At 71.8% G+C, this 57,671-nt stretch carries 42 protein-coding genes, 1 tRNA gene and 6 pseudogenes (1 of these 49 cut by a window edge); 28 read left to right on the top strand and 21 right to left on the bottom strand.

Annotated elements, in window-relative coordinates:
- Positions 1 to 214 precede the first annotated feature (214 nt).
- From ACIOC0_RS07375 to ACIOC0_RS07350, 6 genes are all read left to right on the top strand, one after another.
- The gene (locus tag ACIOC0_RS07375) at positions 215 to 415 is read left to right on the top strand and encodes a hypothetical protein (RefSeq protein ID WP_130438494.1); all 201 of its coding nucleotides are present in this window, start codon (positions 215 to 217) and stop codon (positions 413 to 415) included.
- A 404-nt stretch (positions 416 to 819) separates the two neighbouring features.
- Complete coding sequence (topA, locus tag ACIOC0_RS07370) at positions 820 to 3,657, top strand: type I DNA topoisomerase (protein ID WP_402153424.1); 2,838 nt, start codon at positions 820 to 822, stop codon at positions 3,655 to 3,657.
- A gap of 134 nt (positions 3,658 to 3,791) precedes the next feature.
- A complete protein-coding gene (gene tmk, locus ACIOC0_RS07365) occupies positions 3,792 to 7,109 on the top strand; it encodes a dTMP kinase (RefSeq protein ID WP_402153422.1) in 3,318 nt (1,105 codons plus the stop codon).
- Between the two features lie 447 nt (positions 7,110 to 7,556).
- Positions 7,557 to 8,762, top strand: a complete 1,206-nt coding sequence (locus ACIOC0_RS07360) for a DNA polymerase III subunit delta' (RefSeq protein WP_402153420.1) — start codon at positions 7,557 to 7,559, stop codon at positions 8,760 to 8,762.
- 125 nt (positions 8,763 to 8,887) lie between these two features.
- On the top strand, positions 8,888 to 10,465 hold the full coding sequence (locus tag ACIOC0_RS07355; RefSeq protein WP_402153419.1) for an alpha/beta hydrolase: 1,578 nt from the start codon (positions 8,888 to 8,890) through the stop codon (positions 10,463 to 10,465).
- Between the two features lie 96 nt (positions 10,466 to 10,561).
- Positions 10,562 to 10,635: transfer RNA gene (locus tag ACIOC0_RS07350), tRNA-Thr, on the top strand.
- Positions 10,636 to 10,804: 169 nt separating this feature from the next.
- Here ACIOC0_RS07350 and ACIOC0_RS07345 read toward each other — a convergent pair.
- From ACIOC0_RS07345 to ACIOC0_RS07330, 4 genes and pseudogenes are all read right to left on the bottom strand, one after another.
- Positions 10,805 to 11,396: pseudogene (locus tag ACIOC0_RS07345) on the bottom strand (DDE-type integrase/transposase/recombinase); the annotation flags it as partial.
- Positions 11,397 to 12,062: 666 nt separating this feature from the next.
- Positions 12,063 to 12,479 (bottom strand): annotated as a pseudogene (locus ACIOC0_RS07340) (putative T7SS-secreted protein); the annotation flags it as partial.
- Between the two features lie 2 nt (positions 12,480 to 12,481).
- Positions 12,482 to 13,134, bottom strand: a pseudogene (locus tag ACIOC0_RS07335) (hypothetical protein).
- On the bottom strand, positions 13,124 to 13,459 hold the full coding sequence (locus tag ACIOC0_RS07330) for an SseB family protein (protein ID WP_402153417.1): 336 nt from the start codon (positions 13,457 to 13,459) through the stop codon (positions 13,124 to 13,126). The pseudogene ACIOC0_RS07335 and the gene ACIOC0_RS07330 overlap by 11 nt, the downstream one beginning before the upstream one ends.
- Positions 13,460 to 14,179: 720 nt before the next feature.
- Between ACIOC0_RS07330 and ACIOC0_RS07325 the strand changes: the two genes are divergently transcribed.
- From ACIOC0_RS07325 to ACIOC0_RS07300, 6 genes and pseudogenes are all read left to right on the top strand, one after another.
- Positions 14,180 to 15,523: a glycosyltransferase family 2 protein gene (locus ACIOC0_RS07325; protein WP_402153415.1), complete on the top strand. Its 1,344-nt coding sequence runs from the start codon at positions 14,180 to 14,182 to the stop codon at positions 15,521 to 15,523.
- A 128-nt stretch (positions 15,524 to 15,651) separates the two neighbouring features.
- A complete protein-coding gene (locus tag ACIOC0_RS07320) occupies positions 15,652 to 17,595 on the top strand; it encodes a right-handed parallel beta-helix repeat-containing protein (protein ID WP_402153413.1) in 1,944 nt (647 codons plus the stop codon).
- Between the two features lie 212 nt (positions 17,596 to 17,807).
- Entirely contained in the window at positions 17,808 to 19,196 is a 1,389-nt protein-coding gene (locus ACIOC0_RS07315; protein ID WP_402153411.1) for a hypothetical protein, read from the top strand.
- Between the two features lie 256 nt (positions 19,197 to 19,452).
- Positions 19,453 to 20,712, top strand: a complete 1,260-nt coding sequence (locus tag ACIOC0_RS07310; protein ID WP_352244941.1) for a UDP-glucose/GDP-mannose dehydrogenase family protein — start codon at positions 19,453 to 19,455, stop codon at positions 20,710 to 20,712.
- 424 nt (positions 20,713 to 21,136) lie between these two features.
- Positions 21,137 to 22,021: a glycosyltransferase family 2 protein gene (locus ACIOC0_RS07305; RefSeq protein WP_402154343.1), complete on the top strand. Its 885-nt coding sequence runs from the start codon at positions 21,137 to 21,139 to the stop codon at positions 22,019 to 22,021.
- Between the two features lie 430 nt (positions 22,022 to 22,451).
- Positions 22,452 to 24,802: pseudogene (locus tag ACIOC0_RS07300) on the top strand (BTAD domain-containing putative transcriptional regulator).
- Here ACIOC0_RS07300 and ACIOC0_RS07295 read toward each other — a convergent pair.
- Together ACIOC0_RS07295 and ACIOC0_RS07290 are read right to left on the bottom strand one after the other, a co-directional pair.
- Positions 24,784 to 26,472 (bottom strand): bifunctional 3'-5' exonuclease/DNA polymerase, encoded by a 1,689-nt coding sequence (locus tag ACIOC0_RS07295; protein ID WP_402153409.1) that lies wholly within the window; start codon positions 26,470 to 26,472, stop codon positions 24,784 to 24,786. The pseudogene ACIOC0_RS07300 and the gene ACIOC0_RS07295 overlap by 19 nt on opposite strands.
- Positions 26,473 to 26,559: 87 nt before the next feature.
- A complete protein-coding gene (locus tag ACIOC0_RS07290) occupies positions 26,560 to 27,294 on the bottom strand; it encodes a Clp protease N-terminal domain-containing protein (RefSeq protein ID WP_402153407.1) in 735 nt (244 codons plus the stop codon).
- A gap of 102 nt (positions 27,295 to 27,396) precedes the next feature.
- On the opposite strand from ACIOC0_RS07290, the gene ACIOC0_RS07285 reads away from it, so the two are divergent.
- Positions 27,397 to 28,515 carry a DUF2786 domain-containing protein gene (locus tag ACIOC0_RS07285; RefSeq protein ID WP_402153405.1) on the top strand — a complete coding sequence of 373 codons (1,119 nt, stop codon included), beginning with the start codon at positions 27,397 to 27,399 and terminating at the stop codon, positions 28,513 to 28,515.
- A 12-nt stretch (positions 28,516 to 28,527) separates the two neighbouring features.
- On the opposite strand, the gene ACIOC0_RS07280 is transcribed toward ACIOC0_RS07285, so the two are convergent.
- The 3 genes and pseudogenes from ACIOC0_RS07280 to ACIOC0_RS07270 all read right to left on the bottom strand — a co-directional run.
- Complete coding sequence (locus ACIOC0_RS07280; protein WP_402153403.1) at positions 28,528 to 29,070, bottom strand: DUF4232 domain-containing protein; 543 nt, start codon at positions 29,068 to 29,070, stop codon at positions 28,528 to 28,530.
- A 79-nt stretch (positions 29,071 to 29,149) separates the two neighbouring features.
- Positions 29,150 to 29,704, bottom strand: coding sequence for a hypothetical protein (locus ACIOC0_RS07275; RefSeq protein ID WP_402153401.1), 555 nt, complete (start codon positions 29,702 to 29,704; stop codon positions 29,150 to 29,152).
- 130 nt (positions 29,705 to 29,834) lie between these two features.
- Positions 29,835 to 29,933 (bottom strand): annotated as a pseudogene (locus ACIOC0_RS07270) (30S ribosomal protein S14); the annotation flags it as partial.
- A 68-nt stretch (positions 29,934 to 30,001) separates the two neighbouring features.
- On the opposite strand from ACIOC0_RS07270, the pseudogene rpsR reads away from it, so the two are divergent.
- Positions 30,002 to 30,187: pseudogene (gene rpsR / locus ACIOC0_RS07265) on the top strand (30S ribosomal protein S18).
- Positions 30,188 to 30,950: 763 nt separating this feature from the next.
- Positions 30,951 to 31,211 (top strand): DUF397 domain-containing protein, encoded by a 261-nt coding sequence (locus tag ACIOC0_RS07260; RefSeq protein WP_207228730.1) that lies wholly within the window; start codon positions 30,951 to 30,953, stop codon positions 31,209 to 31,211.
- Positions 31,212 to 31,328: 117 nt separating this feature from the next.
- Here ACIOC0_RS07260 and ACIOC0_RS07255 read toward each other — a convergent pair whose 3' ends face one another.
- Entirely contained in the window at positions 31,329 to 31,826 is a 498-nt protein-coding gene (locus ACIOC0_RS07255; RefSeq protein WP_402153399.1) for an ATP-binding protein, read from the bottom strand.
- 373 nt (positions 31,827 to 32,199) lie between these two features.
- Here ACIOC0_RS07255 and ACIOC0_RS07250 point away from each other — a divergent pair, with 373 nt between their 5' ends.
- The 5 genes from ACIOC0_RS07250 (at position 32,200) to ACIOC0_RS07230 (ending at position 37,119) form a co-directional block, all read left to right on the top strand.
- The gene (locus ACIOC0_RS07250) at positions 32,200 to 33,024 is read left to right on the top strand and encodes a helix-turn-helix transcriptional regulator (RefSeq protein WP_358797084.1); all 825 of its coding nucleotides are present in this window, start codon (positions 32,200 to 32,202) and stop codon (positions 33,022 to 33,024) included.
- 108 nt (positions 33,025 to 33,132) lie between these two features.
- Positions 33,133 to 34,593, top strand: coding sequence for an aldehyde dehydrogenase family protein (locus tag ACIOC0_RS07245; RefSeq protein ID WP_402153397.1), 1,461 nt, complete (start codon positions 33,133 to 33,135; stop codon positions 34,591 to 34,593).
- 50 nt (positions 34,594 to 34,643) lie between these two features.
- Positions 34,644 to 35,285, top strand: coding sequence for a PadR family transcriptional regulator (locus ACIOC0_RS07240; protein ID WP_402153395.1), 642 nt, complete (start codon positions 34,644 to 34,646; stop codon positions 35,283 to 35,285).
- Positions 35,286 to 35,380: 95 nt separating this feature from the next.
- Complete coding sequence (locus ACIOC0_RS07235; RefSeq protein ID WP_402153393.1) at positions 35,381 to 36,361, top strand: ATP-binding cassette domain-containing protein; 981 nt, start codon at positions 35,381 to 35,383, stop codon at positions 36,359 to 36,361.
- Complete coding sequence (locus tag ACIOC0_RS07230) at positions 36,358 to 37,119, top strand: ABC transporter permease (protein WP_402153391.1); 762 nt, start codon at positions 36,358 to 36,360, stop codon at positions 37,117 to 37,119. The genes ACIOC0_RS07235 and ACIOC0_RS07230 overlap by 4 nt, the downstream gene beginning before the upstream one ends.
- A gap of 18 nt (positions 37,120 to 37,137) precedes the next feature.
- Here the strand turns inward: ACIOC0_RS07230 and ACIOC0_RS07225 are convergent, their stop codons facing one another.
- Positions 37,138 to 38,535 (bottom strand): glutamate decarboxylase, encoded by a 1,398-nt coding sequence (locus ACIOC0_RS07225; protein ID WP_402153389.1) that lies wholly within the window; start codon positions 38,533 to 38,535, stop codon positions 37,138 to 37,140.
- An 84-nt stretch (positions 38,536 to 38,619) separates the two neighbouring features.
- Positions 38,620 to 39,906 carry an ion channel protein gene (locus tag ACIOC0_RS07220; RefSeq protein ID WP_402153387.1) on the bottom strand — a complete coding sequence of 429 codons (1,287 nt, stop codon included), beginning with the start codon at positions 39,904 to 39,906 and terminating at the stop codon, positions 38,620 to 38,622.
- A gap of 200 nt (positions 39,907 to 40,106) precedes the next feature.
- Here ACIOC0_RS07220 and ACIOC0_RS07215 point away from each other — a divergent pair, with 200 nt between their 5' ends.
- Entirely contained in the window at positions 40,107 to 40,871 is a 765-nt protein-coding gene (locus tag ACIOC0_RS07215) for a MerR family transcriptional regulator (protein ID WP_402153385.1), read from the top strand.
- A gap of 54 nt (positions 40,872 to 40,925) precedes the next feature.
- On the opposite strand, the gene ACIOC0_RS07210 is transcribed toward ACIOC0_RS07215, so the two are convergent.
- Positions 40,926 to 41,291 carry a YbjQ family protein gene (locus ACIOC0_RS07210; protein WP_402153383.1) on the bottom strand — a complete coding sequence of 122 codons (366 nt, stop codon included), beginning with the start codon at positions 41,289 to 41,291 and terminating at the stop codon, positions 40,926 to 40,928.
- A 143-nt stretch (positions 41,292 to 41,434) separates the two neighbouring features.
- Here ACIOC0_RS07210 and ACIOC0_RS07205 point away from each other — a divergent pair, with 143 nt between their 5' ends.
- The gene (locus ACIOC0_RS07205) at positions 41,435 to 42,313 is read left to right on the top strand and encodes a DedA family protein (protein ID WP_402153381.1); all 879 of its coding nucleotides are present in this window, start codon (positions 41,435 to 41,437) and stop codon (positions 42,311 to 42,313) included.
- A gap of 47 nt (positions 42,314 to 42,360) precedes the next feature.
- Here ACIOC0_RS07205 and ACIOC0_RS07200 read toward each other — a convergent pair whose 3' ends face one another.
- Together ACIOC0_RS07200 and ACIOC0_RS07195 are read right to left on the bottom strand one after the other, a co-directional pair.
- On the bottom strand, positions 42,361 to 44,028 hold the full coding sequence (locus ACIOC0_RS07200) for a threonine/serine exporter ThrE family protein (protein ID WP_402153379.1): 1,668 nt from the start codon (positions 44,026 to 44,028) through the stop codon (positions 42,361 to 42,363).
- A 174-nt stretch (positions 44,029 to 44,202) separates the two neighbouring features.
- Complete coding sequence (locus ACIOC0_RS07195) at positions 44,203 to 44,694, bottom strand: inorganic diphosphatase (protein ID WP_055637912.1); 492 nt, start codon at positions 44,692 to 44,694, stop codon at positions 44,203 to 44,205.
- 79 nt (positions 44,695 to 44,773) lie between these two features.
- On the opposite strand from ACIOC0_RS07195, the gene dacB reads away from it, so the two are divergent.
- From dacB to folE, 6 genes are all read left to right on the top strand, one after another.
- Positions 44,774 to 46,438: a D-alanyl-D-alanine carboxypeptidase/D-alanyl-D-alanine-endopeptidase gene (gene dacB, locus ACIOC0_RS07190; protein WP_402153377.1), complete on the top strand. Its 1,665-nt coding sequence runs from the start codon at positions 44,774 to 44,776 to the stop codon at positions 46,436 to 46,438.
- 130 nt (positions 46,439 to 46,568) lie between these two features.
- On the top strand, positions 46,569 to 47,699 hold the full coding sequence (locus tag ACIOC0_RS07185; protein ID WP_402153375.1) for a zinc-dependent metalloprotease: 1,131 nt from the start codon (positions 46,569 to 46,571) through the stop codon (positions 47,697 to 47,699).
- Between the two features lie 172 nt (positions 47,700 to 47,871).
- Positions 47,872 to 48,933, top strand: a complete 1,062-nt coding sequence (gene tilS / locus ACIOC0_RS07180) for a tRNA lysidine(34) synthetase TilS (RefSeq protein WP_402153373.1) — start codon at positions 47,872 to 47,874, stop codon at positions 48,931 to 48,933.
- A 59-nt stretch (positions 48,934 to 48,992) separates the two neighbouring features.
- Positions 48,993 to 49,553 (top strand): hypoxanthine phosphoribosyltransferase, encoded by a 561-nt coding sequence (hpt, locus tag ACIOC0_RS07175; RefSeq protein WP_130439488.1) that lies wholly within the window; start codon positions 48,993 to 48,995, stop codon positions 49,551 to 49,553.
- Positions 49,554 to 49,759: 206 nt separating this feature from the next.
- The gene (gene ftsH / locus ACIOC0_RS07170) at positions 49,760 to 51,799 is read left to right on the top strand and encodes an ATP-dependent zinc metalloprotease FtsH (RefSeq protein ID WP_402153371.1); all 2,040 of its coding nucleotides are present in this window, start codon (positions 49,760 to 49,762) and stop codon (positions 51,797 to 51,799) included.
- 124 nt (positions 51,800 to 51,923) lie between these two features.
- Positions 51,924 to 52,529, top strand: coding sequence for a GTP cyclohydrolase I FolE (gene folE, locus ACIOC0_RS07165; protein ID WP_402153369.1), 606 nt, complete (start codon positions 51,924 to 51,926; stop codon positions 52,527 to 52,529).
- 23 nt (positions 52,530 to 52,552) lie between these two features.
- On the opposite strand, the gene ACIOC0_RS07160 is transcribed toward folE, so the two are convergent.
- From ACIOC0_RS07160 to ACIOC0_RS07135, 6 genes are all read right to left on the bottom strand, one after another.
- Positions 52,553 to 53,041: a DUF3180 domain-containing protein gene (locus tag ACIOC0_RS07160; RefSeq protein ID WP_402153367.1), complete on the bottom strand. Its 489-nt coding sequence runs from the start codon at positions 53,039 to 53,041 to the stop codon at positions 52,553 to 52,555.
- A gap of 66 nt (positions 53,042 to 53,107) precedes the next feature.
- A complete protein-coding gene (gene folK / locus ACIOC0_RS07155; RefSeq protein WP_402153366.1) occupies positions 53,108 to 53,719 on the bottom strand; it encodes a 2-amino-4-hydroxy-6-hydroxymethyldihydropteridine diphosphokinase in 612 nt (203 codons plus the stop codon).
- Positions 53,716 to 54,075 (bottom strand): dihydroneopterin aldolase, encoded by a 360-nt coding sequence (gene folB, locus ACIOC0_RS07150; protein ID WP_356682044.1) that lies wholly within the window; start codon positions 54,073 to 54,075, stop codon positions 53,716 to 53,718. Before folB ends, folK begins: the two co-directional genes overlap by 4 nt.
- Positions 54,076 to 54,344: 269 nt before the next feature.
- Entirely contained in the window at positions 54,345 to 54,896 is a 552-nt protein-coding gene (locus tag ACIOC0_RS07145; RefSeq protein ID WP_130438414.1) for a nuclear transport factor 2 family protein, read from the bottom strand.
- Positions 54,893 to 55,828 carry a dihydropteroate synthase gene (gene folP / locus ACIOC0_RS07140; RefSeq protein WP_402153363.1) on the bottom strand — a complete coding sequence of 312 codons (936 nt, stop codon included), beginning with the start codon at positions 55,826 to 55,828 and terminating at the stop codon, positions 54,893 to 54,895. Before folP ends, ACIOC0_RS07145 begins: the two co-directional genes overlap by 4 nt.
- A gap of 102 nt (positions 55,829 to 55,930) precedes the next feature.
- Positions 55,931 to 57,671 carry the 3' portion of a phosphatidylglycerol lysyltransferase domain-containing protein gene (locus tag ACIOC0_RS07135; RefSeq protein WP_402153361.1) on the bottom strand. 74 nt of this gene lie beyond the right edge of the window, so only the last 1,741 of its 1,815 coding nucleotides appear in the window; its start codon lies beyond the right edge, outside the window; the stop codon is at positions 55,931 to 55,933.

Raw genomic sequence — 57,671 nt, 5'->3', positions numbered from 1 at the left:
GCCGATCAAGGGCGGCGGCGACAATTTCGAGTCGGTTCCGACACACGGCGGAGCCGTCGATCGAGGAGATCACGCGCCCGCCCCGCGACCCGGACGGCCCGCCGCCCCCACCCGTCGGCCCGGTGTTCACCTCGGGTTCGCTCCGGCGCCGCCCGCGCGTGTCAGTCTCCCGGCGAGGGGCCACGCGCGGGTGGGAGAAGAGGGGGCGCTGAGGATGACGGAGAGCGGACCGGCGATCTTCACGGGGGCGGTGTTCGCCCTGTTCGGCGGCTGTCTGCTGGCCTGGACGGCGGTCCGCGTACGGCAGCGGCAGCCCGTGGCGCAGGGTGTGAACCCGGTCGCATCGGCTGCCCTCGCCACCACCGTCGCGGTGATCGCGCTGACTGCCGGGGCATGGTGCTTCAGTCGTCTTTGACGCACCATGGAAACGTCCTGCGGGAGCCGGCGCGGGCATCGCGCGAGAGCGGCTCCACGGACAATTGAGAGATCGCCCTCCGGTCCGGCGGAAAAGTGCCGGTCGGCACTCCGGGCGGCAGGAATGGCGGTAGTCGGGTTACCGTTCGAGTGGCCGTTGCGGGCTTTTCCCGTTTGACACGGGGGCGGGATGTACCGTCACACTCCGCAGCGTCACCAGCGAAGCGAGCCGAAGAGACGCGGCGGTGTCCGGACGGCGAACGCGGAGAGGGCCCGAGGGCCGCTCGCGCTCGCCGCCTCGACGCCGGCTGTAGCGTCCGGAGGCGAGCTAGCCACGAAAGGGTGGCCCCGACCCCGGGAGCAAGGCCTGGGGAGGCCCAGCGTCGACCGGAGAGAAGAGCCAAGTTGTCCCCGACCAGCGAGACCGCGAAGGGCGGCCGCCGACTCGTCATCGTCGAGTCGCCTGCCAAGGCGAAGACGATCAAGGGCTATCTCGGCCCTGGATACGTTGTCGAGGCGAGCGTCGGGCACATCCGCGACCTCCCCAACGGCGCCGCGGAGGTGCCGGAGAAGTACACCGGCGAGGTCCGCCGCCTCGGTGTGGACGTCGAACACGACTTCCAGCCGATCTATGTGATCAACGCCGACAAGAGAGCACAGGTCAAGAAGCTCAAGGACCTGCTGAAGGAATCCGACGAGCTCTTCCTCGCCACCGATGAGGACCGCGAGGGCGAAGCCATCGCCTGGCACCTGCAAGAGGTCCTCAAGCCGACGATCCCCGTCAAGCGGATGGTCTTCCACGAGATCACCAAGGACGCGATCCGCGAGGCCGTCGCCAACCCGCGCGCCCTCAACCAGAAGCTCGTCGACGCCCAGGAGACCCGCCGCATCCTCGACCGCCTCTACGGCTACGAGGTCTCGCCGGTCCTGTGGAAGAAGGTCATGCCGCGCCTGTCGGCCGGCCGCGTCCAGTCGGTCGCCACACGACTCGTCGTCGAGCGGGAACGCGATCGCATCGCCTTTCGTTCGGCTGAGTACTGGGACCTGACGGGCACCTTCGCGACCGGCCGCGCGGGCGATCCGTCGGACCCGTCGTCGCTGGTCGCCCGCCTGCAGACCGTCGACGGCAGGCGGGTCGCGCAGGGCCGCGACTTCGACTCCCTGGGACAACTCAAGAGCGCCAACACCCTCCACCTCGACGAGGCGAACGCCCGCGCCCTCGCCGCCGCCCTGGAGAACACCCGCTTCTCCGTGCGGTCCGTCGAGTCCAAGCCCTACCGCCGCTCGCCGTACGCCCCCTTCCGTACGACGACGCTGCAGCAGGAGGCGAGCCGCAAGCTCGGCTTCGGCGCCAAGGCCACCATGCAGGTCGCGCAGAAGCTGTACGAGAACGGCTACATCACGTACATGCGTACGGACTCCACGACGCTGAGCGACACCGCCGTGGCGGCCGCCCGCGCCCAGGTCACGCAGCTGTACGGCGCCGACTACCTCCCGGCGCAGCCCCGGACGTACGCCGGCAAGGTCAAGAACGCGCAGGAGGCACACGAGGCGATCCGCCCGTCGGGCGACCGTTTCCGCACCCCCGCCGAGACGGGTCTGACCGGCGACCAATTCAAGCTCTACGAGCTGATCTGGAAGCGGACCGTCGCATCCCAGATGAAGGACGCCACCGGCAACAGCGTCACCGTGAAGATCGGCGGCACGGCGGCCGACGGGCGGGACGTCGAGTTCAGCGCCTCCGGCAAGACGATCACGTTCCACGGCTTCCTGAAGGCGTACGTCGAGGGTGCCGACGACCCGAACGCCGAGCTGGACGACCGCGAGCGCCGGCTGCCCCAGGTCGGCGAGGGCGACGCCCTCAGCGCCGAGGAGATCACGGTCGACGGGCACGCCACCAAGCCTCCGGCGCGCTACACCGAGGCCAGCCTGGTCAAGGAGCTCGAAGAGCGAGAGATCGGCCGCCCGTCGACGTACGCGTCGATCATCGGCACGATCCTCGACCGCGGATACGTGTTCAAGAAGGGCACGGCCCTTGTGCCGTCCTTCCTGTCCTTCGCCGTGGTCAACCTCCTGGAGAAGCACTTCGGGCGGCTCGTCGACTACGACTTCACCGCCAAGATGGAGGACGACCTCGACCGCATCGCGCGCGGTGAGGCGCGTGCCGTGCCGTGGCTGAAGCGGTTCTACTTCGGCGAGGGCACCGCCGAGGGCGTGGCCGCCGACGCCGGCAACGGCGACGGGGACCACCTCGGCGGCCTCAAGGAGCTGGTGACCGACCTGGGCGCGATCGACGCGCGCGAGGTGTCGTCGTTCCCCGTGGGCAACGACATCGTGCTGCGGGTCGGCCGCTACGGCCCCTACATCGAGCGCGGCGAACGCGACTCGGAGAACCACCAGCGGGCGGACGTCCCCGAGGACCTGGCGCCCGACGAACTGTCCGTCGAGCTGGCGGAGGAACTGCTCGCCAAGCCGAGCGGCGACTTCGAGCTGGGCGCCGACCCGCAGACCGGCCACCAGATCATCGCCAAGGACGGCCGCTACGGCCCGTACGTCACCGAGGTGCTCCCCGAGGGCACCCCGAAGACCGGGAAGAACGCCGTCAAGCCGCGCACGGCGTCCCTGTTCAAGACGATGTCCCTGGACACGGTGACGCTGGAGGACGCCCTCAAGCTGATGTCGCTGCCGCGTGTCGTCGGCACCGACGCCGAGGGCCAGGAGATCACCGCGCAGAACGGCCGCTACGGCCCCTACCTGAAGAAGGGGACGGACTCGCGTTCGCTGCAGTCCGAGGAGCAGCTCTTCACGATCACCCTCGAAGAGGCGCTGGAGATCTACTCCCAGCCCAAGCAGCGGGGGCGCGCAGCCGCCAAGCCGCCGCTGAAGGAGCTCGGCGAGGACCCGGTGAGCGCGAAGCCGGTCGTCGTCAAGGACGGTCGCTTCGGGCCGTACGTCACCGACGGGGAGACCAACGCGACCCTGCGCTCCGGCGACAGCGTCGAGACGATCACCCCGGAGCGCGGCTTCGAGCTGCTCGCCGAGAAGCGCGCCAAGGGGCCCGCCAAGAAGACGGCGAAGAAGGCCACGGCGAAGAAGACGACCGCCAAGAAGGCCGCACCGGCCAAGAAGACAGCCGCCAAGAAGACCGCGGCCAAGACGACCACCGCGAAGAAGACGACGGCGAAGAAGACCGCGACGGCCGCCAAGAAGACGACGGCGGCCAAGGCGGCCTCGGAGGACTGATCCGCCCTTCCCCGAAACGCCTGACGCACACCCGGCTTCACGGAATGCACACCCCGGCATCACATCGGTGTCGGGGTGTGCGTACGTGAGGATGGCTCCACCGGCCTGTCAGTCGCTCCCGATAGGCTGAACGCATGACGCGAGCCGAGCAGCCAACGGCCCACCACCCGGCGCAGGACGAGGCCCTGGTGGCGGATTCCCGCGAGCGCGCCGTCCGCGCTCTGTTGCGCCAGCCTCAGTTGAAGCGCTTGTGGAGCGCGCAGTTGGTGAGCGGCGTCGGTGACGCCCTCGCCCTCCTCGTCCTCGTCCTCCTCGCCCTCCAGGCGGCCGTCGCCGAAGGCTCCTTCGGAGGCGGCTACCGGGGCGTGGCCTTCGCGGTGGCGACGGTCTTCGGGGTGCGCATCCTCGCCACCCTCCTCTTCGGCGCGGTCCTCCTGGGCCCGCTGACCTCACTGACCTCACCGGACGGTCCGCTCGACCGCCGCTGGGCCATGGTCGGAGCGGACGGCCTGCGCGCCGTCCTGCTCCTGGTGGCGCCCCTGTGGATCGACTGGGTGCCGGACGACGCCTTGGCGCTGCTGCTCGTCACCGTGTTCCTGACCGGCGTCGCCGAGCGGTTCTGGACGGTCGCCCGGGAGAGCGCCGCCCCCGCGCTGCTGCCCGCCCCGCCCTTGGAGGGCGCGGCGGTACGGCCGTTGCCGGACCACATGGACGCGCTGCGCCGGCTGTCGCTGCGGACCAGCTTCATGGCGGTGCCGCTGGGCGCGGTCGCCCTGCTCGTGGCGTCCCTGGTCAACAACCTGCTGGGCGCCGGGATCGACTGGTTCGACCAGCACCAGGCGGCCCTCGCCTCGTATGTCGCGGGTGGTCTGTTCGCGGGCTCCCTGTCCGTCGTGGTCTTCCTGGAGTTGCCCGGCACGCGCACACCGCGCGCGCGGTCGCCCCTCGAAGGGCTGCGCCGTCCACGGACGGCCACCGGCGCCGACGCGGGCCGCACCGGTTCCATCCCGCTGCTGATCCTCGCCTGCGCGGCCGTGGCCGGGGCGATCGCGGCCGCCGTCGCCGTGGCGGTCCTGCACGCCAAGGACCTGGGCGGCGGCCCGGTGCTCTACGGCCTGTTCGTCCTCGCGCTGACCGGCGGCGTCGCCCTCGGCATCCGTACGGCGCCGAAGGTGCTCGTGTCGCTGTCGCGGCGGCGGCTGCTCGCCCTGGCGATCGCCTTCACCGGCGTGGCGCTGCTCGCGGCAGGCCTGGTCCCGGACGTCACCAGCGTGCTGCTGATCGACGTCCTGGCCGGTGTCGGCGCGGGCGTCGCGGCCAACATCGGGCACGCGCTGCTCGACCAGGAGACCGAGGAGCACCGGCGCACGCGCACGACGGAACACCTGCACGCCGTCGTGCGGGTCGTCGTCGCGCTGGGCGCGCTGACCGCCCCCGTGGTGGCCGCGCTGATCGGGCCGCACCGCCTGGAGAACGGCAGGTTCGTCTTCGCGCACGGCGGGGCGGCGTTCACGTTGATGCTGGTGGGCGCGCTGCTGCTGCCGGTGGCCGCGCTCGTCCTGGCCAAGATCGACGACCGCTCCGGTGTTCCCCTGCGGCACGACCTGCGGGACGCGCTGCTCGGCGGCGACGACCCGGTGCAGGCGCCGGCCGCGAACGGTTTCTTCATCGCCTTGGAGGGCGGCGACGGCGCGGGCAAGTCCACGCAGGCCGAGGCGCTCGCCGAATGGATCAGGGGCAAGGGCCACGAGGTCGTTCTCACGCGCGAGCCGGGGGCCACGCCCGTCGGCAAGCGGCTGCGGTCGATCCTGCTCGACGTGTCGAGCGCGGGCCTGTCCCACCGCGCGGAGGCGCTGCTGTACGCGGCCGACCGCGCGGAGCACGTCGACACCGTCGTACGGCCCGCCCTGGAGCGCGGGGCTGTCGTGATCACCGACCGGTACATCGACTCGTCCGTCGCCTACCAGGGCGCCGGCCGTGACCTCTCCCCGACCGAGATCGCCCGGATCTCCCGGTGGGCGACCCACGGGCTGGTGCCGCATCTGACGGTCTTGCTGGACGTCTCGCCGGAGACCGCCCGCGAGCGTTTCACCGAGGCCCCGGACCGGCTGGAGTCGGAGCCCGCGGAGTTCCACACGCGTGTGCGCTCCGGTTTCCTCACGCTGGCCGCCGCCGACCCCGGCCGCTACCTCGTCGTCGACGCCGGTCAGGAGCCGGACGCCGTCACCTCCGTCGTCCGGGCCCGGCTCGACCGGATGCTGCCGCTGTCCGAGGCCGAGATCAAGGCCCAGGAGGAGGCGCGGAAGAAGGCCGAGGAGGAGGCGCGCAGGAAGGCCGAGGAAGAGGCCGCCCGCAAGGCCGAGGAGGAGCGCCTGGAACGTGAGCGCCAGGAGCAGCTCGCTCGGCTGCGTGCCGAGGAGGAGGAGCGCAAGCGGCGCGAGCTGGAAGAGGCCCAGCGGCGCGAGGCCGAGCGGCAGGCCGAGGAGGCCCGGCAGCGGGCCGAGGAGGCGGCCCGGCGCGCGGAGGAGGAGCGCGTGCGGCTGCTCGCCGAGGAGAAGGCGCGCGTCGAGGAGGAGGCCCGCCGCAAGGCGGAGGAGGAGCGGCGCCGCAGGGAGGCCGAGGAAGAGGCCCGGCTGCGCGCCGAGGCCGAGGCCCTTCGCCTGGAGAAGCAGCGCAAGGCCGAGGACGCGCTGCTGCGGGCGGAGCAGGCCCGGCGGGCCGCCGAGCAGGCCGCCGCAGCGGCGCAGGCCGGCCCGAAGAAGCCGGCCGCGCCCCCGGCGACCGCCCCTTCCGCCACCTTCTCTTCCAGGGCCGGCGGGGTCGGTCCGGAGGCGGCGACCGTGCCGACGCCGGTGGTCACGCCGACGAACGCTTCGGGCGGGCCGGTGGACGAAACGGCTGTGCTGCCCCGGGTGCGGATGGACAAGGATCCCGAGCCGGGCGCCGATGCGGCTCCCGCCGGGAAGCCGTCCGGGGCGTCTTCGGGAAGGTCCACGCGGTCTCCGCAGTCGCCGAGGACCGCTGAGGCGACGTCCGACGCCGAGGTGACGGCCGAGCTGCCTCAGCCGGCGCGGGCCGCGCGCGCGTCCGACGAGACGGCCAAGCTGCCTCCGGTGCGGGACGCGGACGCGGCCGAGACGGCCGTACTCCCGCCCGTCCGCGGGGAGGGCCCCGCGGACCGCGTGCCGCCGGGGTACTTCCGAGACGAGCGCCCGGGTGCAGGGCCGGACGGCTCCGACGACCGCACGCGCGAGCTGCCGCAGCTCGACGAACAGGGCGCACCGCGCCGGCGTCAGCGGTCCGACTGGGCCGAGGAGACCCCACTGGACGATCTGCCGTCCCTGGCGGACGAGCTGCTCGGCCCGCACCAGGACGACGAATCAGGCGATGACCAGCGCGGAGACGGCACCGGCGGCCGGGGCGGTGGCCGCGGGAGCGGTCGTCGACGGTGAGGCTTCGCCGGTAGGAGGCTGCGGGGCGCGAAAGTTCGAGTGAGGCGGGATTGGAGCCGGGGTCCGTCCCCGTGGCCGGGTGGCCGGGTGGCCAGGTAGCCCGGCGGCCTGGCAGCGGTCAGGCGGCCCGGTGGCTCTGCCCGGCCAGGTCGGTCCGGCTCGGGTAGGGGACTGCGCGGCGGCCCGGCACCGCTCGTGCCGCGTCCGCAGTAGCACCCCCTCGTCAGCGGCACGCGATGTGAGTGGTCCCGATGCCAGTGGCCCGGGTGCCAGCCTGGCCCCGTGTGTCAGTGGCCCCGATGTCGGTCTGGCCCGACGTCGGTCTGGCCCCCGATGTCAGTGGCTCCCCGCACAATGGAAGCCGCGACGTGGGACGTGGTCCGCGGCGCGTGAGGCAGCCCGCGGCGCACCAGCGATGCGGGCCTGGACGAAAGGGCGGCGGGAGCCATGGCCGTGTGGGACGACCTCGTCGGGCAGGAGAAGGTGAGCGAACAGCTCGCCGCCGCCGCCCGGGACGCCGACGCGTTCGTCACCGCGGCCGCCACCGGCGCGCCGCCGCCCGAGGCGTCCAAGATGACGCACGCCTGGCTGTTCACCGGACCGCCCGGAGCGGGCCGGACCCAGACGGCCCATGCCTTCGCCGCAGCGCTGCAGTGCGTGAGCCCCGACCGGGCGCTCGGCGGTGCGCCGGGCTGCGGCTTCTGCGACGGGTGCCATACGGCGCTCATCGGCACGCACGCGGACGTCACGACCGTCGCCGCCGTGGGCTCGCAGATCCTCGCCGAGGACATGCGCGACACGGTCCGCAAGTCGTTCACCTCGCCGGCGAACGGCCGGTGGCAGGTGATCCTCGTCGAGGACGCCGAGCGGCTCAACGAGAAGTCCGCCAACGCAGTTCTCAAGGCGGTCGAGGAACCCGCGCCCCGCACGGTGTGGCTGCTCTGCGCCCCCTCCCTTGAGGACGTGCTGCCCACCATCCGCTCCCGCTGCCGGCACCTGAACCTGCGAACGCCCTCGGTCGACGCGGTGGCCGACATGCTCGTGCGGCGTGAGGGCATCGATCCCGCCGTGGCCGTGTCGGCCGCCCGTGCCACACAGGGGCACGTGGACCGGGCCCGTCGCCTGGCCACCGACCCGGCCGCCCGTGAACGCCGCGCCGCCGTGCTCAAGCTGCCGTTGCGCGTCGAGGACGTCGGCGGCTGCCTCAGGGCCGCGCAGGAACTCGTCGACGCGGCCACCGAGGACGCCAGACAACTCGCCGAGGAGCGGGACGCCAAGGAGACGGAGGAGCTGAAGGCGGCGCTGGGCGCGGTCCAGGGCGGCCGGATGCCGCGCGGCACGGCGGGGGTGATGAAGGACCTGGAGGACAAGCAGAAGCGCCGCAGAACGCGGACGCAGCGAGACAGCCTCGACCTCGCGCTGACCGATCTCACTTCCTTCTACCGTGACGTCCTCGCGCTCCAGCTCGGCTCGCGCATCGCCCTCGCCAACGTGGACGCCGAGGACGCCCTCGAACGGCTCGCCCGCGGCAGCGCCCCCGAGTCCACACTCCGGCGCATCGAGGCCATCGCCGCGTGCAGGGACGCCCTCGACCGCAATGTGGCTCCGCTGCTGGCGGTGGAAGCGATGACGATGGCGCTGAGAGCGGGTTGAGACCTGCCGGTGCGGGGGCGCTGCGCGAGGCCGGCGGGACGGGACGCCGGTTGACGCAGTCACTCGTCCGTGGCGCTTCGCGCACGGAATGACGTCGGTCGATCGCACACGGTTACTCTCGCTGGATGCACACCAGGCGCTCCCGCTCCCCTCGAAGGTCCCGTATCGGCGTCGCGCTGGTCTCCCTCGCCGCGCTGCTCGTCCCCGCCTGCTCGTCAGGAAGGGTGGCGGGTTCGGCGAGCCCGGCCGTGGCGCAGGCGGCACTGACCGCGCTGCCGCAGGCCACGCCGTCGGCGCTCGCGCCGTACTACGGGCAGAGGCTTGGCTGGCGGGACTGCGGCGTCCCCGGCTTCCAGTGCGCCACCCTGAAAGCGCCGCTCGACTACGCGCGTCCCGGCGAGGGCGACATCCGTCTCGCCGTATCCCGCAAGAAGGCGACGGGCCCCGGGAAGCGGCTCGGCTCGCTGCTCGTGAACCCGGGCGGACCGGGCGGCTCGGCGGTCGGTTATCTCCAGCAGTACGCGGGGATCGCCTACCCGGCCGGCGTCCGCGCCCGCTACGACATGGTCGCCGTCGACCCGAGGGGCGTGGCCCGCAGTGAGGCGGTGCGCTGCCTCGACGGACGCGACATGGACGCGTACACGCAGACGGACGTCACGCCCGACGACCAGCGGGAGACGGACCGACTCGTCGGCGCCTACAAGAAGTTTGCCGAGGGGTGTGGCTCTCGGTCGGCCAGGCTGCTCAGGCACGTCTCGACCGTGGAGACGGCCCGCGACATGGACGTCCTGCGCGCGGCCCTGGGGGACAGGAGGCTGACGTACGTGGGGGCGTCGTACGGCACGTTCCTCGGGGCGACGTACGCGGGGCTGTTCCCGGACCGGGTCGGGCGGCTCGTCCTGGACGGGGCGATGGACCCGTCGCTGCCCGCCCGCCGGCTGAACCTGGATCAGACGGCCGGCTTCGAGACGGCGTTCCGCTCGTTCGCGAAGGACTGCGTGCGCCGGCCGCGCTGTCCGCTGGGCGCCCGCGCGGACGAGGTCGGGCCGAACCTCGGGGCCTTCTTCAAGAAGCTCGATGCGCGGCCCATGCCCACGGGGGAGCCGGGCGGCCGCCGGCTCGGTGAGTCGCTGGCGACCATCGGCGTGATCGCCGCGATGTACGACGAGAGCACATGGGAGCGGCTGCGGGACGCGCTGACCACGGCGATCGAGGACAGCGACGGCGCGGGTCTGCTCGCTCTCGCGGACAGTTACTACGAGCGGGACGGCGACGGCCGGTACGCCAACCTGATGGCCGCCAACGCGGCGGTGAACTGCCTGGACCTGCCGTCCGCGTTCGACGGCCCCGACCAGGTGCGCAAGGCGCTGCCCGCGTTCCGCAAGGCGTCCCCCGTCTTCGGCGAGGGCCTCGCCTGGGCCTCTCTGAACTGCGCGTACTGGCCGGTCGCGCCGACGGGCGAGCCGCGCCGCATCGAGGCGAAGGGCGCGGCCCCGATCGTGGTCGTCGGCACCACCCGCGACCCGGCGACTCCCTACCGCTGGGCCCGTGCCCTGGCCGGCCAGCTCTCCTCGGCCCGCCTCCTCACCTACGACGGCGACGGACACACGGCATACGGGCGGGGCAGCGCCTGCGTCGACTCCACGATCAACGCGTATCTGCTCCGCGGCACGGTCCCCCCGAAGGGAAAGCGCTGCTCATAGCCCCTGCGACCACCCCCTCCGGGGGTGGTGCGGACCACCCCCGGGAACTGTGTAGACTTACCGACGTTGCTGATCGCACCATGGTGCGGACAGCGCGCCGCCTTAGCTCAGATGGCCAGAGCAACGCACTCGTAATGCGTAGGTCTCGGGTTCGAATCCCGAAGGCGGCTCTATGGTGAACCCCAGGTCGGGACTCTGACCTGGGGTTTCTTGTCTCGGGTGTCCTTGGAAGCTCTGATGTTGGTGTGATAGCTGGCCCCGTCTCCGTAATGCGCCAGGATCGTGCGCGCCATCTTCCTCGCTCTCTGTGAAGCGCCTCAGGCTGGACAGGGTGCACCTTCGCTTGTGGGCGATCCCGGCCGCCGCCAGCAGGTCTCGCCAGTCGCGTGAGCGGTAGCAGGAACCGTTGTCGGTGAGCACCCGCTCGACGGTGATGCCGGCCGTGGTGAAGAAGGCCTGGGCGCCGGCTTCAGAAGCCGCCGGCGGTCTCCTTCTTCTCGTCCGTGTGGATCTCGCTGTAGGCGAGGCGGGAGTGGTCGTCGACGGCGGTGTGCAGGTAGCTGTAGCCGGCGCCGGAGCGGGTCTTGCGGTCGGCTTGGCGGCCGAGCGCCTTGTGGCCGCCCCCGTCGGGGATGTTGCCGAGCTTCTTGATGTCGACATGCACCAGCTCACCTGGCCGGGCGCGTTCGTAGCGGCGTATGACGCGGCCGGTGGCCCGGTCCAGGTGTGTGAGGCGGGCCAGGCGGTAGCGGGTCAGGATGCGGTGCACGGTGGAGGGCACCAGGTGCAGCAGGTGTGCGATGCGGGCCGGGCCCCAGCGGCGCAGGACGCGGACCTTGATGATCCGGCGCTCGGTGCGGGTGGGGATGCGGCGCGGGCTGGTGTGTGGACGGCTGGAGAGGTCGCTCATCCCGGTCTCGCCGTCCGCGCGGATCACCGCGCGGGCGGCGGCCGATGATCTCGGTTACGGTGTCCTGGGTGGCCACCGCATCGTCATCACGGTGGAGTCCATCGCCCTCAGGTGTTTGCCACGGTTGTCGTTCCTTGGGTAGTCCAACGCCACAACTGCGGGGCCGCGTTCGTGGCACCACGGATGGGCTCGGACAGTGCATCTGGCAAGGGCCTCTTCGGAATCCAGGCTCTATTCCAGTTCCGCTGCGCGCCTCTTGAGGTCCTCGGCGAACGTGTCCCAGTCGGGTCCGAACGACAGCAGGTCTGAGGCTGCTTCCCGGAGCAATTGCGGATCGTCGGGACGTTGCAGGCAGGCCAGACGGTAGGCGAGGTTCCGGGCCCAGGGCGGCAGGGCCATCCAGTCCTCGGTGAGGATGTCCTCGAGCATGGCGAGGATTTCGTCCGCCGTCGCGAAGGTGAGCTTCTCGACGAACTCACGGGTCGTTTCGTTGACCTGTCGGCTATCACCGCCGTCGATCGCCTGGCTGAGACTCCTGGCCGCAGGGGTCGGATCGGGCATGGCGCGCTTCTCCGGAGGGATTACTTCCGGCGCCCCGGAGCGCCGTGGTGGTGGACGGAACGGGCGCCCAGACCCTAGCAGTCGATCCCGGCGCCGCCCGGGCAGCCGATGCGGTGCCGGGACGGTGAACCACTTGGGTGGCTGGGTGGCCACGGCCGTCCGCAACGCCTCGGCCGTCTCGCCCTTGAGCTGTGAGGAGTCCAGGCCCCTGAGCCCCTCGCCGGCGTCGTCGAACGCCTTCTGGAACGCCCGTAGTTTCGTGGCGGTGGCGTTGAGCTTGTCGGCGCTGCCGTAGATCAGTTTGGCCTTCTCCTCGGTCTGTCCGAGGTCCATCTCGTCGGCTTCGGCGCCCATCCGGTTGGCGACCGAACGGGACTTCTCGCGCACCCAGTCCGCACTGGAGTCCCATCCGACGTCCTCCAGCCGGTCGGCGGTCCAGTTCCCGGCGTCCTCGACCCGGTTGCCGGCCCACTCGACGCCGTCCTCGACCGCTTCCTCGACCGAGTCGGGCGTGATGTCGCTGATGAAGTCGCCGATACCCATGGTCAGTTCCCCCCGGACTCACCCTGCTGCGCCTGCTGAGCGCGCTCTTCGGGCGACGGTCCGAAGGTGTCGTCCAGCGCCTGGTTCCACTCGTCGTCGGAGATGCCGAGCGCGTCGTTGAGCATCTCGGACCGCCGGCCGCCCTGTCCCTCGGTGAGGACGGTGCGGCCGGTGTCCTTCCACGTCTGCTCCATCTCCTGACCGGCCCGGTCCCACGACTCGGCGCTCCAGTCCGGGTCCAGGGCGTCCGGAGTGAAGACGTCGACCCAGTTCTGCCGGGTGATCTCCTCCTCGGTGGCGTGCGGGTTGCCGCCCATCGCGGAGTTGACGCCCACTTTCAGCGCGCCCGCGACGTACTGGTCGTGTTCCCACTGGGTGCCCGCCGCCAGGCCGAGGCGGTTCGCGAGCGCGCTGGCATCGCCGACCAGGGCACGCACACCCCACTCCCAGCGCTCGCAGAAGTCCTCGAAGTCGACCGAGAGGCCGTGATGTCCGGCTCCATCCCGGTCATCGACAGTCCCGAGAACCCCTTTCCCGTCACCGAACCGGTGGCGCCGCCGAGTTCACCGAGCTCGTCGATGGTCGCGCCCACGCCCTGCGTGAACTTGGCGACCGATTCCCTGCCGAGCCGGATGTCCAATCCCTCACCGCCCATGACCGAACCCCTCCCTCACACGGGCGTCGACGGCGACCGCGTCCGGCACGATGCCGACGACCGGAGGGAAGAACATCGACCCGTCCTCGGTGGCGATGTCGACGGCCAGCCCGGCAGGCTCGCCCAAGGACGGCACGACCTCGTCGACCATCCGGGCGCCCAACAGCGCCGCGCAGTCCATGGGCTGATCACCGGGCCCGTGCCGCAGGGCGAAGCGTGCCAGCGCTGCCTCGTCGGTGAACCCGCAGATCCACCGCACCCCGCCCGACCGCGCCGACCACAGGCCGCCACCAGCCGTCGGCACCAGGAGAACCGAACGCCGCATCTCGCCTACCGCAGGACACGGGGGCCCCGCCGGTGCCGATTCCTGGGGCGTCAGGAGGGTCGCCCACTGCCGGCCCTCCTGACGCCTGCGCAGGGCTTCGTCGGCGGCCCGGAGGCGGGGGGTTGCGAATCCGCGGGTGAGGTGCCAAGCCGGGTTCGTCAGGCTCCCGCCGACGACGGTGCCGTGCTGGACGAGGAGTGCCACGGCGCAGGAAGGGTGGCTCGGTGGCGGCGCTGGTGGCAGGCGGCGGCCGACCTTCGAGTGCGTCGCTCTCGGCGGCGCCCCTCTCCGAGGGGCTCGCCGACCGAAAGGGATGACGCCGCTGTGACGGGCGTGTCACGGGTGTCCGTGTGATGGAATCCTGACGTGTGAGGTGCATCACATTCTGTTTGCTTGTGTGAATCATGTGGAGCACGCGCGTTCGAGGTGCGGAAGGGATGTACGCTTGTGTGTCGCGTTCATCTCAAGTCGCCTCTCGTGCAAGCGGGATGACGACATGTCAGATCGGCGGTCGTTGGCCGAAAATCGGTGCTCGAATCGTTCGCCGTTCGCTGAGAGATTGCTCGTCCTGTGAATGTTTGGTGCCCACCTCAGGTGAATTTTGTGTTGATCGTGTGTCGGAAGAGCTCGTTTCGGCCCTAGATTTCCCGGCGTAGACCGCGAACGTCGCACATATGGCCCATGCGGTGGGCTGCGCTCCGGCTGGGGGGTTCTGAGTTCGTGTCGGATTTCTTCGACGATTTCTGGTCATGGATTGTCACGGCGACTGCCGAGACGTCATGGCGTGAGCTGATGCCGCTCGGCCTCGCCGGCGTGTTCGTCTGGGGTCTGTGGCTCTACCGGGCGGTGCTGTCCCGGTTCGCCAAGCCCGTGGTGAACGACTACCGGACGACGGTGTCCGTGGTCGTCCCGGCGTACCGCGAGGACGCGAGCATTCTGGTGGACTGCCTGGACACCTGGCTGGCGCAGGACCCCACCGAGGTGATCATCGTCCCGGACGTGGAGGACAAGGAGGTCCTGGAGCGGTTGGCGCAGGTGCGGGACCCGCGGGTCCGCGTGCTGGCCTTCGAACACCGCGGCAAGCGATCGGCGCTCGGCGTCGGCATCCGCGCCGCGAAGAGCGAGCTCGTCGTGCTGGTCGACTCCGACACCCGCTGGGAGCCGGGGCTGCTCGCCGCCGTGCAGATGCCCTTCGTCGACCCCGAGGTCGGCGGCGTCGGCACCCAGCAGAACGTCTACCAGCGCCGGACCAGCGTCTGGCGGCGGATCGCCGACTGGCTGGTCAACCTGCGCTACTACGACTACGTCCCGGCCATGGGCCGCGCGGGCGCCGTGGCCTGCCTCTCCGGCCGTACGGCGGCCTACCGCCGGTCGGCGATCACGCCGGTGCTGGAGAACCTGGAGAACGAGTTCTTCCTGGGCCGGCGTTGCGTCGCCGGCGACGACGGACGGCTGACCTGGCTGGTGCTGGCCTCCGGTTACAAGACCGTGCACCAGAGTTCCGCGCGGGCGATGTCGATGTTCCCCTCCTCCTTCCGCGCCTTCGTCAAGCAGCGGGTGCGCTGGAGCCGCAACTCCTACCGGTGCTACCTGACCGCCCTCTACAAGGGTTGGCTCTGGCGGGTCCCCCTCGTCACCAAGATCACCGTGTTCCAGATCCTGCTGACTCCGGTCACGATGGGCATGGCGCTCGCCTATCTGCTGTTCAGCCGGCTGGAGTTGACCGGCCGGGGCGTGATCCTCGTACTGATCTGGCTGCTCGTGGGGCGCGGCATCCGCGGCTACTCCCACCTGCGCAGGCACCCGCAGGAGATCCTGCTGCTGCCCCTGCTCGCCGTCGTCGTCATCATGATCTCGCTGCCGATCAAGCTGTTCGCCTTCATCACCATGAACAAGCAGGGCTGGCTGACCCGCGCCAGCAACCGCATCGGCGGCGAGGGGCAGAACTCGGCGTCCCTCGGCGGCGGAACGGGCACCCGTGCCGGCGCGTCCCCCGCGCCGACGGCCGTCGCCGCGTCCACCGCCCACACCGCACCCTCGTGGGCGGAGGCCCAGCAGTCATGACACAGCGTCGACTTCCGTCCGCCCCGCGGACCCGTGCCCTGCCGTCCGCCCTCCGGGGACGTACCCTCCCGGCAGCCCTGAGAGCCCGTACCCTCCCGGCCGTCCTGCGAGCGCCGCGCCTGTCGGCCGTGGTGCCGGTGCTGCGCGCCGCGCTCGTCGTGCCGCTCGCCGCCGGTCTGCTCGCCGCGTCCGTGACCGCCGCGACCGCCGACACGGACGACAAGCCGAAGGTGAACGCCGCCGACGCGGAGAACGAGACCGCGCTCGTCGCCGCCGAGGACCACCGGCTGGACCAGGTCCGCGCGGTCGCCGCCGTCGCCCCCCTGAAGGGCGGCCAGTGGAAGGCGCCGTACCGCCTGGACACCGGCAGCGGCTACACCCTCGTGCTCACCCAGCGCAGCAACGCCTACACCATCTCCGACCTGCTCGAACTGGCGCCGCAGACGTTCGTCCGGATGCAGGACGGCTCCTACCTGCTGACCGAGAACATCTACCTGAACGCCGGGGCCAAGCTGAAGCTGTCCAACCCCGGCGGGCTGACGCTGCGGATGGCCAGCAGCAACAAGGGATTCGTCAGCATCGTCTCCTTCGGCGGCCGGCTGACCCTGGAGGGCACCCCGCAGGCGCCCATGCGGATCACCAGCTGGGACGACAAGAAGAACAAGCCCGACACCGACGTACGGGACGGCCGCGCCTACATCCGCGCGATCGGCGGCCAGTACTCCATGACCTACGCCAGCGTCACCGACCTGGGCTTCTGGAGCGGCCGCACCGGCGGGCTGAGCCTCACCGGCACCGACCGGCCCGACACCGGCAACATCGACGACTCCCCGGCGAGGTCGGGCACCAAGGCCGGCAGCAGCGGCGTCATCGCCCAGCCCTCCGGTTCGCTGACGACGCCGGACACCCGCTTCTCGGTGCCCAGCCTGTCGTACGTCTCGGCGGAGATCGGGCACTCGACGGTCACCGGCAACGCCTACGGTCTGTTCATCTCCGGCGCCACCGGGGTCAGCATCAGCGACACCACGGTGCAGGGGAGCCTGGAACACGGCGTCGTGCTGCACCGGTTCGTCACCAACGCCGTCGTCGAGCGGACCGTCTCCCGCAACAACGGCGGTGACGGGTTCGTCATGGCCCGCGCCACCGAGCAGGTCCGCGTCAGCGGCTCCACGGCCAAGGGCAACGGCGGCAACGGCTTCACCATCAGCGGCCGTCCGCTGGCCAGCGGGCCCTCCGCGTCCGGCGAGTCCATCAGCAGCTACGGCTCCAACTCCGTGTCCAACAGCGTCGCCACGGACAACGGCCGGTACGGCATCGAGATCTTCGGCGGCACGGACGTCGGCGTCCAGAACAACCGCGTCGAGGGCGGCGACATGGGCATCGTGGCCCGCAAGGACGCCACCGACGTGGCCATCACCGGCAACCACCTCAAGGGCCAGTCGCGGCAGGGCATCTCGGTGCGCGACGGGGTGACCGCCGCCACGATCACCGGCAACATCGTCGAGGGCACCGACACCGGCATCTACGTCCGCGACAGCGTGGCCGAGATCCGCGGCAACACCGTTCAGGACGGCCGTAACCACGGCATCTCCATGGTCGGCGGCGTCGACGACTCGATGATCACGTACAACGTCATCTCCGGCGTCGGCCCGAGCGCCGTCGACACCACCCGCGCGCACGGCGACATCACCGTCCGCTCGAACCAGCTGTTCGCCTGGCACGACACCAGTTCCTTCTGGATCAAGTTCCGGCACTACGCCAGCCCGATGACGCTGTTGTGGACGTTCATCCTGCTGCTCATCCTGATCTCGGCGGTCATGGGCGGCCGTGAACGCGGAGGCCGCCGCAACGGCCGCCGGCGCCTGGGCTCGCACCCGTACGAGGACAAGCTGCCGCTGAACGGCACGCCTGTCATCGAGGTGCCGGTCCGTCAGGTGACGCCCAAGCGCGAGTGGTTCACCGAGGAGGACCAGCGGACCACCGGCCTGCGCGTGTGGGCCTCCCAGTCCGCGCAGTCCGTCCCGGCCGCGCAGTCCGCGCAGCCGGCGTCGGCCGCCCACGCGCCCCGATGACGATCCGACCGCCCAGCAGCCGGAGTTTGCCGCCTATGCCTTCCGATCCGTCCTCTGTCTCTCCTGAGCCGACCGAGCCGTCCGAACCGACCGAGCAGCCTGTGAATCCCGAGTCATCCGTGCCGTCCGGGCCCGCTGTGCCTTCCGAGGAAGGGGGAGCGTCCTCCGGGGAGCCTTCCGCGGCCTCGAAGACGCCCGCCTCCGGGACGCCTGTGTCCTCGGGGACGCCCGCGTCTTCTTCGGACGGTCCGGCGACGGCCGCGGAAACGGACCCGGCGCCCGAGGAGGCTCCGGCTCCCAAGAAGGACGGCGAGTCGTCCTCCGCGCTGCCCGAGCCGGCGGAGGCCGCCGGCCAGGCTGAACCGGCGGAGGCCGCTGCACCGGCGGAGGCCGCCGGGCCGCCCATGCCGGCGTACGCGCCGTCGGCCGGCGGGGACGGCGGTGGCTCGTCGGCCTCCCGGCAGCCGGCCGTCTGGCTGGCCGGGGGCGCCTTCCTGCTCGCCCTGACCGCGCTCATCGTCGTGGTGGCGCGGGACGGCGACGCGGAGCCGAAGGTGACGGCCGGCGCCTCCACCGCCGGGCCCAGCGTGTCGCCGCCCGGGCTGCTGCCGGCCGAGGAGACCCCCTCCGCGCTGCCCAGCCGGTCGGTCGCCCCGAAGGCGCCGTCGACGGCCCGGCCCACCCGCGGGGCGGTGCCGTCCGAGGCCGTCAGCTGCCCGGCGGCCACCGTCAAGGTGAGCAACGCCGAGACGCTCGAACAGGCCCTCGCCCAGGCCCAGCCCGGGGACAGCATCGCGCTCGCCGCGGGCACGTACGCGGGCAACTTCGTCGCCGAGGTCTCCGGCACCGAGGCCAAGCCGATCTTCCTGTGCGGCGGCTCCGGGGCGGTCATCGACGGCGGCGACACCGACGACGGATACGCCTTCCACCTGAAGAACGCCAGCTACTGGCGGCTGGTCGGCTTCACCGTGCGCAACGCCCAGAAGGGCGTGATGGCGGACGGCGTCGTGGGCAGCGTCCTCCAGGGCCTCACCGTCGAGCAGATCGGCGACGAGGCCATCCATCTGCGCGACTTCAGCTCGGACAACATGGTCAGGGACAACACGATCCGTACGACCGGGCTGCGCCGTGAGAAGTTCGGCGAGGGCATCTACATCGGCACGGCCGAGTCCAACTGGTGCACGGTGACCGACTGCAAGACGGACACCAGCGACCGCAACGTGGTGATGGGCAACCACATCAGCGACACCACCGCGGAGTCCATCGACATCAAGGAAGGAACGAGCGACGGCAAGGTCATCGACAACACCTTCGACGGATCGAAGCTGAGCGGCTCGCACAACAACGACTCCTGGGTCGATGTGAAGGGCAACGGCTGGCTCCTGGAGGGCAACACCGGCAGCCACACGCCGATGGACGGCTTCCAGACCCACCAGATCGTCAGCGGCTGGGGCACCGGCAACACCTTCCGGGGCAACACCGCCAACGTGGACGGGCCGGGTTACGGCTTCCACCTCACGTCCGAGGGCAACAAGGTCGCCTGCGACAACAAGGCGAACGGCGCCAACGAGGGCCTCACCAACGTCGACTGCGGTTCCTGACGCCTACGGCCTCGCCCCGCCCGCACCTCACCGCCCGCAGATCTCCGCCTCCCGTCCCGACCACCCTCCCCTCTTCCCTCTCCCTCCTCCCCATCGCTCCGCAGACCGCCATCCGTGACCGGCTCGTGCGGCGGGCCGACGTGCCCTGACACACCCCCTGGAGACCACCGTGACCCTGAAGGACGACGCGCACACCGACGCACCCCGTCTCACCGTCATAGGCACCGGCTACCTCGGCGCCACCCACGCCATCTGCATGGCCGTCCTCGGCTTCGACGTCCTGGGCGTCGACGTCGACCCGGCCAAGATCGAGCGGCTGAACTCGGGTGAGGTGCCCTTCTTCGAGCCCGGCCTGCCGGAGCTGCTCGCCAAGGCCCTCGACAGCGGGCGGCTGCGGTTCTCCACGAGCTTCGCCGAGGCCGGCGAGTTCGGCGACGTGCACTTCATCTGCGTGGGCACGCCGCAGCAGCAGGGCTCGTACGCGGCCGACATGCGCTATGTCGACAGCGCGGTGGAGGAACTCGCCCGGCATCTGCACCGGCGGGCGCTGGTGGTCGGCAAGTCCACGGTGCCGGTGGGCACCGCCGCCCGGCTGGCGGAGGTCGTCCGGCGGACGGCACCGGCCGGGGCGGACGTCGAACTCGCCTGGAACCCTGAGTTCCTGCGGGAGGGGTACGCCGTCGACGACACCCTGCGGCCTGACCGGCTGGTCTTCGGCACGGAGTCGGAGTGGGCCGAGGAGCGGCTGCGCGCCGCGTTCGCGCCGGTGATCGCGCAGGGCACGCCGGTGGTCGTCACCGACCTGCCCACGGCGGAACTGGTCAAGGTCGCCGCCAACTCCTTCCTCGCCACCAAGATCTCGTACATCAACGCCATGGCGGAGGTGTGCGAGGCGACCGGCGCGGACGTCACGGGGCTCGCCGAGGCGCTGGCCTACGACGACCGCATCGGCGGCCGGTTCCTCAAGCCGGGCCTCGGCTTCGGCGGCGGCTGCCTGCCCAAGGACATCAGGGCCTTCAGCCACCGCGCCGAGGAGCTGGGCGTCGGGCAGGCCGTGTCCTTCCTGCGCGAGGTCGACGCCATCAACCAGCGCCGCCGGGCCCGCACGGTGGACCTGGTCCGTGAGCTGGCCGGCGGTGAGCTGGCCGGGGTGCGGGTGACCGCGCTGGGCGCGGCCTTCAAACCCAACTCCGACGACATCCGGGACGCGCCCGCCCTGGACGTGGCCCGGACGCTGCACCAGGCCGGCGCCGTGGTGACCGTCATCGACCCGGCGGCCACGGAGAACGCCCGGCGGGCCTACCCGGACCTGAACTACGGCACGGACGTCCTCACGGCGGCCCGCGAGGCGGACGTGGTGGTGCTGCTCACCGAGTGGGCCGAGTTCCGGGAGATCGAGCCCGACGCGATGGGCGCGGTCGTCGCCCACCGCCGGATCGTCGACGGCCGCCACGCTCTCGACCCCGCGAAGTGGCGTGCCGCCGGCTGGGAGTACCGGGCCCTGGGCCGCCCCTGACCTGCCCGTCGCGAGGGAGCTCTCGCCCGCCGCGAGAGCTCCGCTGCCTCCACCATTCACGGTTCACAGACCACCGTCCTTCCTTCTCGTCCAGGCCTGCAGACCCCACTGGGCGAGTCCGCCCACGGCGAGAGAGACGACGATCGCCCCGAGATCGATGACATGGGGGAGACCGGGGAAGAACGAATCCCCTTCAGCTGATCTGCCGGGTGGGCGAAGGGAACAACTGCGGGGCGTAGCAGTCACTCACCGCATGGCCGGCGTTTCATCACCATGTGTAAACAGCCGATCGGAAAGCTGACCTGGAGAAGGTGAACGGGCCGCCGTCCGGGCAACGTCGGTGGCTGAGGCACCATCTAGGTGGACGACGGGCGTCGCGCGCACGGGCGTGGCCGCCCTCGCAGAGCCGGACGGAGAGTGGGACGTGGTGGAGCCGAGGATCGCCGTTGCCGTGGTGACGATGGGCAACCGGCCCGCCGAGGTCGACGCCCTGCTGGAGTCCGTCGCCAAGCAGGACCTCCCGCCCGTCCGCATCGTGATCGTCGGCAACGGCTGCCGGCTCCCCGACTTCGCCCGCCGACTCTCGCTGCCCGGCGAGGTGACCGTCATCGAGGTCGACGACAACCTGGGCTGCCCGGGCGGCCGCAACGTCGCCCTGGCCCGCCTGCGCGAGCACGGCGACGTCGACGTCGTCGTCGAACTGGACGACGACGGGCTCCTCGTGGACGCGGACGTCCTGCGCAGGGTCCGCGACCTGTACGCCGCCGACCCGCGCCTCGGCATCGTCGGCTTCCGCATTGCCGACGAGAACGGCGAGACGCAGCGCCGGCACGTGCCGCGCGTCGGCGCCTCCGATCCCATGGTGGGCGGCTACGTCACCGGTTTCCTCGGCGGCGGCCACGCCCTGAGCATGGCCATGCTCGACCAGACCGGCGACTGGCCCGCCGAGTTCTTCTTCGCCCATGAGGAGACCGACCTGGCCTGGCGCGCCACCGACGCCGGCTGGAAGATCCTCTACGCCCCCGAGCTGCTCCTGCAGCATCCCAAGACCTCGCCCGCCCGGCACGCCGTCTACCACCGCGTCACCGCCCGCAACCGTGTCTGGTTGGTCCGGCGCAACCTGCCGCTGCCGCTCATCCCGGTGCACCTGGGCGTGTGGATCGCCGTCACCCTGCTGCGCACCCGCTCGCTCGGCGGGCTGAAGGCCTGGTTCGGCGGCTTCGCGGAGGGCGTGCGCGAACCGGCCGGCGCGCGGCGGCCCATGCGGTGGCGGACGGTGTGGCGGCTGGGCCGGCCGCCGGTCATCTGACACCCCGGCACCCGCCTGCACCGGGGCGCGCGGTACGTGAAAACGGGGCGCGGGCCCCGGTCGTTCACCTCTGCCGACCGGGCCCGGACGCGCCCCCAACTCCAGCCGCGGCGGCGACACTCCCCCGAGCAACGCGTTCTACGCGCGCGCCGTCGGGCCGGAGCCGATGTTGTGATCACATCAGGCCACACCAACGAATCGCTAACATGTTGCCAACGGTTCTGCGTATCACCGCTGGTCGTCCGGCCTAAGCCGCCGGACGGGCAAGGGGGACGGCCGCGACGGCAGCCGGATTCCGCCGGGAACCGCCAGGGACAGGATGGCGTGACACCGCTGGCTCAGGAATCAAAACCCGCCAACAGAACGGCAGGTGACGCGTGGAGACACGACAGGCCGGTACACGGCGTGTGAAAGGGCGAAGGTCGGCGTGATGCGGTACGAGCTGCGGTTCGGACTGCTGGGAGCGCCGGTCCTCTACGACGCCGGCTCCCCTCTCTCCCGCAGCGCCCATGGCGATGACGGCCCGCACGGCGTCCCCCTCCCCGCGGCGAGGACCGTCCGCAGCCCCAAGGCGCGTGTCCTGCTGGCCGCCCTGCTGCTCGACGCCGGACGGATCGTCCCCGTCGACTCGCTCAAGGAGGCGTTGTGGGGCGGCGCGCCGCCGCCGTCCGCCCAGGCCTCGCTGCACAACAACGTGTCCCGGCTGCGCCGGCTGCTCGACGACCCGGACCGGCTGCGGGCGGCCCCGCCGGGGTACCGGCTCCGGGTCGACCACGGCGAGCTCGACGTCCACGTCTTCGAACGCCATCTCGCGGCGGCGCGCGGTGCGTTCGCCGCCCGGAACTGGGAGCGGGTCGTCCACGAGTGCGAGGCCGCGCTCACGCTGTGGCGCGGCACACCGCTCGCCGGGCTTCCCGCCGAACTCGGGGGCTACGCACTCGTCCAGCGTCTGAAGGAGGCCCGGCTGCTGTTGCTGGAGTGGCGCTACGACGCCGAACTGGCGCTGGGTGACGGCGAACTGGACCGTCTCGTCCCGGAGCTGACGGAGCTCGCCGCCGAGCATCCGCTGCGCGAGTCCTACCACCGGCAGCTCATGTTCGCCCTGCACCGCGCGGGCCGCCGCGCCGAGGCCCTCGCCGTCCACCGCGACCTGCGCACGCGCTTGGTCGAGGAACTCGGCGTCGAGCCGGGCCCGACGGTGAGCGAGGCCCATGTGGAGGTGCTGCGGGGCGCGAGGGAAGGGGCGGTGAGCGGTGTCGCGGGGGGCGCGGCGGGCGGGTCCGCGGGCGGTGCAGGGGGCGATGCCGGGAGGCACGCCGAGGTCGAGGCGGTGAAGCACGGCGAGGCCGACGCCGTGAGGCATCCCGAAGCCGACGGCGTGAGGCATGCCGAGGTCCACGGCGTGAGGCATGCCGAGGCCGACGGCGTGAGGCATCCCGAAACCGACGGCGTGAGGCATGCCGAGGTCCACGGCGTGAGGCATCCCGAAGCCGACCCCGATTCACGGGTAGAGGCCGACCCCGTGACGGGCTTCGCCCCCTCGCCCGCGCCGACCTCACCCCGTCCCGCCCAACTCCCACCCCCGGCAGGCCATTTCACCGGCCGCGCAGACCTCCTCCACCGTCTCCGCGAGGCTGTCGCCTCTGAGCCCACGGCGGGGCCCCTCGTCATCAGCGGGGTGGCCGGCGTGGGCAAGAGCGCTCTCGCTCTCCAGGTCGCCCACCAGGTGAAGGAACGTTTCCCCGACGGTCAGCTCTACCTCGACCTGCACGGCGCGACCCCCGGCACGACCCCGCTCACCCCGGCCCGGGCCCTCGCCGCCCTCCTGCGCCATCTCGGCGTCGGTCCCCGCCACGTCCCCGAACCGCCGGACGCGGCAGCCGCGTTGCTGCGCACCCTGCTGGCGCAGACCCGCACGCTCCTCGTCCTGGACGACGTCGCGCACGCCGCTCAGGTACGCCCCCTGCTCCCCGCCGGCCCGGGCTGCGCGGTCATCGTCACCAGCCGTTCCCCGCTCACCGCTCTCGACGGGGCGCACCGCTTCCCCCTCACCCCGCTGTCGGCCGAGGAGAGCGCGGAGCTGCTCCGTAAGGCCTCGGGCCGCGCGCCCCACGCCGGGCACGTGAACCCCACCGCTCCCGTCCACGCCCGTGATCACGGACACGACCACGGACCCCACGACCTCACCGCCTCCCACCCCCTCGTCGAGCTCACCGGACGGCTGCCCCTCGCCCTGCGCGTGGTCGCCGCTCGCCTGGCCGCCCGCAGCCACCTCACCCCTGACGCGCTGGCCCGCCGACTCGCCGCCCCCGGGAGCAGGTTGCCTCACCTGGAGTACGACGACCTCAGCGTCCGCCGCTCCCTCGCCGTCGCCCACGACGCCCTCGCCGCCTCCGACCGCGAGGCGGACCGGGACGCCGTACTCGTCCTGCGCCGCGTCGGGGGCCACGAGCTGCCCACGTACGGTGTGCCGCTGCTGGCCCGTCTCGCCGGCATCGACGAGCGGCGCGCGGAGGCCGCCCTCGACCGGCTCGTCGACGTGGCCCTGCTGGAGGAGACGGCGTACGGCCGGTACGTCCCGCACGTACTCGTACGGGACTTCGCCCGGGAACTCGCGGAGGCGCCGCCGACCTGACCGCCCCCGCGCCGCACCGGTACGCCACCGTGACCGGACACGGCCCAGCCGTCATCGCCGAGCCGGGCGCCGCCCGGGACGACCGCCGACCGACCTCCCTCCGGGGCGCTGTGGAAACCGCTCGCGCTCACTTCGCGTCGGCATAGCACTCCACCACCGCGGTCGTGAACGGGAACCGCACCGGCGTCTCGCCGAACGTCAGCCGTCCGGCCAGGTCGGCGGCCTCGCGGATCGCGGCGACGACCGTCTCCGCCTCCTCCTCGGGACAGTGCACGATCACTTCGTCGTGCTGGAAGAAGACCAGCTCGGCCGCCATGTCCGCGCAGGCGCGCCGCAGCGCGGCGAGCAGCAGCAGGGCCCAGTCGGCGGCGCTGCCCTGGACGACGAAGTTGCGGGCGAAGCGGCCACGCGCGCGGGCGCCCGAGGAGGTCTGTCCCGGCGTCCGCTGCCGGCCGTCGGACTGGTCTTCGCCGCCCACGGGGATGCCGGCCTCCTCCGAGGCGTCGTCGCCCGCGCCGGCCGCCGGCGGGCAGGTCCGCCCCAGCCAGGTGCGCACCAGCCGGCCTTCCTCGCCGGCCCGCGCCGCGTCGTCGACGTAGGCCACCGCGCGCGGGAAGCGGCGGCGGAGCGCGGCGAGGTTCTTCAGGCCGTCGCCGGAGGTCTGGCCGTAGACCGCGCCGAGCACCGCCAGCTTGGCCTGGGCGCGGTCGCCCGAGAAGGCGCGGTCGGAGACCGACTGGTACAGGTCGCTCTCCCGGCCCGCCACCTCCATCAGCCCGGGGTCTCGGGAGATCGCGGCGAGCACGCGCGGCTCCATCTGGTCGGCGTCCGCGACGACGAGCCGCCAGCCGGGGTCGGCGACGACGGCCCGCCGGATGACCTTCGGGATCTGCAAGGCGCCCCCGCCGTTGGTCACCCAGCGCCCGGTCACGGTCCCGCCCGCGAGGAACTCGGGCCGGAACCGGCCGTCGCGGACCCAGTCGTGCAGCCAGGACCAGCCGTGGGCGACCCAGATGCGGTAGAGCTTCTTGTACTCGATCAGCGGCTTCACGGCCGGATGGTCGATGGACTCGATCTCCCAGCGCCGTGTGGACGTCACCCGGATGCCGGCCCCCGCGAAGGCCTTGACGACGTCGGCGGGCAGGTCGGGCCGCACCCGTCGGCCGAACGCGGCGGACACCTCGTCGGCCAGCTCGGCGAGCCGCCGGGGCTCGCCCCCGCCCGCGTACCGCTCGCCCAGCAGGTCGTGCAGCACCGCGCGGTGCACCTCGGCGCTCCACGGCAGCCCCGACCGGTTCATCTCGGCGGCGACCAGCATCCCCGCCGACTCGGCCGCCGTCAGCAGCCGCATCCGCTCCGGGTGCTCCGCCCGGTCGTGCCGCCGCTGCTGCTCGGCGTAGACGGCGAGGAGGTCGGCCAGTGGGAGCGACGAGCCCTCCGGTTCGAACAGCGGGGACTGCGCCCCGGGTTCGGCGGAGCGCTGGGGCGGATCCGGCGGCACGGGTCCGCCGCGCAGCCGGGCCAGCGCGGCGGCGGCCGAACGGGGCTCGCCCGACCGCCCCTCGTGGCCCAGCAGGAGCGTCTCGGCGTCCTCGACGTCGTAGCACCGCTCTGCTCGCACCCCCGCGGCGAGCAGACGCGGATACACCTCGGCCGTGGACCGCCACACCCATCGCCCGACCTCGGGCCGCGCCCGTACGGCCGCCACGAGGTCCGGTTCCCGCAGCACCGGACCGGCGGGCAGCCCGTCCGGGCCGAGGAGGGCGAGCTCGGCGCCGCCGTCCCCGGCCGGAGCGAGAGCCCACCGGTCGGTCATGCCGCGAGTGTGACAGGCGCCTCTGACAACGGCCCCCGGTCGCCGCCCGACGGCGGCTCGGGAAGCCCGTCCGGCGTCCGTCGGCGCTCAGTCGCCGTTCCGCGGGAACGCCGCGATCTTCTCCAGCGCCTGGGCGACGTACCGCTCGGTGGCGGTCTTCTCGACGCCCAGGCCGCTGAGGACGCCCCGGCCGTTCTCGAACTCCAGCAGGGCCAGCAGGATGTGCTCGGTGCCGATGTAGTTGTGGCCGAGGCGGAGGGCCTCGCGGAAGGTGAGCTCCAGGACCTTCTTGGCGTCCGAGCCGTAGGGCACCAGGTCCGGCGCCTCCTCCACGGCCGGCGGCAGCGCGGCGGTCGCCGCCTCTCGCGCGGCGTCCGCGGAGACGCCCTGCTCGTTCAGCGCCTTCGCCGCGAGGCCCTCGGGCTCGGCGAACAGACCGAGGACCAGGTGGGCGGGCAGCCCCTCGGCGTTGCGGGCCGCCTTGGCCTCGTTGTGCGCGGCCATGACGACGCTCCGCGCGCGCGGGGTGTAGCGGCTGAAGCCCTGACCGGGGTCGAGGTCCGCCGACTCCTTCGGCACGAACCTCTTCTGCGCCGCCTGCCGGGTCACCCCCATGCTCTTGCCGATGTCCGTCCAGGAGGCCCCGGAACGGCGGGCCTGGTCCACGAAGTGGCCGATCAGGTGGTCGGCGACGTCGCCGAGGTGTTCGGCCGCGATGACGGCGTCCTGGAGCTGGTCGAGGGGTTCGGGATGGACCTTCTTGATGGCGCCGATGAGGTCGTCGAGGCGGATGGACGACGTGGGATCCTGTGGCGAGGTCATGTGTCAACCGTAGGTTGACACACCTTGGGTGTCAACCTCGCGTTGACAGTCGAAAGGAGTGCCCTAGGAATCGGCCTCCCGCGCGCGTGGCACGATCACCGGATGAGCAGCAGTACGCCCCCCACCGTCGACCGAGCCTTCCGGGCCGCCCTGTACGAAGCCGGTGACTCCGCCCTGGACGCCGGCGCCTCCCTCCTCGCCGCCGACCCCGCGGCGGACGCAGAACTCGACCGGCGCGGCCAGGAGTTCGTGGCGACGGCCTGGCGGCGGGGCTGGCAGCCGGCGGACGTCGTGCGGATCGTCGGGCGGGACCTGGACGACGTGCACGTGCGCCTGGTCTCGGCGCTGATCCGCGCCCAGGCCGGCGACGACCGCCCCCGTGGGCGGCGCTGGGCGGCCCAGCTGGAGGAGATCGAAGGCGGGGCCCCGTCCCGTACGGACCGCTTCTCGCACGCCACCGCTGTCCTGGAGCTCTACCGTCTGCTGCTGCGCCTGCCGGCCCTCGAGCCCCTGGACGAGCAGGCGCCGCAGCGACAGCCCCGTTCCGACGCCCACTCCCGCATGCTCACCCGCATCCGCGCGCTGCTCGCCAAGGCGGAGGCGACGGGCTACCCGGAGGAGGCGGAGGCGCTCACCGCGAAGGCGCAGGAGCTGATGGCCCGGCACAGCGTCGACGAGGCCCTGCTCGACGCCCAAGCGCCGGCGCCGGACGCGCCCGGAGCCTGCCGTATCGGCGTGGAGCCGCCGTACGAGCAGGCCAAGGCGGTGCTGCTGGACGCGGTGGCCGACGCGAACCACTGCCGGGCGGTGTGGAACGAACCGTTCTGCTTCTCCACGGTCGTCGGCTTCGAAGCCGACCTGGACGCCGTGGAACTGCTCTACACCTCGCTCCTGGTGCAGGCGCAGACCGCGATGACGAAGGCGGAGGCGGCGCAGCGGGCGTCAGGCCGCAAGCGCACGAAGACCTTCCGGCAGTCCTTCCTCGCCGCCTACGCCCACCGCATGGGCACCCGTCTGACGGCCGCCGCCGAGACGCAGGTGACCGACGACCTGCTGCCCGTCCTGGCCTCCCGCGAGGTCGCGGTGACGGCGGCGGCGGACCGGATGTTCCCGGAGACCACCACCACCCGTCTGCGCGGCGTCACCGACGAGGCGGGCTGGACGCAGGGCGCGCAGGCAGCGGACCACGCACGCGTGCACGAGCGTCCGCACCTGCCCTGACGTACGCCTTCCTCAGTCCCCGGCCTGCTGGAAGCCGCTGACCGAGGCGTCCGGCGTCTTGCCGTCCTTCAGGGCCACCGCGCCGTAGGACCACTCGAAGCTCTCCGTGGCCGAGGCGCCGGGCAGGCCGTACTTCGCCGTCTTGGCGGCGAGGCTCTTGTCGCCGCCGTCCTCGCCGCGGACGTAGGTGATGGTGAAGGAGGTGGTGCCCTGCGCGGGCAGCGTCAGCTTCTGGGGCGCGGCGGCCGCGTCCGCGGGAATGGCGGCCTTGGTGCCGTCGGCCTCCAGCTCGACGGTGGGGAAGCCGTCCAGGGTGCAGTCGGAGCCCTTGTTGGTGAGGGTGACGGTGACGTTGCCGCTGTCGCCGACGGCGGGGGCGGCGTTGACCGGGCCGACCTGCGCGGCCAGGTCGCAGGCGGAGCCGGCCGGGGCCCCGGCCGAACTCGTCGGGGCCTTGCTCTTCGCGTCGTCCGAGGAACTGTCGTCCCCTCCGCCGCAGGCGGTGAGGAGCAGGGCGGTCGTGAGAGCGGTGACGGTGATCGGAACGGCGCGCATGTGTGGGGTTCCTTCGGATGACGTGACGGTGCTCGAAGGATCATCACGCATGAACCCCACCCTCCGTTTACCCGGCCCCCTACGTCCCGAGGCCCGCCGTCGGCAGTCCCGAGGGCAGTCGGCCGTCTTCCGCCTTGGTGTAGGTCTCCGCGCCGGTTCCGCCCTCCCAGGTGACCTTGAGGGATGCCTTGTCGACGGAGTCGACCATGCCGGTCGTGCGGTCGCTCTTCCCGCCGGGGCACTTGAGGCGGATCATGCGCATGTCCGATTCCTCGCGGGCGGTCCCGGTGCACATGGTTCCGCCGGACGCGAAGAGCGCCGCCTTGTCGCCGGTGATGACGAGGGCGACGGCCTGGCCGCCCGTGGTGGCGAGCCAGCTGCCCTCCAGCGGGCCGCCGGCCGAGGCGGAACTCGACCCTCCGGTGCCGCCTCCCGTGTCCGTCGTGGCGGTCGCGGTCGGCGTGGGGGAGGGGCCGTCGTCCGCGCCGCCGCCTCCGCCGCACGCGGTCAGCACGAACGCGCCGACCAGGGCCGCCAGCGCGGCGACCGCGCGCACCGGCCGACGGACCGTCCCGCGCGAGGGACGCGCGGCAGCGGTGCACGGAGCGGGCGTGGAACCCGAAAAGATCGCCATGGTCACCTGGTTCCTCCGAGGATCAGCGGCCGACCCGGTCGGCGCAAGCTACCAGCCCCGCCGTCGGCCGCCTGACGGGGCCTCCCGGCGGGCCGTCCCCTCGGGCGGCCCCGCCCTCGACGGTCACCGCCTACCAGGAGGCCTTTCGCACCCCCGGCAGATGGCCCGCGTGCGCCTGCCCCCGCAAGCTCACGCGGGACAGTCCGAAGGTGCGGAGGTAGCCGCGCGGGTGGCAAGCCCGGCCGCAAACCGGACCGCAAGGCCGGCGGCAACCCTGCCAAGAACCGCCCCAACCCGCTGGACCGGGCCGGCATCGAGTACATCGACTACAAGGACACCGATCTGTTGCGGAAGTTCCTCTCCGACCGGGGCAAGATCCGCAGCCGTCGCGTCACCCGGGTCACCGCCCAGCAGTAACGCCGACTGTCCCGAGCGATCAAGAACGCCCGTGAGATGGCCCTGCTCCCGTACGGCAGCCGCTGACGGCGCCGAGAGCGGCACGGCCCGAACGGCCGCCGGTCCCCGCCCCGGTGGACCGCAAGAGTTCGGCCACCGTCGCAGGAGCGGGCGCTTCGGCGGTGTACGTGGTCGACCTCATTCGTACGAGCAGAAGATACGCCTCACGTCCCGCTGTCCCGGACCGTGATTCCGGTCGCATCTGCGGACGTGCGTCGGCTTGGCGTCGGCCGGAGAGCGGGCATCGCGCTCACCCCTGTGGAGGATCCCTCCCTCGTCCACGGGGTGGGCGCTTTTCGCTTCCCGGGCCGCCGGTGTCCCGTCCCGGCCTGCTCGTGCCGGGGCCCGGGAGCTCGCGGCGGCGGAAGGTGACCCACCGGAGTCCCGTCGGCCGTGTCGAGCGGACGGGCGGCGTCCGCCCCAGGCGGGAGGGACCCCGGCTCGCGCCGGCGACCCCGCGCGGCCGCCCGTCGGGTGAATCGGTGGCATGCCGACGGAACAGGAGGGCGACCCGGCGCGTCTCTTCTTCTGCGGGAGTGGTTCGATCCGAACTACTTCGCCCGGACGCCCGGACGCTCGCCCGACCGGGGCGGCACAGCAGTCTGCGGCGCCGGCACTGTAACCGCCCAAGCACCCCTCGTGCACGTGCATCTGCTCATGCATCCGCACGTGAACAAGGTTATGATCCGAGACAGTTGACTACGGCATCAAACGCCACATCAGTCACAGAGCCACACGCCATACAGCGCCACAGCCACACACGAGCCGGTGCAGCACCAGGGAGCGACCTGTGGACCACGACGTTGACGGGGGGTACGACGTGCACAACGGCATGACCGCGACACAGTTGTACGGGGTTGCCTGGCAGAAGAGCCGGCACAGCAACTCGCAGGGTTCCTGCGTGGAGTTCGCGCGACTGCCGGGCGGCGACGTGGCCGTGCGCAACTCGCGCTTCCCGGACGGCCCCGCGCTCGTCTACACGCGCGCCGAGATCGAGGCCATGCTGCTCGGCATCAAGGACGGCGAGTTCGACCACCTGATCGCCGGCTGACACCACCGCCCGCGACGCCGAACGGGCGGCGGCCGGGGGGGGAACAGTGCTGCACCCGGTGCGCCAGGCACCGGGCGACGCGCGTAGAACCGCGACGCCGGAAAGCGCCGCGGTCCGTCACTCGGCGGGAGGGCGCAGCCGGAACAGCGCCCACACCACCTTGCCGCCCAGTTTCCCGGAGAGCGGGTGCCAGCCCCAGCCGTCGGTGAAGGACTCGACGAGGAGCAGGCCGCGCCCGGACTCCGCCGAGAAGTCCTCGGCCTCGCCGGGTACGGGGCTCTCGCGGCTGGGGTCGCGCACGGCGCACACCAGCCGCCCGGTCCAGCGCATCAGATGCAGCCGCACCGGCGGGCTCTGCTCGGGCTCGCGGGGGGCGGGCACGCGCGGGGAGTCCTCGGGTGACAGCCCGTGCCGCAGCGCGTTGGTCACCAGCTCCGAGACCACGAGGCAGACGTCGTCGAAACAGTCGCCGATGTCCCACTGGCCCAGGGTCCTGCGGGTGAACTGCCTTGCCTCGCGCACCGCTTCCAAGCGGGCGGGCAGTGCGCAGGAGGCCGCGTCGGACACGGCCGCGGGATCAAGCGGCGGAAGGCCCTGCCGTAACGGCTCGAGCATGGTCGATCCATTCGTCCCCATGCGAGGCACTCCCGGGATTCGCGGTCGTTGCGATGCAGCGGTGGCGCGGGACCATGGTTTCGGATGCGTAGAGCAGATGCAAGGGCAGATGCACGTGCACCTGACCGAAATGGACCTGCCCGTACCGCTTCTTGGCCATTTTTTCCGCCATACTCTCGCTGTCCATAGGGACTTCCCTTGCTTTCTCCTCACTCTTCCTTCGCGCCGCTCCGTGCGTATCCTTGGGTTCTTTCATCTCTGTAACCGGACGAGTACTGCTCGAAGTGTTTTAGTGGCAGACTGCGGGCCCTGGGAACGGCTGGGGAGGCTGGCGAAAGTGAGCGCGGGAGAGCCCGGATCGGTGGTGCGGCGCATGCTGCTCGGTTCGCAACTACGGCGACTGCGCGAGACGCGCGGCATCACACGCGAGGCGGCCGGGTACTCCATCCGCGCCTCGGAGTCGAAGATCAGCCGTATGGAACTGGGCCGGGTGAGCTTCAAGACACGGGACGTGGAAGACCTGTTGACGCTCTACGGGATCACGGACGAGGCGGAACGCCAGGCGCTGGTCGGACTCGCCCGCGAGGCCAACGTGGCCGGCTGGTGGCACAGTTACTCCGACGTGCTCCCCAACTGGTTCCCCACGTACGTCGGTCTGGAAGGCGCGGCGGCGCTGATCCGCGCGTACGAGGTGCAGTTCGTGCACGGGCTGCTGCAGACGGAGGCGTACGCGCACGCGGTGGTGCGGCGCGGCATGAAGGGCGCGAGCGCGGCCGACGTCGACCGGCGCGTGGCCCTGCGGCTGGAGCGGCAGAAGTACCTCGTGGCGGAGAACGCCCCCGACGTCCACATCGTCCTCGACGAGGCGGCCCTGCGCCGGCCCTACGGCGACCGCGAGGTGATGCGCGGGCAGCTCCAGCACCTGATCGAGATCTCCGAGCGGCCCAACGTGCGGCTGCAGATCATGCCGTTCAGCTTCGGCGGCCACGCGGGGGAGAGCGGGGCGTTCACGATCCTGAGCTTCCCGGAGTCCGACCTGTCGGACGTGGTCTACCTGGAGCAGCTCACCAGCGCCCTGTATCTGGACAAACACGAGGACGTCGCCCAGTACGAGCAGGCGCTGAAGGAGCTCCAGCAGGACGGACCGGGCCCGGACGAGAGCCGGGACCTGCTGCGCGGCCTGCTGCAGTTGTCCTGAGCGTCACTCCCAACTCCCTTGTCACACACGTACCATGACGTGTGATCAGATCGTGATTACCGAACGCGGTCGAGCGGAACCGATCACATCAGGGGATTGAGGGATCACATGGCGTCCTATCTGACCGACCTGGCCCAGCAGTACATCGACGGGGAGTGGCGTCCGGGCACAGGCTCCTGGGACATCATCGACTTCAACCCCTATGACGGCGAGAAGCTCGCCTCGATCACCATAGCCACCGTCGACGAGGTGGATCAGGCCTACCGGGCCGCCGCCCGCGCCCAGAAGGAGTGGGCCGCCACCAACGCCTACGCCCGCCGCGCGGTCTTCGAGAAGGTGCTGCGGCTGGTCGAGGAGCGCGAGGCGGAGATCAGCGAGATCCTCGTCGACGAGGCCGGCGGCACGTTCGGCAAGGCCGCCTTCGAACTGCACCTCGCCAAGGAGTTCCTGCGCGAGTCGATCCACCTGGCGCTGCGCCCCGAGGGCCGGATCGTCCCCTCGCCGGTCGACGGCAAGGAGAACCGCGTCTACCGCGAACCGGTCGGCGTCGTCGGTGTGATCAGCCCCTTCAACGTGCCGTTCCTGCTGTCGCTGAAGTCCGTCGCCCCCGCGCTGGCCCTCGGCAACGGCGTGGTGCTCAAGCCGCACCAGAACACCCCGATCGCCGGCGGCACCGTGATCGCCAAGCTGTTCGAGGACGCGGGCCTGCCGCCGGGCCTGCTGAACGTGGTCGTCACCGACATCGCCGAGATCGGTGACGCCTTCCTGGAGCACCCCGTCCCGCGGGTCATCTCCTTCACCGGCTCCGACCAGGTCGGCCGCCATGTCGCCACGGTCGCCGCCTCGCACTTCAAGCGGTCCATCATCGAACTCGGCGGCAACAGCGCCTTCGTCGTCCTCGACGACGCCGACGTCGACTACGCGGTCGACGCCGCCGTGTTCAGCCGCTACGTCCACCAGGGCCAGGTCTGCATGGCCGCCAACCGCATCCTGGTCGACCGCTCGATCGCCGACGAGTTCACCGAGAAGTTCGTCGCCAAGGTGCGCACCCTCAAGGCCGGCGACCCGCGCGACCCGCAGACCCTGATCGGCCCGCTGATCAACTCCCAGCAGGCGGAGGCGGTTTCCGGCGCCGTCGAGCAGGCTCTCGCCGAAGGCGCCACCGCCCTGCTGCGCGGCGCGACCGCGGAGAACGTCGTCGAGCCGTCCGTCCTGTCCGGCCTGCCCCTCGACTCCGCACTGCTCCAGCAGGAGGTGTTCGGGCCGGTCGCCTTCATCAACACCTTCGACGGCGAGGACGAGGCGCTGCGCATCGCCAACGACACGCCGTACGGCCTGAGCGGCGCCGTCCACACCGGCGACATCGAGCGCGGCGTCGCCTTCGCCAAGCGGATCGTCACCGGCATGTTCCACGTCAACGACGCCACGGTCGCCGACGAGCCGATCGTCCCCTTCGGCGGCGAGAAGAACTCCGGCGTGGGCCGCCTCAACGGCGAGACGACCGTGGAGGCCTTCACCACCACGAAGTGGATCTCGGTCCAGCACGGCCGCAGCCGCTTCCCCTTCTGACCCCGGGGTGCGGCGCCGGGGCCCACCCGGCGCCGCCTACCCTGGACGGCATGTCAGCGATCCGTCTCCTCGTGCTCGGCGCCGTCCGCCAGCACGGGCGGGCCCACGGCTACCAGGTGCGCAACGACCTGGAGTACTGGGGCGCGCACGAGTGGTCCACCGCCAAGCCCGGGTCGATCTACCACGCCCTCAAGCAGATGGCGAAGCAGGGCCTGCTGCACGAGCACGAGGTGGCGCCGTCCACCGCCGGCGGCCCGCCCCGCACCGAGTACGAGATCACCGACCGCGGCGTCGAGGAGTACCTCCGGCTGGTCCGCGAGGCGCTGACCGCCTACGACCAGAAGATGGACGTCAAGTCGGCGGCCATCGGCTTCATCGTCGATCTGCCCCGCGCGGAGGCCGTCGGGCTGCTCCAGGAGCGGATCCGGCGCATCGAGGAGTGGCGCTCCGCCGTGACCGAGCACTACGTGCCCGAGCAGGGTCCGGCTCAGCTCGGGCACATCGGCGAGATCATGAACCTCTGGGTCCACACGGCCGACGCCGAGGCCGAGTGGACCCGCGGGCTGATCGCGCGCATCCAGGGCGGCGCGTACACCTTCGCCGGCGAGGGTGAGCCGTTCGTCGGCGTCCTCGTCGACGGGCAGGAGAACCCGTACGCCACGGGGGAGCGGCATCCGGGGGACGCCCGCTAATCAAGTTTGACGACCAGAGAGCCGGGTATTACGTTGGATCTCTAGTCAAGTTTGACTAGCTTGCCGACCGGCAAGGCGACGATTGGGGGAGCGGCATGACCGACGCGGCGATCATCGTCGAGGACGTACGCAAGAGGTACGGAGACACCCAAGCGCTGGACGGGCTCGGCCTCGCGGCCGCCCGCGGCACGGTCCACGGGGTGCTCGGCCCGAACGGCGCGGGCAAGACCACGCTGGTCAGGATCCTCTCCACCCTGCTGCGGCCCGACTCCGGCCGCATCGAGGTGGCCGGCCACGACGTGGTCCGGCAGGCCCGGGAGGTCCGGCTGCGCATCGGGCTGCTGGGCCAGCACGCGGCGCTGGACGAGGAACTGGACGGCCGTCAGAACCTGGAGATGTTCGGCCGGCTGCACCACCTCGGCGCCCGCCACGCGCGCGTGCGGGCCCGCGAACTCCTGGAGCGCTTCGAGCTCGCCGACACCGGCCGCAAGCCGGTGCGCGCTTACAGCGGCGGCATGCGGCGCCGGCTGGACCTGGCGGCCTCGCTGATCAGGGACCCGGAGGTGCTCTTCCTGGACGAGCCGACGACCGGCTTGGACCCGCGCGGGCGCGCCGAGGTGTGGTCCGCCGTCCGCTCCCTGGTCGGCGGCGGTACCACCGTCGTCCTGACCACCCAGTACCTGGAGGAGGCGGACCGGCTCGCGGACCGCATCAGCGTCCTCGACCACGGCGACGTCATCGCCGAGGGCGCCCCGGACGAGCTGAAGTCGCTGACGGGCGGCGACCGCATCGACGTCGTCCTGCGCGACGAGGGCCATCTCGGCGCGGCGCTCGCCCTGCTGCCCGTGCCCAAGGACACCGTCTCGGTCGACGCCGACCGTCGTCTCCTCAGCGCCCCCGTCACCGACCGGATGGCGGCCCTCTCCGGGGTCGTGCGCGCGCTGGAGGACGCCGGCATCGAGGCGGAGGACGTGGCCCTGCGCCGCCCCACCCTCGACGAGGTGTTCCTGCACCTGACCGGAGCCCGCGACGGTTCGGGCGCCCCCGTGGACAAGCCTGTGAAGGAGGCCGTGTGAACACGTACGCGCTGACCGATTCCTGGACCATGACCCGGCGCGAACTCGCCCACTGGGCGCGGCAGCCCGGCAGGGTGGCCGTCGGGCTCGTCTTCCCGGTGATGCTGCTGCTGATGTTCGGCTACCTGGTCGGCGGCGGCCGTGGGGTGAGCGGCGACTACCTCGACTACCTGCTGCCCGGCATGCTCGCGCTCACCATGGCCTTCGGCCTGGAGAGCACGATGCTCGCCGTCACCCAGGACGTGAACAAGGGCGTCGTCGACCGCTTCCGGTCGATGCCCATGGCCGACGGCGCGGTCCTGGTGGGCCGTTCGGCGGCCGACATGCTCCAGTCGGCGGTGGGCCTTGCCGTCCTGCTCGCCGTCGCGTACGCGCTCGGGTGGCGCGCGCACGGCGGCTTCGTGGCCTTCCTGGGCGCCGCGGGACTCCTGCTCCTGTTCCGGTTCGCGATGCTGTGGATCGGCATCCATCTGGCGCTGGTGGCGGGCAGGCCGGAGATGGTCATGGCCGTGCAGATCCTGGTCTGGCCCGTCGGCTTCCTCTCCAACGCCATCGCCGCCCCCGAATCCATGCCCGCCTGGCTGGGCGCCGTCGTCGAGTGGAACCCCATGTCCCACACGGCGACGGCGGTTCGGGACCTCCTCGGCGCCCCTGGCGGCGCTCCCGGTCACGTCTGGCCCGCCCTGCTGTGGCCCCTGGCCCTGCTGGCCGTCTTCTTCCCGCTGGCGGTCCGCAGGTTCGCCCGTATGAGCCGCTGACCGCCCCGCCCGGCACGCCTAGTGATGGAATCCCGTCGCCGCCGCCTTGTCCCGGGTCAGCGGGTGAGGCTGGCGGCGCAGTTCCGGCAGGAGCCGGGACAGGTCGTCCACGAACAGGTCGGCCAGGTCGGCCGAGAAGCCGTTGCGGCACACGACGCGCAGGACGGAGAGGTCATCCCGCTTCGGCGGGAAGGTGTACGCGGGCACCAGCCAGCCGCTCTCCCGCAGCCGTCGGGACACGTCGAAGACGTCGTACGACTCCACCTCCCCGGTGGTGGTGAAGGCGAAGACGGGCAGCTCGTCGCCCCGGGTCAGCAGACGGAAGTCGCCCAGCTCCGCCACCCGGTCGGCGATGCTCCGGGCCACCTCGCGCGCGGAGTGCTGCACGGCCCGGAAACCCTCCCGCCCGAGCCGCAGGAAGGTGTAGTACTGCGCGACGACCTGGGCCCCCGGACGCGAGAAGTTCAGCGCGAAGGTCGGCATGTCACCGCCCAGGTAGTTGACGCGGAAGACGAGTTCCTCGGGCAGGGCGGCGGCGTCGCGCCACAGCGCCCAGCCGACCCCGGGGTACACCAGCCCGTACTTGTGCCCCGAGGTGTTGATCGACGCCACGCGCGGGAGGCGGAAGTCCCACACCAGGTCCTCATCGAGGAAGGGCGCGACCATCGCCCCGGACGCCCCGTCGACGTGCACCGGGACGTCGAGGCCGGTGCGCTCCTGGAGGGCGTCGAGCGCGGCGCACAGGTCCGCGATCGGCTCGTAGGAGCCGTCGAAGGTCGAGCCGAGGACGCCGACCACCCCGATGGTGTTCTCGTCGCACAGCTCGGCGGCGGCCTGCGGGTCGAGGTGGAAGCGGTCGCCCTCCATGGGGATCTGACGGGGCTCCACCTCCCAGAAGGTGCAGAACTTGTCCCAGCACACCTGGACATTGACGCCCATGACCAGGTTCGGCCTGGCGCCGGGCTTCTGGCCGCGCGCGCTCCAGCGCCGTTTCAGGGCCATCCCGGCGAGCATGCACGCCTCGCTCGACCCGGTCGTCGAGCAGCCCACGGCGCCCGAGGGGTCGGGCGCGTTCCACAGGTCGGCGAGCATCGCCACACAGCGCCGCTCCAGTTCGGCGGTGCGCGGGTACTCGTCCTTGTCGATCATGTTCTTGTCCCGGCACTCCGCCATCAGCCTCCCGGCCTCCGGCTCCATCCAGGTGGTGACGAAGGTGGCCAGGTTCAGCCGGGAGTTGCCGTCCAGCATGAGCTCGTCGTGGACCAGCTGGTACGCCGTCGAGGGCGGCGTCGGGGTGTCCGGAAGCCGGTGCTTGGGCGGCGACTCGGTCATCCCCCCGACGGGGTCCGCGACGCCGTAGAAGGGGTTGACGGAGAGCTGGCGCTCGTCGGGACTGGAACCCTTGTGCAGGGGCATGGATGTCACTCCTCGGCAGACGGAACGAATCGGGCGCGGAACTTTCGGGACGTGGAACGGACGAGGCGGGGAAGGGGGCTGCGCTCAACGGACCGATGTCCCGTCCTCGCGCAACTGCATCTGCGGCCGGCCCGTGACCAGCAGCCAGGCCGGCAGAGAGGCGACGCACAGCAGGGTCACGATCGTGGGGGAGGCCACCAGGACGGCGGCGACGAAAAGGCTCACCCAGCCCTGCCGGGTGATGGCGAGCAGCACGCCCAGCACGCCAGCGGAAACCCCCACCGCGGGATGCACGCCGGGCACGAGCGCGTGGGCGGTGAGACCGAGGGCGGTGCCGACGAAGATGGCCGGGAAGATCCGACCGCCCCGGAAGCCGCAGGACGCGGCCACGAGCAGCGCCGCCAGCTTCACCACCGTCATCGTGGCGAACTGCCCGGCCGTCCAGCCCTCGGGATCGCTCGCGAGCTCCCCGACCTCCTCCAGCCCCTTGAAGAGCGTCAGATGGCCGCCCACCGCCGCCAGGAGCCCCAGGACGAGCCCGCCGACGGGCAGCGCCAGCATCGGGTGCCGCAGCCGGGCGAACGCGGCGTGGACGTAGGGGAAGGCGCGCACGGCGCACAGCGCGAGCAGCGCGCCCGCCGACGCGACCACCACCGCCGACAGCAGGTCGCCCCCGTCCGGGCGGCCGATCGGGGGAAGGTCGAGATCGAAGGTCGGCTGGGCCACCAGGCTGGTCGTGAAGGAACCGGCCGCCGCGGCGACCAGGGGCGCGAAGACGCTGTCCCACAGCGGGCCCTTCGTCTGCCGCCCCGCCATCGCCTCGGAGATCATCAGCGCCGCCGCCACCGGCGTGCCGAACAGCGCGCCGATCGTCGCCGCCTCGGCCAGCAGGGGCCAGACCGGGCCCGGCATGCGGGGCGCCAGCCGCCGGCCCAGCCAGTAGGCGAGGCCGACGTTCACGGCGATGAGCGGGTTCTCGGGGCCGAGGCTCGGACCGCCCGCCAGCATCAGCGCGGTCGCCGCCAGCAGGCCCGGCAGCACGACGGGCGGCAGCACGGGCGCGTCCAGGCCCGTCGTCGCGGGGTCCGGACCGGCGTGGCCCGGCGCCTTCCACACCACCAGGCCGACCGCGATCCCGGTCGCGGTGAGCATGACCATCATCCACAGCACGGAGTAGCGGCCGATACCCAGTGCGTCCGGCAGGTCGCCCCACAGCACGTCCTGGAGGCGTTCGGCCAGCCCGCTCACGCCGACGAACAGCAGGCTCGCCACCACGCCGACGACCAGGGCGGGCAGGATCAACGGCAGCAGCGCGCGAGCCGGGGTCACCGGAGCGGGGGGCGGCGTCTGCCGCGCGGTGTCCTGAGCCACGGGCTCACCATAAGCGGACAAAGCGGACTCAACATCCGGAGCCGGGCAGCCGTTCGGCCGGCCGGGGCGCACGGAGAATCCGACGCGGCGGGGAAACCGGCTTGCACCTCACGCCGCGTGAGGTCCCATCGTGGAGCGCGTACCGAGTGCCGTGACCGGGCGACGCAGCTCGCCGCGGCCCTTAGCAGAGAGCGGACGACGTGAGCTACTCCGTGGGACAGGTGGCCGGCTTCGCCGGAGTCACGGTGCGCACGCTGCACCACTACGACGGCATCGGCCTGCTCGCCCCGAGCGAGCGCAGCCACGCGGGTCACCGGCGCTACAGCGACGCCGACCTCGACCGGCTGCAGCAGATCCTGTTCTACCGCGAGCTCGGCTTCCCGCTCGACGAGGTCGCCGCCCTGCTCGACGACCCGGCCGCGGACCCGCGCGCACACCTGCGCCGCCAGCACGAGCTGCTGACCGCCCGGATCGAGAAGCTGCGGAAGATGGCGGCCGCCGTCCAACACGCCATGGAGGCACGCACGATGGGCATCGACCTGACGCCGGAGGAGAAGTTCGAGGTGTTCGGGGACAAGGACCCCGAGCAGTACGCAGAGGAGGCCGAACAGCGCTGGGGCGGCACCGAGGCCTACGCCGAGTCGCAGCGCCGGGCCGCCCGTTACACCAAGGACGACTGGAAACGCATGCAGGCCGAGGTGGCCGACTGGGGCGAGCGCTACGACGCCCTGATGGCCGCCGGGGAGCCCCCGGCCGGTGAGGCGGCCATGGACATGGCCGAGGAGCACCGGCAGCACATCTGTGGCTGGTTCTACGAGTGCCCGTACGACATGCACCGGGGCCTGGGTGAGATGTACGTCGCGGACGAGCGCTTCAAGGCGTTCTACGACTCCCTGCGCCCGGGGCTCGCCGAGCACCTGAAGGAGGCGATCGACGCCAACGCGGCCCGGCACACACGCGCGTAAAGGGTCCTTCCGAGAAACCGCACGACAGGCGCCGCGCACCGGTGTGGCCCGGGGTCACTCCCGGGCCACGACCACCGCCGTCCCGTAAGCGCACACCTCGGTGCCCACGTCCGCGGCCTCCGTCACGTCGAAGCGGAACGCCAGCACCGCGTTGGCGCCACGCACGCGTGCCTGCTCGACGAGCCGCTCCATGGCCTGGTTGCGGGTCTCCACGAGCGTCTTGGTGAGGCCCTTCAGCTCACCGCCGATCATCGACTTCAGGCCCGCGCCGATCTGGCTGCCCAGGTGCCGCGAGCGCACCGTCAGCCCGAAGACCTCGCCGACGACCTGCTCGACCCGGTGCCCGGGTACGTCGTTGGTGGTGACGACCAGTACGTCCGGCTGGGGCCCCTGGCCGCCGCCGTAGTCCTCGATGCCCATGTCCACAGGTTTGCCCAAGCGGAGGCACAGTGCATCCTGGGAACGCCTTGGAACCTGGGCGGGGCCGGTTGCGTTGTACGTTTGGGCAGCCAGCCCGGCCCGTACCCCCCCAGCCCGTACCCCACAGCAGGAGCCACATCCCCGTGACCACGCTTGCGCTAGGCCCCGAGTGGCTCAGCCCGGACTATCTGATCGAGACCTTCAGCCTGCCCGGCATCCTGCTGATCGTCTTCGCCGAGTCCGGCCTGTTCGCCTTCCTCCCCGGTGACTCCCTGCTGTTCACAGCGGGCCTCTTCGTGGCCGAGGGCCAGTACATCTCCCAGCCCCTGTGGCTGGTCTGCACGCTCATCGTGCTCGCGGCGGTCGTCGGTGACCAAGTGGGTTACATGATCGGCAAGTTCCTGGGGCCCAAGCTCTTCAACCGCCCCAACTCCAAGCTCTTCAAACAGGAGAACCTGGAGAAGGCACACGAGTTCATGGAGAAGTACGGCCCGAAGGCGATCGTCCTCGCCCGCTTCGTGCCGATCGTGCGCACCTTCGCGCCCATCGTGGCCGGCGCCGGCAGCATGAAGTACCGCACGTTCCTCTCCTACAACATCATCGGCGGCGTCGCCTGGGGCACGGGCGTCACCCTCGCCGGGTACTGGCTCGGCCAGATCAAGTTCATCAAGACGAACGTCGAGGCGATCCTGATCCTCATCGTGCTCGTCTCCGTCGTCCCGATCATCATCGAGTTCCTCCGGGAGCGGTCCAAGAAGAAGCGTGCGGCGGCCGAGCAGCCGGCCCACACCCCGCAGCAGGCCGCGGCCCCCGTCATGGACGACGCGACCACCCAGCTCCGCCGCATCGACCAGAACGAGCCGTACGGCCGGCCGGGCAACCAGCAGGACGACTACTACGGCGGCGGGCAGCAGTACCCCCAGCAGGACTGGCAGCCGCAGCAGCAGACCTACGGCGCCCCCCAGAACAGCCGGAATCCGCAGAACCAGAACGGCCAGTACCCGTACAACGGCGGCTACTGAGCCCGCGCTTTGAGGGGCGCGGCCTCCAGGAAGGCTGCGCCCCCGGCTCAGAAGCCCCGCGTCCGCTTGGCGGCCCGCCGCTTCTCCGCCGACCCGATCCGCAGGAACATCCGCGAGATCTCCGACCCCAGGTTCACCCCGATGGCGATGGCCATGGCCAGCGCCGCGGCCTTCGTCAGGGACACCAGCCCGGCGTCCACCTTGTTCTGAGCGAAAGCCAGCAGCCCGAAGTACGTGGCCGAACCGGGCAGCAGCGGACCGATCGCCGCCGTCGTGTACGGCAGCGCCGAAGCGAACCGGTACCGCGCCAGCAACTGCCCGAACAGGCCCACCACCCCGGCCGCGACCGCCGTGGACGCGACGGGGGAGATGTCGCCGGTGTAGTGCATCGCGCCGTACACCGACCAGGCCACGCCGCCGTTCAGCGTCACGGCGAGCACGGTGGCCCGCTCCTGCTGGAGCAGCACCGCGAAGGTCAGCGACAGCAGCATCGACGCGGCGATCGACCACAGCGGACGCTTGCTGATGCCCAGGGCCGCGTCGGGGTTGAGGTGCGCGCCGAGCTGCACGCCCACGTACAGCATCACCAGCACGCCGAGCACGATGCCGACGAAGAAGTACATGACCTCCAGCAGTCGTGCGGCGGCGGTGATGTAGAAGCCGGTCAGGCCGTCCTGCACGCCCGCCACCAGCGCCCGCCCGGGCAGCAGCGCGAACAGTCCACCGGTGATGACCGCGGAGGCCTCCACGTCGACGTGCGTCAGCGTCAGCGCGGCCCCGATCGCGGCGGGCGGCATCGCGGCCACCAGGAACTGGTAGAACTCCGGCAGCCCGCGCCCCGCGCACAGCCAGGCCAGCCGGTCGCCGAGCATCGCGCCGAGCGCCGCCGCCACGAACACGATCAGGTCGCCGCCGACCAGCACCGAGGCCGCGCCCGCGAGCAGTCCGCTCGCCGAGGTCAGCACCCAGGTGGGGTAGGGGTGCCGGTTGCGCCGTATCTCCGCGAGGCGCCGGTAGGCCTCCTCCAGGGAGATATGCGTCTCGGGGTCGCTGAGGTCGTCGACGAGCTGGAAGACGGCCGCCAGGCGCGTGTAGTCGGTGCCGCGGCGCCGCACGGTCCGTGAGGCCGTCACCGGGTCCTCCACCAGCGACGGCTGGTAGGAGATCGACAGCAGCGTGAAGGTGACGTTCGGCTCGCAGCGGTCGAGCCCGTAGGAGCGGCACACCGCGAACATCGCGGCCTCCACGTCCTCGGCGCCCTCACCGCCCGCCAGCAGCAGCTCCCCGATGCGCAGCGTCAGGTCGAGGACGCGCGGGACGGCCGGGCCCTCGTCCTCCTCCGTCTTGGGCGCCCGCTCCGGCGCGGGCCGCTCGGCCACCGGCATGCGCAGCATCGTGCGCATCCGGTCCTGCCAGGGCACGTCCTTGGTGAGGCTGACCACCGGAAAGCCCTCGGCGGGCGTGAACGCGGCCGGGGCTTGCCGGGAGCTGTACGTTCTCGGGGGGCTGAACGCCGACCCCTCGGGTTCGCCGGAGACCGGCTGCGGGGTGTCCAGCCCCTGCGGCACGGAGAACTCCGACGTGGTCTCCGTCTCGCTCCCCGCCGCCCGGGAGACGGCCAGTCCCCGGGGGATCGCGAACTCCGAAGTGACCTCGGAGTCGAACGCGCTCCTCGCCTCGTCCGACTGCGGCTTGCGGTCCTCCGCCTCCGACACTGAGCAACGCTCCCTGAACGACACATCCCGTAGGCCTCAGTATGCGCGGATGACGCACACGTATGCGTGCAGGTCGCCAACAGGCAGACGAAAGGGCCGCACACGCACGTGTGCGGCCCCCGGGTCCCGTCAGGCGGACCTCGCGCTCAGGGCGTCGTCAGGCCCAGGGGGAGGTCAGTGACCGCCCTGGTCCTTGAAGCGCTTGTACGACCGCTCGATCTCGGCCTCGGCGTCGGTGCGGCCGACCCAATCGGCGCCCTCGACGGACTTGCCCGGCTCCAGGTCCTTGTAGACCTCGAAGAAGTGCTGGATCTCCAGGCGGTCGAACTCCGACACGTGGTGGATGTCACGCAGGTGCTCCACGCGCGGGTCGGTCGCCGGGACGCACAGCAGCTTGTCGTCGCCGCCGGCCTCGTCCGTCATCCGGAACATGCCGATGGCGCGGCAGCGGATGAGGCAGCCCGGGAAGGTCGGCTCGTCCAGGATGACGAGCGCGTCCAGCGGGTCGCCGTCCTCGCCGAGGGTGTTCTCGACGAATCCGTAGTCGGTCGGGTAGGCGGTCGAGGTGAAGAGTCGACGGTCCAGGCGGATCCGACCGGTCTCGTGGTCCACCTCGTACTTGTTCCGCGAACCCTTCGGGATCTCGATCGTGACGTCGAACTCCACCGGTGGCTCCTCCATGATCAGCACATAGTTCTGGTGGTTAAGTGTCCCTCACGCAGGTGTGTGATCGCGAAAGGGGCTGGTGATCGTGCCCGAGCTGAGGCCGTGGCGCGCCGCGAGACCGCACGTGGTGCGGGCCGTGGATGCCGTACGACCGCGTCTGGCACAGGCCGCAGAGGTCGTACGACCGCGTCTCGCGCGCGCGGCGGCTGCCGCGAAGCCGCAGGTCGTACGGCTCACACAGGCGGCGAAACCGCAGCTCGCGCGGATCACGAGGCCGAAGGCCGGCCGGGCCTGGCAGTACTCCGCGGGTGCGGCGACCGCCGGGCTGGCCCTGGCCGCAGGCGTGGTGACGGCCGCCGGCCCCTGGGACTCCACGGGTCAGCGTACGGCCGAGCGGGACCGGGCCGCCGCACTGGAACGGACGGGTGGCGCAGATCACGGTCGCAGGGGTGATACGTCCCGGACGTCCGGTGGATCCGATGCGTCCGCAACGTCGGGCACGCCGCGGCCCGCCCCGAGCGCCGCGTCCGTCCTCACCGGTCTCGGCGGCGGCCAGACCCCTGTCAGGTCCGCACCCGGCTCCTCCGCGGCCCTCGCGCGCGTGCTGGACCCGCTCCTGGCAGACCCCGCGCTCGGCGCGAGCCGCGCGGCGGCCGTCGTCGACGTCGCCTCCGGGCGGCGGCTGTACGGCGCGGGCGCCGACCGGCCGTTCACGCCGGCCTCGACCACGAAGATCGCCACCGCGGTCGCCGCGCTCTCCGCGATGGGCGCCGACCACCGCCTCACCACCCGCGTCGCCCTCGAACCCGGCACCGGCGAAGTGGTCCTCGTCGGCGGCGGCGATCCCACCCTCGCCGGCCGCCGCAACGCCGAGGGCTGGGCCGACCTGACCACCCTCGCCGACGCGACCGCCGCCGCCCTGAAGAAACGTGGCATCACCCGCGCGACGCTCTCCTACGACACCACCCTGTACGCCGGTTCCGAAGTTCACCCCATCGGGGTCAACGACAACCTCGCCCGCGTCACCGCCCTCACGGTCGACGAGGGCCGCACCGACGGCTCCACGAGCGGCCCGGCGGCCCGCGTCCCCGACCCCGCGGCCGAAGCCGCCCGCACGTTCGCCGAGGACCTGCGCGCCCGCGGCATCGGCACCACGTCCCCCGGCCCGTCCAAGGCGACCGCGCGCGCGGTGACCCTCGCCTCGGTGTCCTCGCCGCCTCTGTCCGCCCTCGTCGAACGCATGCTGACCAACAGTGACAACGACATCGCCGAGGCCCTCGCCCGCCAGACCGCCGTGGCGACCGGCGTCCGCCCCGACTTCGCCGGCGCCGGAAAGGCCGTCCAGAAGCAGCTCGCGGGGCTCGGAGTGCCCCTGTCCGGCGCGGTGTTCAGGGACGGCAGCGGCCTCGACCGCGGCGACCGCCTCACGGCGAACCACCTCACCGCGCTCCTCGCCAAGGCCGGCGACCCCGCCCTCCCCGACCTCCGCCCGGCCCTGACCGGCCTGCCCGTCGCCGGCTTCACCGGCACCCTCAGCGCCCGCTACGCCGACGGCGCGGCCGGCGTCGTCCGCGCCAAGACCGGCACCCTCACCGGCGTCAACACCCTCGCCGGCACGGCCGTCGACAAGAACGGCCGCCTGCTGGCCTTCGCCTTCCTCACCTCGCAGACGACGGACCCCGCGGCGGCCCAGTCGGCCCTGGACCGGGCGGCGACGGCCCTGGCGACGTGCGGCTGCACCTGAGACGGACCGATCGGCTCGGGCGGGCTCGCGAGGACCGCCCGCCGGGCCGCCGCCCGGATCACAGCACGCCGGGCCGCCGAGAGGGCTTCGCGCTCTGCCCGCGGTCGCGGGGCTCACGTACGGTTGACACATGACGAGCATCGGTGGTGCCTCTTCCGGGATGGTCGACTGGGATCTCGCGGTGGCGACCGCGACGCGGCTCGTGCGGCCGGGGCCCGACGTGAGCCGGGACGAGGCCCGGGCCGTCGTCGCCGAGTTGCGCCGGCACGCAAAGGCTTCGGAGGGACACGTCCGGGGCTTCACCGGTCTCGGCACCGAGGAGACCCACGACACCCCCGTCCTCGTCGTCGACCGCCCCGGCTGGGTCCGGGCGAACGTCGCCGGCTTCCGCGAGATCCTCAAGCCCCTCCTGGAGAAGATGCAGGAACGCCGCGGCGGCGGCGCCGGCGGCACCGTCCTCAGTGCCGTCGGCGGCAAGGTCACCGGCGTGGAACTGGGCATGCTGCTGTCGTTCCTGGCCTCCCGCGTCCTCGGCCAGTACGAGACCTTCGCGCCCGCCGCCCGTGAACTCCCCGGCGGCAACGGCGCGGGCCGGCTCCTCCTCGTGGCGCCGAACATCGTGCACGTCGAGCGCGAACTCGACGTCGACCCGCACGACTTCCGTCTCTGGGTGTGCCTGCACGAGGAGACCCACCGCACCCAGTTCTCCGCGGTGCCCTGGCTGCGCGACCACCTCGAGGGCGAGATCCAGTCGTTCCTGGCGGAGACCGACGTCGACCCCATGACCTTCCTGGAACGCGTCCGTGAGGCCGCCCAGTCCCTCGCCGGCGGCCGTCCCGAGGGCGAGGAGGACGACGGCGGGCACTCCCTCGTCGAACTCGTCCAGAGCCCCGCCCAGCGCGAGATCCTCGCCCGCCTCACCGCCGTGATGTCCCTCCTGGAGGGCCACGCCGACTTCGTCATGGACGGCGTCGGACCGGACGTGGTGTCGACCGTGTCCGAGATCCGCGAGAAGTTCCAGCAGCGCCGCGCCAAGGGTGCCTCCCGCCTGGACGTGGCCCTGCGCAAGCTCCTCGGCCTGGACGCCAAGCTCCGGCAGTACAAGGACGGCGAACGCTTCGTGCGGGCCGTCGTCGACCAGGTCGGCATGGACGGCTTCAACCGGGTGTGGACCTCCCCCAACACGCTCCCCACCAAGGCCGAGATCGCCAAACCGGCGGACTGGGTCGCCCGGGTGCACCGCAAGGCCGACCCGGCGTGAGGCGAGAGCGCCGAACGGCAGCCGAACGCCCTCGCAATCACCCGTCCGAGGGACCGTGAGCCTCTCGCAGGCGTGCAATGCTCGGGGAGCGGCCCGTTTCTGTCACCATCTACACACTCTGCGTGACCGGACTCGGGCTCACCCCCGACAACTTCATTGAAGGGAACCGGACATGGGTCCCCATCCTGCGGTCGCGGCGATACGCCTGGCGGTCCGCCGCGTCCTCCACGACATCCTCAACGACCACACCGGCGCCCCCGGAGCCCCGGCCCCCGCCGAGGCCCTTCGCGGCTCCGACGCACCACCGCACGAGCGCCCGCACCCGCCGCTCGTGCTCGTCGCGTGCTCCGGCGGCGCCGACTCCATGGCGCTCGCCTCCGCCCTCGCCTTCGAAGCCCCCAAGCTCGGCATCCGCGCCGGCGGCGTCACCGTCGACCACGGTCTGCAGGCCGGCTCCGACCAGCGCGCCGACGAAGTCGTCCTGCGGCTTCGCGAACTCGGCCTCGATCCCGTCGAGGCCATGGCCGTCACCGTCGGCCGGCAGGGCGGTCCCGAGGCGGCCGCCCGCGACGCACGCTACGCCGCCCTGGACGCCGCCGCCGAACGCCACGGCGCCACCGCGGTCCTGCTCGGCCATACCCGCGACGACCAGGCGGAGACCGTCCTCCTCGGCCTCGCCCGCGGCTCCGGCATCCGCTCCCTGTCCGGGATGGCCGCGGTCTCGGGGGCCGGCGGCCGCTACCGGCGCCCCTTCCTCGCCCTCGACCGGCAGACCGCCCGCAAGGCCTGCATGGCCCAGTCCCTGCCGGTCTGGGACGACCCGCACAACACCGACCCGGCCTACACCCGCTCCCGGCTGCGCCACGAGGGCCTGCCCGCGCTGGAGAAGGCCCTGGGCAAGGGCGTCGTCGAAGCCCTCGCCCGGACGGCCCAGCTCTCCCGCGACGACGCCGACGCCCTCGACGCCTGGGCCGGCCAGGCCGAGACCTCCGTACGGGACGCGACGGGCCTGCTGGAGTGCGCCAAGCTCTACGCCCTGCCGCCGGCTGTGCGACGGCGCATCCTGCGCCGCGCCGCCATCGACGCGGGCGCGCCGGCCGGCTCGCTCTTCGCCCGGCACATCGAGGAGATCGACCGGCTGATCACCGGCTGGCGCGGGCAGGGCGCCATCAATCTCCCCGGCAAAGTCGTGGCCCAGCGCCAGGGTGGCAGACTGGTGATTCGGCAAGGCTGAATCCGGACCCCTCCGGCACCGCGTGGAGGGGCGGCCGGCCGGTGGGACGACCGAAAGTGATGCGGGTGGACGCGAAAGACATGGGTGCCGACCTCAAGAAGGTGCTCATCACCAAGGAAGAGATCGACGCCAAGCTCGCCGAGCTGGCGGCGAAGATCGACGCGGAGTACGCGGGCAAGGACCTGCTCATCGTCGGCGTCCTCAAGGGCGCGGTGATGGTCATGGCCGACCTCGCCCGGGCGCTGTCCACCCCCGTCACCATGGACTGGATGGCCGTGTCCTCCTACGGCGCGGGCACCCAGTCCTCCGGTGTGGTGCGGATCCTCAAGGACCTCGACACCGACATCAAGGGCCGGCACGTCCTCATCGTCGAGGACATCATCGACTCCGGCCTGACGCTGTCCTGGCTGCTGTCCAACCTCGGCTCGCGCGAGCCCGCCTCCCTCAAGGTGTGCACGCTGCTGCGCAAGCCCGAGGCCGCGAAGGTCGCCATCGACGTCGAGTGGGTCGGCTTCGACATCCCCAACGAGTTCGTCGTCGGCTACGGCCTGGACTACGCCGAGAAGTACCGCAACCTCCCGTTCGTCGGTACGCTCGCGCCCCACGTCTACGGCGGTTGAGCCGTACGGGCGGGGTGCGGTGACCAGACGGCCCAAGCCCCGCGGTACGACCGGGAACCCCAGCGGGTCCAGCACCGTTGAGGCTTGCAGACGGGTACGCCGACCTTCCAGTGCGGCTTCGCGCGACAATGCTGGGGTACCGTCAGAAGAACTGTCTTATCAAACTCACTATGGCAGGAGGGACGGGGCGGCTCCGCTCCGTATGGATGGACGTGAAGCGATACTTCCGTGGGCCGGTCATGTGGATCGTGCTGGCCGTCCTTGCCGTGGTCGTGTTGATGCAGGTCGTCGGCTCGTCCGGCGGCTACAAGACGGTGGACACCGGCCAGGTCGTGGCAGCGATCAACGACAACAAGGTCGAGTCGGCAAAGCTGACCACCGGTGACGATCAGGTCGTCAAGATCACCCTCAAGGACGGCGAGAAGGTCGAGGGCAGCTCCAAGGTCCAGGCCAGCTACATCGGCGACCAGGGCGTGACCATCGCCAACACGCTGCAGACCAAGTACCAGGACAAGCAGATCCCGGACGGCTACACCGTGTCGCCGTCCAAGCAGAACCCGATCGTGGGCATCCTGCTCACGCTGCTCCCCTTCGTCCTCATCGTCGTCGTGTTCCTGTTCCTGATGAATCAGATGCAGGGCGGCGGCTCCCGGGTCATGAACTTCGGCAAGTCCAAGGCCAAGCTCATCACCAAGGACACCCCGAAGACGACGTTCTCCGACGTCGCCGGTTCGGACGAGGCCGTCGAGGAACTGCACGAGATCAAGGAGTTCCTGCAGGAGCCTGCGAAGTTCCAGGCCGTCGGCGCCAAGATTCCCAAGGGCGTTCTGCTCTACGGGCCCCCCGGCACCGGCAAGACCCTGCTCGCGCGCGCCGTCGCCGGCGAGGCGGGCGTTCCCTTCTACTCGATCTCCGGTTCCGACTTCGTCGAGATGTTCGTCGGCGTCGGCGCCTCCCGGGTGCGCGACCTCTTCGAGCAGGCCAAGGCGAACGCCCCGGCGATCGTCTTCGTCGACGAGATCGACGCGGTCGGCCGCCACCGCGGCGCCGGCCTCGGCGGCGGTCACGACGAGCGCGAGCAGACGCTGAACCAGCTGCTCGTCGAGATGGACGGCTTCGACGTCAAGGGCGGCGTGATCCTCATCGCCGCCACGAACCGGCCCGACATCCTCGACCCGGCCCTCCTGCGCCCCGGCCGGTTCGACCGTCAGATCGCGGTCGACCGCCCGGACATGCAGGGCCGTCTGGAGATCCTCAAGGTCCACCAGAAGGGCAAGCCGGTCGCGCCCGACGTCGACCTGTCGGCCGTCGCCCGCCGCACGCCCGGCTTCACGGGCGCCGACCTGTCGAACGTGCTGAACGAAGCCGCGCTCCTCACGGCGCGCAGCGACAAGAAGCTGATCGACAACCAGATGCTGGACGAGGCCATCGACCGCGTCGTGGCGGGCCCGCAGAAGCGGACCCGGATCATGTCGGACAAGGAGAAGAAGATCACCGCGTACCACGAGGGCGGACACGCCCTGGTCGCGGCGGCTTCCCCCAACTCCGACCCCGTCCACAAGATCACGATCCTGTCCCGGGGCCGCGCCCTCGGTTACACGATGGTGCTCCCGGACGAGGACAAGTACTCGACCACCCGCAACGAGATGCTCGACCAGCTCGCCTACATGCTGGGCGGCCGGGCGGCCGAGGAACTGGTCTTCCACGACCCGACCACCGGCGCCGCGAACGACATCGAGAAGGCCACCGCCACGGCCCGCGCCATGGTCACCCAGTACGGCATGACCGAGCGGCTAGGCGCCATCAAGTTCGGCGGCGACAACACCGAGCCCTTCCTCGGCCGTGAGATGGCTCACCAGCGTGACTACTCGGAAGAGGTCGCCGCGCTGGTGGACGAGGAAGTCAAGAAGCTCATCGAGAACGCGCACAACGAGGCCTGGGAGATCCTGGTCGAGAACCGCGACGTCCTCGACAACCTCGTGCTCCAGCTGCTGGAGCGGGAGACGCTGGGCAAGGAGGAGATCGCCGAGATCTTCGCCCCCATCGTCAAGCGCCCGCCGCGGCCCGCCTGGACGGGCTCCTCGCGGCGCACGCCGTCCACCCGTCCGCCGGTGCTCTCCCCCAAGGAGCTCGCACTGACGAACGGCGCGAACGGTGCGTCGCCGGCGATCAGCACCGCCAAGTCCACCGCGTCGGATCCGGCCACGGCGGCCGAGCCGGCCCCTGAGGAGCGTCCCGAAAACTGACGCTCCGCCCGGAATGGATGCCGCGCCCCCCGAGGTTCTAGCCTTGGGGGGCGCGGCGTTTCCGCATGCCCGCAGCTCAGGCGCGTGACCCACGCGCGCGACCCGCACAGGAACGAGACAGCAGATGACCGACCCCGTGACGCTGGCCGGCGAGGGCCCGATCGGCACGTTCGACGCGAAGCGCGCCGAGAACGCCGTACGAGAACTGCTGCTCGCAGTCGGCGAGGACCCGGACCGGGAGGGCCTCCGTGAAACGCCGGCCCGGGTCGCGCGGGCTTACAAGGAGATCTTCGCGGGGCTGTGGCAGCGGCCCGAGGACGTGCTGACGACCACGTTCGACCTGGGGCACGACGAGATGGTGCTCGTGAAGGACATCGAGGTCCTGAGCAGCTGCGAGCACCATCTGGTGCCCTTCGTCGGGTTCGCCCATGTCGGCTACATCCCGTCCGCCGAAGGCAAGATCACGGGGCTCTCGAAGCTTGCCCGGCTCGTGGACGTCTACGCCCGGCGTCCGCAGGTGCAGGAACGGCTCACCACGCAGGTGGCCGACTCGCTGATGGAGATCCTGGAACCCCGGGGAGTGATCGTCGTCATGGAGTGCGAGCACATGTGCATGTCGATGCGGGGGGTGCGCAAGCCCGGGGCGAAGACCATAACGTCGGCGGTCCGCGGTCAGCTGCGCGATCCCGCGACCCGTAACGAGGCCATGAGCCTGATCATGGCGCGCTGACGCCGACGCGCCCCGCGGCGGCGTCACGCCGTGGAGGCGGCTCCCGTGTTGTTGTCGTCGTCGTCCTCGGGGAGCTTGCACACCCGTTCCAGGAAGATGGCCGCCGCTATGACGGCGATGCCGGCCACGACGGAGAATGCGGCGTAGACCGCCTGGTCGCGGCGGGCGGGCATGTCCAGGGACTCCAGCAGGAAGACGCCGGTGCCGCCGTACATGCCGGCGACGAGGGCGGCCACCAGCGCGCTGGCGTGGCCGAAGACGACGGCGCGCGCCGCCATCAAGGGGTCGACGCCCTTGGCCTCGGGACGGCGCTCGCGCTGCGCCTTGAGGCGGGCGCGCAGGGAGAGCGCCGTGGCCAGCAGGATCGCGGCGATCACGGCGAGCGCGATGGGCGCCGCCAGCGGGACGCTGGGGAGCGTCCCGAGCGAGTTCCACAGGCGGGCGCCCGCCCAGGACAGGACGCCGGCGATGAGGAAGACGCCGACCAGCGTCCTGATGCGCAGCTCTCTCACGGTGTCCCTTCGGTTCCCCCGGATCCCACGGGCTGTGGTCGTCGCGGTCCTCGTCGACCTTAACGACTACTCGGGCAGCCTGAGTTCCAGGTCCGCCCGCGCTTGCACACCCTCGCGGGTGACCGCGTCGAGCAGGTCGGCGACCGCGCCCCGGCCGGGGACACGGGCCTCGGGGTCCACGTCGTGCCACGGCGCGAGGACGAAGGCCCGTTCGTGGGCGCGGGGGTGCGGGAGCGTCAGGTGCGGGTCGTCGGAGACGACGTCGGCGTACGCGACGATGTCGACGTCCAGCGTGCGCGCGCCCCAGCGCTCGTCGCGCACGCGGTGGAAGGCCTCCTCGACCGCGTGCGCCCGCTCCAGCAGCGAGGACGGGGGCAGGGTCGTCTTCAGCACGACGACGGCGTTGAAGTAGGCCGGCTGGCTGCCGGGCTCGACGCCCCACGGCTCCGTCTCGTACACGGGGGAGACGGCTTTCACCCGCACGCCCGGGGTGTCCTCCAGGGCGTCGATGGCGCCCTGGAGGGTCTCCAGGCGGTTGCCGAGGTTGGAGCCGATGGCGACGACGGCCCGTTTCGGGTTGTGGAGGGTGGTGTCGGCGGCGTCGACCTTCTCGACGACGGAGGCCGGTACCGGCTGTACGGTCGGGTCGCTGTGACCCTCGGTGAAGGACGCGGTCATGCTCGGCTCCGGGTGATGGTGACGGTCACGTCGTCGAAGGGGACCGTGATCGGCGCGTCCGGCTTGTGGACGCAGACCTCGACCTCCTGGACCCTTTCGTGCTTCAGGCAGGCCTGGGCGATGCGCTCGGCGAGCGTCTCGACGAGGTCGACGGGATCACCCTCGACGACGGCGACGACTTCCTCCGCCACGATGCCGTAGTGCACGGTCTTCGCCAGGTCGTCGTCGGCCGCGGCCGGACGGGTGTCCAGGCCGAGGGCGAGGTCCACGATGAAGGTCTGGCCCTCTTCGCGTTCCCTGGGGAACACGCCGTGGTACCCGCGGGCCTTCAGGCCGCGCAGCGCGACACGATCCACGCGAATCCTCCTGCAATCGTCGGTGACGGCCGGTTCGTCCGTGTGCGGGCGTCACACCGGCCTCGGACGAATCTACCCGCGGGCACTGACATCGCCGGTCCACGGGGCCCTCGGCGCCGGACCGGACGTCAGAGGTTCACCGTGCGTTTCCCCTGGAGAGGCCGGTGGCTCACGGGCTGATAGCCGCCCCTACCCGCGAGTTCGTGATTCCAACCACTTCTTGCTCCGGTCGGCGCCCTGGTCGGCCTCGCGGAGGTCCGCCCGCCGACTCAAGCGAGGGTCTCCCCGCCGCCGTTGCCGCTCTCGCCGTCCTCGTCGTTCTCGCCGTTGTCCGGGCCCTCGTCGTCGTCGGCTTCGGCCAGCACCGGGGAGGCGTGGTGCGACCACAGCTTCCAGCCGTCGGACGTGCGGCGGAAGACGTTCGTGGCGACCACCAACTGGCCCACGAGCGGCCCCAGCTCCTCGCCCTCCTCCGGTGCGGGGCCGCCGCTGAGGATGTTCTCGGTGCAGGTCACCAGGGCGGTGTCGCCGGTCACGGACACATGCACGTCGGTGAGGAAGAACTGGATGTAGTCGGTGTTCGCCATGATCAGCGCGTACGAGCGGAGCACCTCGCCGCGCCCGGTGAGCACGGGCCAGCCGGGGTGCACGCAGGAGACCACGCCGGTGTCGGCCGGGTCGTGGTACTCCTCGTCGACGCCGAGGTCGGCGGGTGTGAGCCAGAACGAGGACACCGACTCGAAATCGCCGCGCTCCAGCGCCTCGTAGAAGGCGGTGTTGGCGGCCTCGACCTGCTCGACGTCCGTGTGCGGGGCGCTCACAGGGCTCCCTCTGCGCCGTCGCGGGGGGCGTCCTGCCCGGTCGCGCGGTGGTGCGTGCGCGCTCCCTCCACTGTGCGCGCTCCCTCCACGGCGCGCGCGACCCGTACGGCGTCGGCGGTCGCGCGTACCTCGTGCACACGGACCGCCCACGCGCCCGCGTGCGCCGCGAGGGCGGAGACGGCGGCGGTGGCGGCGTCGCGTTCACGTGCGGGGGGCGGAGCGCCCTGCGGGCCGGCCAGCACACGGCCGAGGAAGCGCTTGCGGGAGGCGGCGACGAGCAGAGGGCGGCCGAGGGCGTGCAGCCGGTCCAGGCATGCCAGCAGCGACAGATCGTGGTCGGCCTCTTTGGAGAAGCCGAGGCCGGGGTCGACGACGACGCGGTCGGGGGAGACGCCGCCGGCGACGACGGCGTCCACGCGCGCGTGCAGTTCGTCGACGACTTCGCGGACGACGTCCTCGTAGTCGCCCCGGACGTTGCCGCCCTCCAGGAAGCCGCGCCAGTGCATGACGACGAAGGGGGCGCCCGCGTCGGCGACGACCGGGATCATCTCGGGGTCGGCCAGTCCGCCGCTGACGTCGTTGACCAGGGCGGCGCCGGCGGCGAGGGCCCGGGCGGCGACGGAGGCGCGCATGGTGTCGACGGAGACGACGACTCCCTCGGAGGCGAGGCCGCGGACGACGGGGACGACACGGCGCAGTTCCTCCGCCTCGTCCACACGGGCCGCTCCGGGGCGGGTGGACTCGCCGCCCACGTCGACGAGGTCGGCGCCCTCGGCGACCAGGTGGAGGCCGTGCTTGACGGCGGTCGTCGTGTCGAAGAAGCGGCCGCCGTCGGAGAAGGAGTCGGGGGTCACGTTGACGACGCCCATGACCGCGCAGCGGTCCCACTCGGGAAGGCCGTCGACGTGCCCGCGTCCGCTCTGCTTGCTCATACGTTCAGCGTAGGCCCAGCGGGGCGCCGGGACGGTGTGCGGCCCGGTCGGAGGCCCCGGGTGGGGCGCTCCGGCCGGGCCGGGTCCTGGGCGGCAGGGCGGCTACGCGGCCCGCATGTCCCGTTCGCGCACCCGGTCCGCCACGACGTGCGCGCACGCGCGCGGGGTGGCGGTGCGGCGGCGCAGGAAGCGCGGCAGGGGGAGGGCCAGGGTGACGAAGCCCTCGGCCTGCATGGCGGCGAAGCCGATGCGGGGCAGGTCGGCGGAGGCCCGGTAGACCACGAAGCGGGGCTCCCAGCGCGGCTGGAACTTGGCGTTGAACTTGTACAGCGACTCGATCTGGAACCAGCGCGAGAGGAACACCAGCAGTCCGCGCCACGCGCGCAGCACCGGGCCCGCGCCGATCTTCTCGCCGCGTGCCAGCGCCGAGCGGAACATGGCGAAGTTGAGGGACACACGCGCGATGGCGAACTTCGGCGCGGCCTGGAGGGCGGCGACGATCAGCAGTTCGTTCATGCCCGGGTCGGCCGAGCGGTCGCGGCGCATCAGGTCGAGGGAGGCGCCGTCCGATCCCCAGGGCACGAAGTGCAGGATCGCCTTCAGGTCGCCGTACTCGCCCGGCTCGGCGTCGGCCTTGTGGGCGGTGGCGATGAGGCAGTCGCCGTCGGAGGGGTCGCCGATCCGGCCGAGGGCCATGGAGAAGCCGCGCTCGGTGTCGGTGCCACGCCAGTCCTCGGCGGCGCGCCGGATGCGCTCCAGTTCGGCTTCACCGAGGTCACGGACACGACGGACCCGGGTCTCGTAACCGGCGCGCTCGATGCGCTTGACCATCTGGCGCACGTTGCGCATCGCGCGGCCGGCGAGCGAGAAATCCGCCACGTCCACCACCGCCTCGTCGCCCAGCTCCAGGGCGTCGAGTCCGGTCTCGCGGGTCCACACCTCGCCGCCCGTCTCCGAGCAGCCCATGACGGCGGGGGTCCAGGAGTGGGCCTTGGCCTCGTCCATGAAGCGCTCGATGGCGCCGGGCCAGGCCTCGACGTCGCCGATGGGGTCGCCGCTGGCGAGCATCACGCCTGAGACGACGCGGTAGGTCACGGCCGCCTTGCCGCTGGGGGAGAACACGACGGCCTTGTCGCGGCGCAGCGCGAAGTGGCCGAGGGAGTCACGGCTGCCGTGCTTGGCCAGCAGGCTGCGCAGCCGGGACTCGTCCTCCTCGGTGAGTCGGGCCGCCGGGTGCTCGGGCCGGAAGGCGAGGTAGATGGTGGTGACCGCGGTGATCCAGCCGAGGGCGCCCAGGGAGAAGGCGACCGTCCAGGAGGTGTTGCCCTGGTAGTCGACGGGACCTTCGAAGCCGAACAGGCCGTACAGCACGTGGGTGATGCGGTCGGCCAGGCTGGGGTCGCCGACCAGACGGCCGGGGTGGGCGCTGACGATGACCATGCCCAGCATGAGCGAACCCGCGCCCATGAGGACGAAGTTGGCGAGCGCGCGCCAGCGGCTGCGCGGGTCGGGCAGCGCGGCGAACTGGTCGCGGTGGACGAGCAGCGGTATCAGCAGGGCCAGGGAGATCAGCGCGCCGACGACGGAGTGCCGGTAGGTGAACTGCGCGACGGCGCCCGCGGGGAGGAGCACGACGGCCGCGCGCCACGCGCGCCGCTTGCCGCGCTTGAGGCCGTGCGCGAGCAGCAGCAGCAGGACGCCCGCGCTGAGCGACATTGCGGCCGCGAACGGGCCGAAGGAGCCGGGCAGGACCTCGGCGACGGTGTGCATCCTGCTGTGCCGGAACCGGGGGAACACGCCCGCGGCGACGTCCAGCAGACCCACGAGGGCGCACGCCCTGCTG

The sequence above is a fragment of the Streptomyces sp. NPDC088254 genome (genome assembly GCF_044740925.1).
Classification (GTDB): Bacteria; Actinomycetota; Actinomycetes; order Streptomycetales; family Streptomycetaceae; genus Streptomyces.
Note: the sequence above shows the minus strand (reverse complement) of the source record. Positions and strands in the feature narration are given on the sequence as shown.

Bases quoted from the DNA above. Each gene is read 5' to 3' on its own strand.
- ACIOC0_RS07375 (WP_130438494.1), top strand. From the start codon at position 215: ATGACGGAGAGCGGACCGGCGATCTTCACGGGGGCGGTGTTCGCCCTG.
- tmk (WP_402153422.1), top strand. From the start codon at position 3,792: ATGACGCGAGCCGAGCAGCCAACGGCCCACCACCCGGCGCAGGACGAG.
- ACIOC0_RS07360 (WP_402153420.1), top strand. From the start codon at position 7,557: ATGGCCGTGTGGGACGACCTCGTCGGGCAGGAGAAGGTGAGCGAACAG.
- ACIOC0_RS07355 (WP_402153419.1), top strand. From the start codon at position 8,888: ATGCACACCAGGCGCTCCCGCTCCCCTCGAAGGTCCCGTATCGGCGTC.
- ACIOC0_RS07330 (WP_402153417.1), bottom strand. From the start codon at position 13,459: ATGCGGCGTTCGGTTCTCCTGGTGCCGACGGCTGGTGGCGGCCTGTGG.
- ACIOC0_RS07310 (WP_352244941.1), top strand. From the start codon at position 19,453: ATGGCCGTCCTCGGCTTCGACGTCCTGGGCGTCGACGTCGACCCGGCC.
- ACIOC0_RS07295 (WP_402153409.1), bottom strand. From the start codon at position 26,472: ATGACCGACCGGTGGGCTCTCGCTCCGGCCGGGGACGGCGGCGCCGAG.
- ACIOC0_RS07290 (WP_402153407.1), bottom strand. From the start codon at position 27,294: ATGACCTCGCCACAGGATCCCACGTCGTCCATCCGCCTCGACGACCTC.
- ACIOC0_RS07285 (WP_402153405.1), top strand. From the start codon at position 27,397: ATGAGCAGCAGTACGCCCCCCACCGTCGACCGAGCCTTCCGGGCCGCC.
- ACIOC0_RS07280 (WP_402153403.1), bottom strand. From the start codon at position 29,070: ATGCGCGCCGTTCCGATCACCGTCACCGCTCTCACGACCGCCCTGCTC.
- ACIOC0_RS07275 (WP_402153401.1), bottom strand. From the start codon at position 29,704: ATGGCGATCTTTTCGGGTTCCACGCCCGCTCCGTGCACCGCTGCCGCG.
- ACIOC0_RS07255 (WP_402153399.1), bottom strand. From the start codon at position 31,826: ATGCTCGAGCCGTTACGGCAGGGCCTTCCGCCGCTTGATCCCGCGGCC.
- ACIOC0_RS07250 (WP_358797084.1), top strand. From the start codon at position 32,200: ATGCTGCTCGGTTCGCAACTACGGCGACTGCGCGAGACGCGCGGCATC.
- ACIOC0_RS07245 (WP_402153397.1), top strand. From the start codon at position 33,133: ATGGCGTCCTATCTGACCGACCTGGCCCAGCAGTACATCGACGGGGAG.
- ACIOC0_RS07240 (WP_402153395.1), top strand. From the start codon at position 34,644: ATGTCAGCGATCCGTCTCCTCGTGCTCGGCGCCGTCCGCCAGCACGGG.
- ACIOC0_RS07235 (WP_402153393.1), top strand. From the start codon at position 35,381: ATGACCGACGCGGCGATCATCGTCGAGGACGTACGCAAGAGGTACGGA.
- ACIOC0_RS07225 (WP_402153389.1), bottom strand. From the start codon at position 38,535: ATGCCCCTGCACAAGGGTTCCAGTCCCGACGAGCGCCAGCTCTCCGTC.
- ACIOC0_RS07210 (WP_402153383.1), bottom strand. From the start codon at position 41,291: ATGGGCATCGAGGACTACGGCGGCGGCCAGGGGCCCCAGCCGGACGTA.
- ACIOC0_RS07185 (WP_402153375.1), top strand. From the start codon at position 46,569: ATGACGAGCATCGGTGGTGCCTCTTCCGGGATGGTCGACTGGGATCTC.
- tilS (WP_402153373.1), top strand. From the start codon at position 47,872: ATGGGTCCCCATCCTGCGGTCGCGGCGATACGCCTGGCGGTCCGCCGC.
- hpt (WP_130439488.1), top strand. From the start codon at position 48,993: ATGCGGGTGGACGCGAAAGACATGGGTGCCGACCTCAAGAAGGTGCTC.
- ftsH (WP_402153371.1), top strand. From the start codon at position 49,760: ATGGACGTGAAGCGATACTTCCGTGGGCCGGTCATGTGGATCGTGCTG.
- folE (WP_402153369.1), top strand. From the start codon at position 51,924: ATGACCGACCCCGTGACGCTGGCCGGCGAGGGCCCGATCGGCACGTTC.
- folK (WP_402153366.1), bottom strand. From the start codon at position 53,719: ATGACCGCGTCCTTCACCGAGGGTCACAGCGACCCGACCGTACAGCCG.
- folP (WP_402153363.1), bottom strand. From the start codon at position 55,828: ATGAGCAAGCAGAGCGGACGCGGGCACGTCGACGGCCTTCCCGAGTGG.